The sequence below is a fragment of the Heyndrickxia acidicola genome (assembly GCF_001636425.1).
Classification (GTDB): Bacteria; Bacillota; Bacilli; order Bacillales; family Bacillaceae_C; genus Bacillus_AE; species Bacillus_AE acidicola.
Genome location: NZ_KV440953.1, coordinates 3,259,805 through 3,317,475, shown reverse-complemented (window position 1 = coordinate 3,317,475; position 57,671 = coordinate 3,259,805). Strand labels below are relative to the sequence as shown.

At 38.6% G+C, this 57,671-nt stretch carries 48 protein-coding genes and 2 riboswitches (2 of these 50 running past the window's edge); of the genes, 35 read left to right on the top strand and 13 right to left on the bottom strand.

Features of this window, described 5'->3' with window-relative positions; all coding sequences use genetic code 11:
• Both A5N88_RS15415 and A5N88_RS15410 read left to right on the top strand, forming a co-directional pair.
• On the top strand, positions 1 to 419 hold the 3' portion of the coding sequence (locus tag A5N88_RS15415) for an ABC transporter permease (protein WP_066267652.1). It extends 502 nt beyond the left edge of the window; only the last 419 of its 921 coding nucleotides appear in the window; its start codon lies off the left edge, out of view; it ends in the stop codon at positions 417 to 419.
• Positions 420 to 496: 77 nt separating this feature from the next.
• A complete protein-coding gene (locus tag A5N88_RS15410; RefSeq protein ID WP_066267650.1) occupies positions 497 to 2,194 on the top strand; it encodes an ABC transporter substrate-binding protein in 1,698 nt (565 codons plus the stop codon).
• Between the two features lie 502 nt (positions 2,195 to 2,696).
• On the opposite strand, the gene A5N88_RS15405 is transcribed toward A5N88_RS15410, so the two are convergent.
• Positions 2,697 to 3,602, bottom strand: coding sequence for a nuclease-related domain-containing protein (locus tag A5N88_RS15405; RefSeq protein WP_066267648.1), 906 nt, complete (start codon positions 3,600 to 3,602; stop codon positions 2,697 to 2,699).
• A 393-nt stretch (positions 3,603 to 3,995) separates the two neighbouring features.
• Positions 3,996 to 4,104: riboswitch (SAM riboswitch) on the top strand.
• A gap of 79 nt (positions 4,105 to 4,183) precedes the next feature.
• Here A5N88_RS15405 and mmuP point away from each other — a divergent pair.
• The 5 genes from mmuP (at position 4,184) to A5N88_RS15380 (ending at position 11,337) form a co-directional block, all read left to right on the top strand.
• A complete protein-coding gene (gene mmuP, locus A5N88_RS15400; protein WP_066267645.1) occupies positions 4,184 to 5,593 on the top strand; it encodes an S-methylmethionine permease in 1,410 nt (469 codons plus the stop codon).
• Entirely contained in the window at positions 5,568 to 6,539 is a 972-nt protein-coding gene (gene mmuM / locus A5N88_RS15395; RefSeq protein ID WP_066267643.1) for a homocysteine S-methyltransferase, read from the top strand. Before mmuP ends, mmuM begins: the two co-directional genes overlap by 26 nt.
• Before the next feature lie 233 nt (positions 6,540 to 6,772).
• The gene (locus A5N88_RS15390; protein WP_232317584.1) at positions 6,773 to 8,992 is read left to right on the top strand and encodes an arylsulfatase; all 2,220 of its coding nucleotides are present in this window, start codon (positions 6,773 to 6,775) and stop codon (positions 8,990 to 8,992) included.
• 27 nt (positions 8,993 to 9,019) lie between these two features.
• Positions 9,020 to 10,267 carry an anaerobic sulfatase maturase gene (locus tag A5N88_RS15385; RefSeq protein ID WP_066267641.1) on the top strand — a complete coding sequence of 416 codons (1,248 nt, stop codon included), beginning with the start codon at positions 9,020 to 9,022 and terminating at the stop codon, positions 10,265 to 10,267.
• 161 nt (positions 10,268 to 10,428) lie between these two features.
• Positions 10,429 to 11,337, top strand: coding sequence for a DNA-3-methyladenine glycosylase family protein (locus A5N88_RS15380; RefSeq protein ID WP_066267638.1), 909 nt, complete (start codon positions 10,429 to 10,431; stop codon positions 11,335 to 11,337).
• Between the two features lie 156 nt (positions 11,338 to 11,493).
• Here the strand turns inward: A5N88_RS15380 and A5N88_RS15375 are convergent, their stop codons facing one another.
• Positions 11,494 to 12,630 (bottom strand): TDT family transporter, encoded by a 1,137-nt coding sequence (locus A5N88_RS15375; protein ID WP_157090692.1) that lies wholly within the window; start codon positions 12,628 to 12,630, stop codon positions 11,494 to 11,496.
• 210 nt (positions 12,631 to 12,840) lie between these two features.
• On the opposite strand from A5N88_RS15375, the gene A5N88_RS15370 reads away from it, so the two are divergent.
• Positions 12,841 to 13,623, top strand: coding sequence for a COG4705 family protein (locus A5N88_RS15370; RefSeq protein ID WP_066267634.1), 783 nt, complete (start codon positions 12,841 to 12,843; stop codon positions 13,621 to 13,623).
• 84 nt (positions 13,624 to 13,707) lie between these two features.
• On the opposite strand, the gene A5N88_RS15365 is transcribed toward A5N88_RS15370, so the two are convergent.
• The 4 genes from A5N88_RS15365 to A5N88_RS15350 all read right to left on the bottom strand — a co-directional run bounded on the left by A5N88_RS15365 (position 13,708) and on the right by A5N88_RS15350 (position 17,074).
• A complete protein-coding gene (locus A5N88_RS15365) occupies positions 13,708 to 15,060 on the bottom strand; it encodes a 6-phospho-beta-glucosidase (RefSeq protein WP_066267632.1) in 1,353 nt (450 codons plus the stop codon).
• Between the two features lie 20 nt (positions 15,061 to 15,080).
• Positions 15,081 to 15,380 (bottom strand): hypothetical protein, encoded by a 300-nt coding sequence (locus A5N88_RS15360; protein WP_066267630.1) that lies wholly within the window; start codon positions 15,378 to 15,380, stop codon positions 15,081 to 15,083.
• Positions 15,381 to 15,460: 80 nt separating this feature from the next.
• A complete protein-coding gene (locus A5N88_RS15355; protein WP_066267627.1) occupies positions 15,461 to 16,738 on the bottom strand; it encodes a PTS sugar transporter subunit IIC in 1,278 nt (425 codons plus the stop codon).
• A 30-nt stretch (positions 16,739 to 16,768) separates the two neighbouring features.
• Positions 16,769 to 17,074 (bottom strand): PTS sugar transporter subunit IIB, encoded by a 306-nt coding sequence (locus A5N88_RS15350; protein WP_066267625.1) that lies wholly within the window; start codon positions 17,072 to 17,074, stop codon positions 16,769 to 16,771.
• Between the two features lie 242 nt (positions 17,075 to 17,316).
• Here A5N88_RS15350 and A5N88_RS15345 point away from each other — a divergent pair, with 242 nt between their 5' ends.
• The 9 genes from A5N88_RS15345 (at position 17,317) to yidA (ending at position 25,516) form a co-directional block, all read left to right on the top strand.
• Positions 17,317 to 17,646: a PTS lactose/cellobiose transporter subunit IIA gene (locus tag A5N88_RS15345; protein ID WP_198160297.1), complete on the top strand. Its 330-nt coding sequence runs from the start codon at positions 17,317 to 17,319 to the stop codon at positions 17,644 to 17,646.
• 16 nt (positions 17,647 to 17,662) lie between these two features.
• Entirely contained in the window at positions 17,663 to 18,757 is a 1,095-nt protein-coding gene (locus A5N88_RS15340) for a DUF871 domain-containing protein (protein ID WP_066267623.1), read from the top strand.
• Positions 18,758 to 18,768: 11 nt separating this feature from the next.
• Positions 18,769 to 19,677, top strand: coding sequence for a BadF/BadG/BcrA/BcrD ATPase family protein (locus A5N88_RS15335; protein WP_066267621.1), 909 nt, complete (start codon positions 18,769 to 18,771; stop codon positions 19,675 to 19,677).
• 3 nt (positions 19,678 to 19,680) lie between these two features.
• Positions 19,681 to 20,871, top strand: a complete 1,191-nt coding sequence (gene anmK / locus A5N88_RS15330; RefSeq protein WP_260525564.1) for an anhydro-N-acetylmuramic acid kinase AnmK — start codon at positions 19,681 to 19,683, stop codon at positions 20,869 to 20,871.
• A 77-nt stretch (positions 20,872 to 20,948) separates the two neighbouring features.
• Positions 20,949 to 21,839: a MurR/RpiR family transcriptional regulator gene (locus tag A5N88_RS15325; protein WP_066267620.1), complete on the top strand. Its 891-nt coding sequence runs from the start codon at positions 20,949 to 20,951 to the stop codon at positions 21,837 to 21,839.
• 416 nt (positions 21,840 to 22,255) lie between these two features.
• The gene (locus A5N88_RS15320) at positions 22,256 to 23,023 is read left to right on the top strand and encodes a transporter substrate-binding domain-containing protein (protein WP_066267618.1); all 768 of its coding nucleotides are present in this window, start codon (positions 22,256 to 22,258) and stop codon (positions 23,021 to 23,023) included.
• Between the two features lie 39 nt (positions 23,024 to 23,062).
• A complete protein-coding gene (locus tag A5N88_RS15315; protein ID WP_066267616.1) occupies positions 23,063 to 23,722 on the top strand; it encodes an amino acid ABC transporter permease in 660 nt (219 codons plus the stop codon).
• Positions 23,715 to 24,437 (top strand): amino acid ABC transporter ATP-binding protein, encoded by a 723-nt coding sequence (locus A5N88_RS15310; RefSeq protein WP_066267614.1) that lies wholly within the window; start codon positions 23,715 to 23,717, stop codon positions 24,435 to 24,437. Before A5N88_RS15315 ends, A5N88_RS15310 begins: the two co-directional genes overlap by 8 nt.
• Positions 24,438 to 24,703: 266 nt before the next feature.
• Positions 24,704 to 25,516, top strand: coding sequence for a sugar-phosphatase (yidA, locus tag A5N88_RS15305; RefSeq protein WP_066267612.1), 813 nt, complete (start codon positions 24,704 to 24,706; stop codon positions 25,514 to 25,516).
• Between the two features lie 614 nt (positions 25,517 to 26,130).
• Here yidA and A5N88_RS15300 read toward each other — a convergent pair.
• Positions 26,131 to 27,573, bottom strand: a complete 1,443-nt coding sequence (locus A5N88_RS15300) for an ArnT family glycosyltransferase (protein WP_066267610.1) — start codon at positions 27,571 to 27,573, stop codon at positions 26,131 to 26,133.
• 471 nt (positions 27,574 to 28,044) lie between these two features.
• Positions 28,045 to 28,202: riboswitch (SAM riboswitch) on the top strand.
• 108 nt (positions 28,203 to 28,310) lie between these two features.
• Here A5N88_RS15300 and A5N88_RS15295 point away from each other — a divergent pair.
• From A5N88_RS15295 to A5N88_RS15280, 4 genes are all read left to right on the top strand, one after another.
• Positions 28,311 to 29,387: a sugar ABC transporter substrate-binding protein gene (locus tag A5N88_RS15295; protein WP_083953172.1), complete on the top strand. Its 1,077-nt coding sequence runs from the start codon at positions 28,311 to 28,313 to the stop codon at positions 29,385 to 29,387.
• 68 nt (positions 29,388 to 29,455) lie between these two features.
• Positions 29,456 to 30,976 carry a sugar ABC transporter ATP-binding protein gene (locus A5N88_RS15290; RefSeq protein ID WP_066267608.1) on the top strand — a complete coding sequence of 507 codons (1,521 nt, stop codon included), beginning with the start codon at positions 29,456 to 29,458 and terminating at the stop codon, positions 30,974 to 30,976.
• The gene (locus tag A5N88_RS15285) at positions 30,957 to 31,940 is read left to right on the top strand and encodes an ABC transporter permease (protein ID WP_157090691.1); all 984 of its coding nucleotides are present in this window, start codon (positions 30,957 to 30,959) and stop codon (positions 31,938 to 31,940) included. Before A5N88_RS15290 ends, A5N88_RS15285 begins: the two co-directional genes overlap by 20 nt.
• A 582-nt stretch (positions 31,941 to 32,522) precedes the next feature.
• Positions 32,523 to 34,424 (top strand): S53 family peptidase, encoded by a 1,902-nt coding sequence (locus A5N88_RS15280; RefSeq protein ID WP_066267604.1) that lies wholly within the window; start codon positions 32,523 to 32,525, stop codon positions 34,422 to 34,424.
• Between the two features lie 188 nt (positions 34,425 to 34,612).
• Here the strand turns inward: A5N88_RS15280 and A5N88_RS15275 are convergent, their stop codons facing one another.
• The 5 genes from A5N88_RS15275 to A5N88_RS15255 all read right to left on the bottom strand — a co-directional run bounded on the left by A5N88_RS15275 (position 34,613) and on the right by A5N88_RS15255 (position 40,840).
• Entirely contained in the window at positions 34,613 to 34,738 is a 126-nt protein-coding gene (locus tag A5N88_RS15275) for a DUF4023 domain-containing protein (protein WP_066267602.1), read from the bottom strand.
• A 199-nt stretch (positions 34,739 to 34,937) separates the two neighbouring features.
• Positions 34,938 to 36,221, bottom strand: coding sequence for a uracil permease (gene uraA / locus A5N88_RS15270; protein ID WP_066267599.1), 1,284 nt, complete (start codon positions 36,219 to 36,221; stop codon positions 34,938 to 34,940).
• Between the two features lie 352 nt (positions 36,222 to 36,573).
• Complete coding sequence (gene pepT, locus A5N88_RS15265) at positions 36,574 to 37,806, bottom strand: peptidase T (RefSeq protein WP_066267598.1); 1,233 nt, start codon at positions 37,804 to 37,806, stop codon at positions 36,574 to 36,576.
• A 275-nt stretch (positions 37,807 to 38,081) separates the two neighbouring features.
• Entirely contained in the window at positions 38,082 to 39,452 is a 1,371-nt protein-coding gene (locus A5N88_RS15260; RefSeq protein ID WP_066267597.1) for an MATE family efflux transporter, read from the bottom strand.
• 455 nt (positions 39,453 to 39,907) lie between these two features.
• Positions 39,908 to 40,840 carry an aldo/keto reductase gene (locus A5N88_RS15255; RefSeq protein ID WP_066267595.1) on the bottom strand — a complete coding sequence of 311 codons (933 nt, stop codon included), beginning with the start codon at positions 40,838 to 40,840 and terminating at the stop codon, positions 39,908 to 39,910.
• 422 nt (positions 40,841 to 41,262) lie between these two features.
• Here A5N88_RS15255 and A5N88_RS15250 point away from each other — a divergent pair, with 422 nt between their 5' ends.
• Both A5N88_RS15250 and A5N88_RS15245 read left to right on the top strand, forming a co-directional pair.
• Positions 41,263 to 41,610: an ASCH domain-containing protein gene (locus A5N88_RS15250; RefSeq protein WP_066267593.1), complete on the top strand. Its 348-nt coding sequence runs from the start codon at positions 41,263 to 41,265 to the stop codon at positions 41,608 to 41,610.
• A gap of 10 nt (positions 41,611 to 41,620) precedes the next feature.
• Entirely contained in the window at positions 41,621 to 42,061 is a 441-nt protein-coding gene (locus A5N88_RS15245) for a hypothetical protein (protein ID WP_066270577.1), read from the top strand.
• A gap of 247 nt (positions 42,062 to 42,308) precedes the next feature.
• Here the strand turns inward: A5N88_RS15245 and A5N88_RS26185 are convergent, their stop codons facing one another.
• The gene (locus tag A5N88_RS26185) at positions 42,309 to 42,434 is read right to left on the bottom strand and encodes a hypothetical protein (RefSeq protein WP_260525563.1); all 126 of its coding nucleotides are present in this window, start codon (positions 42,432 to 42,434) and stop codon (positions 42,309 to 42,311) included.
• Positions 42,435 to 42,515: 81 nt separating this feature from the next.
• Between A5N88_RS26185 and A5N88_RS15240 the strand changes: the two genes are divergently transcribed.
• The 12 genes from A5N88_RS15240 to A5N88_RS15180 form a co-directional block, all read left to right on the top strand.
• Positions 42,516 to 42,860, top strand: a complete 345-nt coding sequence (locus A5N88_RS15240) for an Mpo1-like protein (RefSeq protein ID WP_066267592.1) — start codon at positions 42,516 to 42,518, stop codon at positions 42,858 to 42,860.
• Between the two features lie 201 nt (positions 42,861 to 43,061).
• Positions 43,062 to 44,318, top strand: coding sequence for a glycosyltransferase family 4 protein (locus tag A5N88_RS15235; protein WP_066267590.1), 1,257 nt, complete (start codon positions 43,062 to 43,064; stop codon positions 44,316 to 44,318).
• Positions 44,311 to 45,636 (top strand): glycosyltransferase, encoded by a 1,326-nt coding sequence (locus tag A5N88_RS15230; RefSeq protein ID WP_066267588.1) that lies wholly within the window; start codon positions 44,311 to 44,313, stop codon positions 45,634 to 45,636. The genes A5N88_RS15235 and A5N88_RS15230 overlap by 8 nt, the downstream gene beginning before the upstream one ends.
• 1,013 nt (positions 45,637 to 46,649) lie before the next feature.
• Positions 46,650 to 47,966, top strand: coding sequence for a nucleotide sugar dehydrogenase (locus A5N88_RS15220; protein WP_066267584.1), 1,317 nt, complete (start codon positions 46,650 to 46,652; stop codon positions 47,964 to 47,966).
• Positions 47,967 to 50,417: 2,451 nt separating this feature from the next.
• Positions 50,418 to 51,599, top strand: coding sequence for a ParM/StbA family protein (locus A5N88_RS15215; protein ID WP_066267582.1), 1,182 nt, complete (start codon positions 50,418 to 50,420; stop codon positions 51,597 to 51,599).
• Positions 51,600 to 51,608: 9 nt separating this feature from the next.
• Positions 51,609 to 52,232, top strand: coding sequence for a hypothetical protein (locus tag A5N88_RS15210; RefSeq protein WP_066267578.1), 624 nt, complete (start codon positions 51,609 to 51,611; stop codon positions 52,230 to 52,232).
• 770 nt (positions 52,233 to 53,002) lie between these two features.
• The gene (locus A5N88_RS15205; RefSeq protein WP_066267577.1) at positions 53,003 to 53,938 is read left to right on the top strand and encodes a ubiquinol oxidase subunit II; all 936 of its coding nucleotides are present in this window, start codon (positions 53,003 to 53,005) and stop codon (positions 53,936 to 53,938) included.
• A gap of 22 nt (positions 53,939 to 53,960) precedes the next feature.
• Positions 53,961 to 55,931, top strand: a complete 1,971-nt coding sequence (locus tag A5N88_RS15200; RefSeq protein ID WP_066267576.1) for a cbb3-type cytochrome c oxidase subunit I — start codon at positions 53,961 to 53,963, stop codon at positions 55,929 to 55,931.
• A complete protein-coding gene (cyoC, locus tag A5N88_RS15195; protein WP_066267574.1) occupies positions 55,931 to 56,533 on the top strand; it encodes a cytochrome o ubiquinol oxidase subunit III in 603 nt (200 codons plus the stop codon). The genes A5N88_RS15200 and cyoC overlap by 1 nt, the downstream gene beginning before the upstream one ends.
• Before the next feature lies 1 nt (position 56,534).
• Complete coding sequence (gene cyoD / locus A5N88_RS15190) at positions 56,535 to 56,858, top strand: cytochrome o ubiquinol oxidase subunit IV (RefSeq protein WP_066267572.1); 324 nt, start codon at positions 56,535 to 56,537, stop codon at positions 56,856 to 56,858.
• Between the two features lie 291 nt (positions 56,859 to 57,149).
• Complete coding sequence (locus A5N88_RS15185; protein ID WP_066267571.1) at positions 57,150 to 57,329, top strand: small acid-soluble spore protein H; 180 nt, start codon at positions 57,150 to 57,152, stop codon at positions 57,327 to 57,329.
• Between the two features lie 258 nt (positions 57,330 to 57,587).
• Positions 57,588 to 57,671: the start of a Cof-type HAD-IIB family hydrolase gene (locus A5N88_RS15180; RefSeq protein ID WP_066267569.1), read on the top strand. It continues 699 nt past the right edge of the window; the window shows 84 of its 783 coding nt (coding positions 1–84); its start codon is at positions 57,588 to 57,590; its stop codon lies off the right edge, out of view.

Below are 57,671 nucleotides of genomic sequence, written 5' to 3'. Positions count from 1 at the left end.
GCGGGTTCCAAAGCTTGATTTTGCCATCTCTTACGTATGGAGTTACAGGTGCTGCCTACTATACCCGTTTGTTAAAAGCCTCCATGCTGGAAGTAATGGGCCAGGATTATGTACGCACAGCTAGAGCGAAAGGAGCATCAGAACGGAGGGTCATCTGGAGGCACGTCGTTCGGAATGCATTAATTCCTGTTGTCACATTCGGCGGAATTGATATCGGATACCTATTAACCGGTGTTGTTCTGATTGAAAATACATTTAATTGGAATGGTCTTGGTGTCTTATCCTATGAAGCCATTCCCCAATCCGATATACCCGTTATTATGGGGACTGTTTTATTAACCGCTCTTGTTGTAGTTGCTTTTACTCTTATTGTTGATGTTATTTATGCGTTTGTCGATCCGCGCATTCGGTACAGTTAATTTGTATGCTTGGTGGTCTAATTTACACCACCTGTTGGCATAAACCAAAAATACACATTTATTAAGGGGGAGAAATAATGCCTAAAAAGCGATTTAAAATGGGATTAACCACCATTGCGGCAATCAGCGCATTGGGAGTAGCGTTAGCTGGCTGCGGTTCACAATCTACTTCAACAAGTGCCAGTCCTGCGAACACAGCGAACAGTAAGCCTGTCGAAGGCGGAAACATTTTATTGGACACAGTTTCGAACTTTAAAGATTTGGATCCTGCTCTTTCGTATGATACGACATCAAATGAAGCTGTAACTGAGATGTATGATCAGCTGATAACATACGATAAGAATACTACCAATCTTAAGCCGATGCTGGCAGAAAGCTATACTATTTCCAAGGATGGACTCACATACACCTTTAAAATCCGACAAGGTGCAAAATTCTGGAACGGGGATCCTGTCACTGCCCAATCCTTTGTTGATGAGTTCAAGCGTGTGTTAGATCCTAAAGTTGCTTCACCTGGTGAAGGATTTATTGATCCAATCGTAAAAGGCTCCACAGAATACAACAAGGGCAAAAGCAAAACAATTTCCGGTATTACCACACCAGATGCCAATACACTGGTTATTCAGTTGACAAAGCCGCAGCCGTTCTTCCTTGATGTATTAGCAATGCCTTTCTTCTCTGCGGTTGACCAAACGTACATTAATAAAGTTGGAAATAAATCGTTCGATTCGAATACAGCAATGGGCTCAGGTCCGTTCAAGCTTGCTTCCTACGATGTCAGCCAAATGGTGCTTGAGAAAAATAAAAACTATTGGATGAAAGATAGCCATGGTAATCAACTGCCGTATCTGGATAAAATTACGATTCGAATTAATAAAAATGGTCAATTAGATGCGTTAAACTACCAACAGGGAAAAACAGCGATCATCGGAAATCTGTTCGGTTCTTCCGGTATTCCATCGGCATCGTACCCGCAATTTTTAACAAATCCTAATTTGAAGAAGACTGTTTATTCTGCCGCTCAGAATACCGTTGAATATTTGGGAATGAATAGCAAGGTTGCCCCATTTAATAACCCAAAAGTACGCCAGGCAATCGAATATGCCATCGATAAGAAGAAGATTCTACAGCTCTTGAATGGTCGCGGACAAATCGCAAATCAGCCATTGCCACCAGGAGTTCCAGGTTATGTGAAAGATCTTGCAGCGGATAGCCAATATTCGTATAATCCACAAAAAGCAAAGCAGATGCTTCAAGAAGCAGGGATCAAACCGGGTACATCACTTACGCTCTATAGCTATAATGATCCAGATGAAATGAAAATTTCACAATCTATTCAAAATGACCTGAACGCTGTTGGGTTCGATACAAAAGTAAACGCACCAGATTGGAACACTTTTTTAACTATTAACGAAAAAGGAAATACACAAGGCATTTACACACTTGCCTGGATTGAAGATTTCCCGGATGCTTCTGACTTTTTAAATACATTGTTTAACTCCAGCGAACAACCTGCTAATAACTCTTCCATGTACACGAATAAGCAGGTCGATGCGTGGTTAAATAAAGCGCAAAATGATACCAATCAACAAGAACGTATGGACTTGTATAAGCAGGTGACCGAACAAATCATGAAGGATGCGCCTTGGGTTCCGATGTATTATCCGGTTACTACTTATGCTGCACAAACCTGGGTACACGGTTTCTATATTAGTCCTGTTGTTCCAGATCCTCTTCAATATATTTGGATTGATAAAGATAAGTCACAAAGTTAATTCTTTCTGTAACATTAAAGCTAACACCCCAGGTGGGGTGTTAGCTTTTTGTTTGTTGAGATTTGATGCCGGTTTGCCGTGTGCAGGCAGTACAGAATGATGTTTTCGTTAGGAGATTGGCAACGTAGAAAAAGAGAAAGGGGAGAGTCCTTCATAAGGATGATGAAGGCTAAAACGAGGAAACAGGGAAGCTGAAAAGTCCTTCATAAGGATGATGAAGGCAAAAACGAGGAAACAGGGAAGCTGAAAAGTCCTTCATAAGGATGATGAAGGCCAAAACGTGGAAAAAGAGAAGGTGAAAAGTCCTTCATAAGGATGATGAAGGCTAAAACGAGGAAACAGGGAAGCTGAAAAGTCCTTCATAAGGTCGATGAAGGCCAAAACGAGGAAAAAGAGAAGCTGAAAAGTCGTTCATAAGGTTGATGAAGGCCAAAACCTGGAAAAAAAGAAAGTGAAAGGTCCTTCATAAAGGAAATGAAGGACACAACTCATTATAAAAGATTTATTCGTAAAAAGCCCATTGATGAATTCCGCTTATTTCAAGATTTTTTCCTAAAATCATTCTTATCCTCTTTTTCGATGTCACTGCCTTGCACCACTCGTGAACAATATTGGTTGTAATTTTTTCATTAGGAAAAAGAAGTTTAAATTCTTCTACACTTCGAATGACGGCAGCTGTAACCAATTCTTGATGTCCACAATCATTACAAACACAATTCCTTCCCTCAATAGAAATTGAAAATGAGGAGCACTTATCGCAAGTGATTCCCTTTTGTAAATCATCATAATTATACAATGGTAAAGTTTTAAAAGGAGAGTCATTTATATGCAGTGAAAGTAATTTTTCAGCTAGTATCTCATGTTTTTTATATAACTTTGAAGGTAGTGTATTTAGCTTTTTAAAATAGCTATTAAGCTGAGTAGGAAGAATAAATGGTTTATTGAGAGGTGCTTGGTATAAAGTGAATGCGGGGTTAATAAACACAACAGATGCATTAATAGGAATATTAATTCCAAGGTTTTGAAGTAACTGACGTAACAGTGATTCTCCTTTGCTTAATTGGAGAAGGGGATTACTCATCTCGGTTTGGGGCTTCTTGTAAAATCTATCGGATTCAAAATAAAAATCTCCTTCGAAGTTCTTTACTTCAAACAGATAGATAGTTTCTGAAGTAATAATAAGCGAGTCTATTTGGAACAGGGTGTTATTTAGTTTGAGCAGCAAATCATTTAAGATAAAGCATTCACATTCAAGATTTTCCGTCAAAGAATCAAATAATACCTCTCCTTCATAGCCCTTTTTCAGATTGGAATAATGCTGCTTGTCTTTAACTGATAGATTCATTCGAGTGTTTAAGGATTCTAAAATTACTAATTCAGTAGATTCATTGCGAGTTTTATAAATCATATTTCACATCCTTTACAAATTCTTCAAATTCTAAGTCTATTATAATATATAACGGTAAATCTATTGTAATACTTTATAAATAATTCTCTAAAATTAAAGCCAAATAGCCTAGGGATAGCCAAATTTAAGAGTAATTTAATTAAACATTTGTAGTCAACTTCTTTTTTAAATAGGCTCTTTTCGTAAACTTTGTTGCTATCTGACACGAAAAATGATTAAAATCGAGATTCTGTATTAAAACTTTAAATAACTGACGAAAAGATGCCACGAAGGTAGGCCACATACGAAAAGATTCTTTATACGTAAAGCAACAATCTATGCGAAAACAGCCTTAAAATAAACTGAATTCTCTTGACAATTTATAAGTAGGTTGATAAAGTTATAAAAAAATATTTCTTATCCAGAGAGGTGGAGGGACTGGCCCTATGAAGCCTCAGCAACAGGTCTTTAGCCAAAGACACTGTGCTAATTCCAGCGGGGTGATGATCCTGATAGATAAGAGCGTACGTTTTTATTTGTCAGCAGCGCACTCTTTAATAGAGTGCGTTTTTGCTTTTTCTGGATAGTAAAGGAGAGTAGAGATGGAGAAAAATCAAAAGCAGGATTTTCAGCGTAAAATGACAGCCCGCCATCTAGTTATGCTGTCGCTTGGTGGGGTGATTGGAACGGGACTATTCTTAAGTACTGGGTATACCATTCAGCAAGCAGGTCCATTTGGAACCATACTCTCCTATTTAATTGGAGCGCTAGTCGTTTATCTAGTCATGCTATGTTTAGGAGAGCTTTCTGTTCACATGCCAGAAACGGGTGCATTTCATAGCTATGCAGAAAAATACATTGGACCGGGTACAGGGTACACAGTAGCCTGGTTGTATTGGCTGACATGGACCGTTGCTTTGGGATCTGAGTTTACAGCAGCTGGTTTACTGATGCAAAGGTGGTTTCCATCCATCAATGTGTGGATATGGAGCGCTCTTTTTGCCATTTTAATCTTTGTTTTAAATATAGTAACAGTTAAGATTTTTGCTGAGTCTGAGTTCTGGTTTTCATCTATAAAGGTCATAGCCATTTTGCTTTTTATTATCATTGGAGCAGCAGCAATGACTGGCATTCTTCCAATGGCTCATTCCCAATCAGCTCCTTTCTTGTCTAATTTTAAACAGGACGGCATGTTTCCGCATGGGGCCCTTGCTATTGTCATGACCATGCTTGCCGTTAATTTTGCTTTTTCAGGAACGGAACTCATTGGAATTGCAGCCGGGGAAACGGCAGATCCGGAAAAAACAATACCGAAGGCCATACGTACTACCTTATGGAGATTAATCATCTTTTTTGTCGGCACAATCGTGATTCTGTCTGCGTTACTGCCTTTTTCAGATGCAGGAGTTTTAAAAAGCCCCTTTGTTGCCGTTCTGGACAGAATAGGAGTGCCTTATTCTGCAGACATTATGAACTTTGTCATCCTAATGGCTATTTTATCTGCCGCGAATTCCGGTTTATATGCTTCCTCCAGAATGTTATGGTCTCTTGCTAATAAAAACACGATCTCACCTGTTTTTGCAAAAATAACAAATCGTGGTGTCCCGATCAATGCCGTCATTTTCAGCATGCTGGGAGGGGCATTGGCTTTACTCTCAAGTGTTGTTGCACCGGATACTGTGTATATCGTGCTTGTGTCTATATCAGGCTTGGCAGTTGTTGTTGTCTGGATGAGCATTAGTGCTTCACAGTTTTTATTTCGCAGGAAATATTTGAAGGAAGGCCATTCGATAAAGGATCTGGTCTATTGTACGCCGCTATACCCGCTTATACCTATCGCTTCATTTATCCTGTGCCTGTCATCCTGCATTGGCATTGCATTTGATTCGACACAACGAATCGCCTTATATTGCGGCATTCCCTTTATATTGTTTTGCTACGGAAGTTATTATGTGACACAAAATATGAAGAAAAGAGGAGAAAGCTATGTCCAACAAAATCAACCCAATTGAGGCTATTTTATCTAAACATTCTGTTATGCTTCTTGACGGGGCATTGGCTACTGAACTGGAGTCCCTTGGATGCAATTTAGATGATCCGCTTTGGTCAGCACGCGTACTGCTAGAAAATCCGGATCTAATTTATCAGGTTCATTCTGACTACTTCCAGGCTGGGGCAGACTGTGCCATTACAGCAAGCTATCAGGCTTCTGTTGATGGATTTTCCAAGCGGGGAATAGAGGAAAAGGAAGCATTGGAATTAATTAAACAGTCGGTATTGATAGCGAAAAGGGCCAGAGATGATTTTTGGAAGGGAAATACGGAAACGAACAGGCCTAAGCCTCTTGTTGCGGCGTCAGTTGGACCATATGGGGCTTACCTTGCAGACGGCTCAGAGTATGTTGGCAACTACGGAGTATCAGATGATAGATTAAAAGAGTTTCATCGTTCAAGATTGTCCGCATTAGTAGAAGCAGGTCCAGATATTCTAGCATTCGAAACCATACCTTCTTTAAAGGAAGCAAAGGTATTAGGAGCCTTGTTGGCGGAATTTCCAGAAACCTATGCCTGGCTTTCATTTTCATTAAAAAATGAGGGGGAAATTAGTGATGGCACGAGGCTGGAGGAATGTGCAAAGGTATTTGAGGAAAATGAGCAAATTGCTGCTATAGGCGTCAATTGTGCTCCTATCTCCATTGTGGCAGATGCCATTCTTGAGCTGAAGGCAAACACAAATAAACTCATTCTCATTTATCCTAATTCAGGAGAAACCTACAATCCAGAAACAAAAACATGGCATGGCCAGGAACTATGTAATGGATTTGATGTAGATTCAGATGAATGGTACCGTGCAGGTGCACGATTAATAGGAGGATGCTGCAGAACAACTCCTCAGCATATTTATGAGCTTTCAAAAAAGTGGAGAGCTCCCCATTCTATTCAGATGGCGGAATCTTAACTACTTAATCGAGCAGATGCTTCATAGGAATTGAGCTAAAAGAGCAGCTATCCTTTGTGGTAATCTAAGTATCCCAAGAAAAATAAAAAGGCAAAATAAACACTGCTAAAGGTAAAAAACTTTCAGCAGTGTTTTTTCATAATATGGGGTTCTTTTTAATAAAGTACTTAATGAATATAAATCGTTTATCTAAAAATCCTTGTGCAATGGACAGCATGAAAGGAAAGATGGCATTGGAAACAAAGAGAGGTTCCGAAGAGAGGTCCGATCTTAATGTTATCTATATCGTTTTGGATGATGTAGGCTACTCTGCTTTAGGATGCTATGGTTCAGAAATTGAAACGCCTCATATTAATTCGCTGGCAAGAAGCGGCCTGAGGTACAACAATTTCAATGTAACCCCATTGTGTTCACCGACGCGTGCGTGTCTGTTAACTGGACGCAACTGCCACTCGGTGGGGATGGGAATGATTGCGGACGTAGATTGGGGGCCGGAGTATCCTAATAAACGAGGGAGGATATCTGATTCTGCTGCTACATTGGCTGAAATATTAAAGATGAATGAAATGGCTACTTTTATGGTTGGAAAATGGCATCTGGTTCCAGGCCATGAAGCTGCTTCAAGCGGCCCTTTTACTAATTGGCCGCTTTCAAAGGGGTTTGATCGGTGTTATGGATTTCTCTTAGCCAAGACCGATCAGTATGAACCGGATTTGATTTATGATAATCATCGTGTACAGAAACCCGGAATGCCCCATTACCATTTATCGGAGGATCTGGTTAATAGGTCGCTGGAATTTTTAACTGATCATATATCGGTTACTCCGGACCGGCCATTCTTTCTATACTTGGCATTCGGCGCACAGCATGAGCCGCATCAGGTTCCAAAAGATTATATAGAAAAATATAAGGGTGTATATGATATTGGATGGGACCAAATCAGAAAAGAGCGCTTTAATCGGCAAAAAGAAATGGGGATTGTCCCTCCAGATACAAAGCTGGTCGAACGAAATCCTGGAATTAAGGCATGGGACGAACTGACAACAAAAGAAAAGGACTTATTTATAAAATTTCAACAGACGTATGCCGGCTTTCTAACTCATACAGATCAGCAAATTGGGAGAGTCCTTGATTTCCTGAAATCAAAAAACAAGCTGGAGAATACCATTATTGTTTTACTGTCTGATAATGGAGGAAGCCAGGAAGGAGGCTGGAATGGTTCTATAAATGATGCCGCCTACTTCAATGGGATTGAGGAAAATGTAGATGAAATGTTTGAGCATATAGATGAAATAGGAGGACCGTATTCAAACGCCAATTATCCAAAAGGATGGGCTCAGTCCTGCAATACACCATTTAAATATTATAAGCAAAATACATTTTTTGGTGGTACCCATGTCCCCCTCATCATCCAATGCCCTCAGCATATTTCAGATCCCGGAGAGATTCGTTCCCAATTTTATCATGCTATAGATATTACACCTACCATTCTGGACCTCCTGAACATTGATGCCCCAAAAGTTTTTAAAGGTGTGAAACAATTGCCGCTTCATGGTGTGAGTATGCTGAATACATTTACCGATCCGTATGCTCCATCAAAGAGAAAAACACAGTATTTTGAAATGCTTGGGCATCGTGCTATTTGGGAGGACGGGTGGGTGGCTGTTACCTATCATGAAAGAGGTGTCCCTTTTGCAGAGGATCATTGGGAGCTCTATCATGTTAACCAAGACTTTTCACAAAATGATAATCTGGCAGAAAAATTCCCCAAAAAATTAAAAGAGCTTCAACTAAAATGGTGGGAGGAAGCGGAGAAATACAATGTTCTGCCTCTAAATGACAATCCATATACAAACAGGTTTGACGGCTTGCAGGAGGGAAGAACAATGTTTACCTTCTATCCTGGAATGGCTCATTTACCAACAACCGCAGCTCCAAGTATCAACCATTCTTCTTACTCCATTACTATTTCCATCTTTCGTTCGGATCCTTCAGAAGAAGGTGTATTACTTGCCCATGGCAGCCATTCAAGCGGTTATACATTCTATATAAAAGATAACTACCTAATCTATGAATATAATTATGCCGGCACTGTCTATAAGATTCAATCCTCCATTCAGATGCCCATTGGATTTTCAATCGTGAGGTTCGACTTTAAAGCTGAAGGGTTTATTCGAGGAACCGGCAAGCTATCAATTAATGAAGACGAAGCCGGTGCTCTTTATATGGACCCAACTCTCCCGTTTATGATTTCCAGTGAGGGATTAGATATTGGAAGGGATAGATTAACGGCTGTGAGCGCTAACTACCCGGTGAAGGAATTTCCGTTTAGCGGACACATATTCAAAGCGGTAATTGAGCTGTATGATGCTCAAGTAAAAAGAAAGATTTTAAAAAAGAGAAAAAGAGATTCCATTCACATTAGAATAAATGGGAAAAACTTTTGGGGTTAAATTCCTCTAGAGAAAAGGGGCGGTAAGTTGAGCGTATATCATAATTTCCATATTCTTGCTAAGCCTTCTGGCCCGATCTGCAACCTGGATTGCAAGTATTGCTATTACACAGAAAAAGAAGCTTATTATCAGAAGGGTCATTCTTTTCGAATGTCAGAGGAGGTTTTAGAGTCGTATATTAAACAATACATTGCATCTCAGGACTCACAGGAGATTGTATTTGCTTGGCAGGGAGGAGAACCGACATTAATTGGGATAGATTTCTTTTTAAAAGCGGTATCTTTGCAAGAAAAGTACGCGAATGGGAAAAAAATCACCAACACAATTCAAACCAATGGAACACTCTTGAATAATCAATGGTGTGAATTCTTTTCCGCCAATGGTTTTTTGGTTGGTTTAAGCTTAGACGGCCCCGAGTCTATTCATGATCAGTATAGGATAGACAAGGGAGGAAAAGCTACTTTTAAGCTGGTAATGAGAGGACTTGAACTGTTAAAAAAAAATGAAGTGGAATGTAACATCCTTACCTGTGTTACAAGAGACTCCGCTTATAAACCTCTGGAAATTTATCATTTTTTAAAGGAGCAGGACATTTCATATATACAGTTCATCCCTATTGTAGAAAGAGAAATGAATGAAGAAGCGGCAGAGCTTTCTTTAAGCCATGCAACTCCTCCATCTTTATTGATGGAAGAAGCACAGCAAACCGTCACTCCTTGGACAGTAGAACCAGGAATGTATGGAGAGTTCCTCAATCAAATTTTTAATGAGTGGGTAGCACAGGATATAGGCTCCGTTTATGTCATGAATTTTGAATGGGCATTGGCATCCTGGATTGGAATTCCTTCTCCCATTTGTATTTTCTCTGAAGAATGCGGCCGGGCAGTGGCAATGGAACACAATGGCGATCTGTTTTCTTGTGATCATTATGTCTACCCTGAATATCGATTAGGTAATATTGCGGATGGGTTATTGAATATAATGAACCTTCCATCACAGCGTGCCTTTGGCCGAAAGAAGAGCGATATACTTCCCTCCGTATGCAGAACCTGCCAGGTTCGATTTGCTTGCCATGGTGAATGTCCTAAACATCGATTTCTGGTTTCAGAGCAAAATGAGCCAGGGTTAAATTATTTATGCGCATCCTATAAAAAATATTTTAAGCATATTGATCCATATATGAAAATAATGAAGCAATTGCTGCAAGAGGGATTACCAGCTTCTGATATTAAAGAAATTCTTCCTGGAGGTCTGGGAATAAAGAGAAAAGTATAACACTTATTTCTATCGCAGTTTTTGAGAATGTGGTATTTTTTGTATATGGATGGAGACATATTTTCTCAAGCGTATTTACTTTTGCCATGATTGTCAATAATGTAACAAGTTCTTCATTCTTATAAAGAATGCTTTGTATTATGCACTAGGGAGATAGAGATATGATTTGGATTGATTACCCATCCTATATGGAAATAGTTCCGCCAAAAGAGTTCAACTTTGAAGAATGCTTAGTGTTCCTTGGCAGATCTGACAAAGAAATACTGCATCAAATAAAAGATGGAAGTCTCTTTAAATTGCTAAAAGTGAGAGGGGAATTAATAGTCTGTAAAATCGGATGTGAAAATGGCTTTATTAAAATAGAGTTTCCCATTTCGCCTCCTCCTGTTGCACTTCGGGAAGAGATTGCAGCGTACATAGGGGAATGGTTTGATCTCAGTCAAGAGCTTGGGGAATTTTATATGACAGCAGGGAACGACAAGCTAATGCAGAAGCTGGCAAGTACCTATTATGGTTTGCGGATGATCTGCATACCTGATCTATTTGAAGCCATTACATGGGCTATTATGGGACAGCAAATTAATCTATCATTTGCTTACACATTGAGGGAGCGTTTTGTTAAACACTTTGGAGAATCTCTTATATTTAATGGAGAAACCTATTGGTTATACCCAGAGTATGAAAAAATAGCGGCACTTGATGTAGAGGATTTAACAACTCTCCAATTTACTGCCCGGAAGGCTGAATATATTATTGGGGTTGCAAAAGCTATGACAAATGGGGAGCTGTCAAAAGAAAAGCTGCTACAAAACCGGGAGTATCAGCAAGTTAAACATTCTTTAATGGCTTTAAGGGGAATAGGCGCCTGGACGGCAGATTATGTGATGATGAAATGTTTGCACATCCCAACTGCTTTTCCGCTGGCAGATGTCGGACTTCATAATGCATTAAAGCTTCAATTAGGGTTGGAAAGAAAACCGACAATAGATGAAATCAAAGAACTCTCTGCTAATTGGGCAGGATGGGAGGCCTATGCCACTTTTTATCTATGGCGGTCTTTATATGAGTAGGTTTCAAAAGGCTTTTCACGAAAAAGGCCTGTTAAAAGTCTGTTTTCTCATGGATTGTGTCAACTATCGTCTTTTTTTCAGGATCTTAATTAACAAGAATTAAGACTGGTAATATTAAAAAGGAGGTACTGTAAGGTTATAAAAAAAACCTCCCCTTTAGGAGGGAAAGGTTACTCCATTTTCGGTTTGTCTTCTGCCTGCTGATTTTTTGTAGGTATTAAAAACAAATTGGATGCTTAATAATGCTTCCATTATAAGCAGGAAAAGAATAATCCATATACCTGCAGATAAAATGATATTTTTCAAAAAAGATAGTATAGCTGCATGAATGCTGATAAGCGAAGTGAAGGTATAGAACATAGCAAAAGTAAAAATTCTGCTCCACTGGGTTACATCATATATCAAGATTCCCTTATTTATGCCAAACCGTTTAATGCGTAGAATCAATCTCCATAATTCAATGCATTCAATGAGAATAAAAACGGTTAAGGCTGCAATCCATATAAACTGAATGATTCTTTCATCCAGAACTTTTGTTGTGATACAGGCAATGCCGGATATGGATATAGCCCCGTGCAAGATACAGTTTGTATTATTCCAGTCCGTTTCCACTATCCATGAACTGGTTATATACCGCTTTATGATATAGAATGCACTAACCATATAAAAACAGAAGCCAATCATTAATAATGTTTTATTAATGATCAATGGAATCTCTGCAAAAATGGTATTCGATAATAGAACAATGGATTGGGTGCTGACAGTTGTTAAAAGAAGAATACCATTTGAATTTTCTTTTAAAGAGGAATGAGAGAGTACATAAAAACTCCTCATGCATAAACCTAAATATACAGCCCATAGCCCAGCATTGAGAAAAGTAAGAACTTCGGATACAGCTCCCCATTGAGGAAATTCTTTATAAATGATAATTCCGCAGATAGAAGTTCCGGCAACCCATGTTCCAATTCCGAAGCGATTAATGGGGTGGCTATAATGAAGCTCTTTAAACTTTCCTTTAAAACAGGTCATAGATAAAGAAAAGATAAATGAAGTCCATAAGGATAGGTTAAAAGTAGAGAGCAGTTTGCCGTAAATCCCCCTGAAAAAATGCATGCCAAAAAAGCTTAAAAGAGCCCCTTCTGTTACTATTCCTAATGCCATCACAACGGCCATAGCAGAAGTTTTAATATAAATTTTATTAAAACTAAAAAACAAAACAATGCTAATAGAAAGAATGCATAATAAAATGATATAGATCAACGTCATCACCATTACCTTGTAAGGTATATTCATTCTATTATATCATAAGCTCTTTAAACGAATTTCTATTCACAGAGTTTAAGACTAGTAAACTAAATATCAAAATGCTTTCCATCCCAAATGAACTTTTCGCATCCTCCGCCAGTCAATTATATTGTTTGAATTAGGGCTGCACCTCTTTGTCTCCCTTTTAAAACGTATAATAAAAAAGCCTTTTAAATGACTGGAGGAACGAATAAAAGTATGAACAAATCATTATCCGTTAATATGTTTACAAAAGTCCCGGAAATTACGGTTTATTTTTGGATTACGAAGATACTGACTACTGGAATGGGCGAGGTATTTTCTGACTATCTCGTTAATAATATGAATCCAGTCCTGGCTGTAGCCATTGCTTTTATAGGATTAATAGTCTCCCTGGTACTTCAGTTCCGGGCAGATCGTTATGTAGCATGGATTTATTGGCTTGTTGTTGTTATGGTCAGTATATTCGGTACGATGGCAGCTGATTTCATCCATGTAATAGTAGGGATTCCTTATATTGTATCTACGTCCTTTTTTGCTATTGTATTGGCTGCAATCTTTATCTTCTGGTACGCAACTCAAAAGACGCTTTCTATTCACAGTATCTATACACGGTTTCGCGAAATGCTCTATTGGGCTGCAGTACTGGGAACATTTGCGCTGGGTACAGCTGCAGGAGATATGATGGCATCCACAATGAAGCTGGGCTATTTCTCAGCAGGAGTGGTCTTTGCCGTATTGCTGGCAATTCCAGCTGTGGGTTATTGGTTATTCAAGTTTAATGAAATTTTTGCTTTCTGGTTCGCCTACATTATGACGCGTCCGGTTGGTGCTTCTTTTTCAGACTGGACTTCTGCAAAGCATGGAGGGCTGGGACTTGGAGAAGGTCCGGTCAGCCTTACCTTAGGCATCGTTATTGTTCTTCTAGTGGGCTATTTGACCATTACTCGCAAGGATATAAATGAGGAAGCGGCTGCCTTGGAAGTTCGCAAACGTGCTTAATCTTAAATCTTTTTAAAAAACCCTCCATTCATTGAATGGAGGGTTTTTTAGGTTATCTGCCATAATTGTTGTTTCGGTAGCTTGTCAAATGGTGGACGGGACCCTATCTCTATTTTGGTTTTTATAAAAAAGAGGAAGGTATTCTTTATGTGCTTCCAATAAATCATCCAATACTGCTTTTGCAAGGTAGTCGCTTGGAACAAGTGGATTAATGCACATTGCCAGAAGGGCTTTATCATAAGAACCTGTAACTGCAGCTTCAGCAGCTGTCATTTCAAAGGATTTAATTTGTTGTATTAACCCATTTACCGATACAGGCAATTGACCTACTGAAACAGGCTTGGGCCCATCCTTTGTAACCACACAGTTTACCTCTACAGCCGATTCATCGGAAATTCCGAGAATTGCCCCGTCATTTCTAACATTTAGAGTTTGAATGTCTCCTATATCATTGTAAATAGAATTGATGACATTGCATGCAGCATCGCTGTAATAGGCTCCGCCTCTTTTTTGAAGCTGGGGAGGTTTGATATCTAGTGTAGGATCCTTATATAATTCAAAGAGTTCTTTTTCTAAAGCAATGACCGTTTCTGCCCTGGTATTGCCCGAAGCAAATGACTCAAGCTCCTTTTTTAATATTTCACTCGTCTTATAATAATATCGATGATACGAGCACGGAATTAAACGAAGTGACTTTAGGAAATGGCTTTCCCAGGGAATAGGAGCGATATTTTGCATAGAGATTTGTTTTTTGGGATCTCCCATTATTTCTAAAACATGGTCTAAAACAGATTCTCCGTAGACGCGGACATCTAAGCCATATACCATATGATTTAATCCTGCAAAATCAATTTCGACACTTTCAAGAGGTACATTTAACAGTTTTGCAATGGTAATGCGAGTATGGATTGGGAGATTGCAGACACCAATTACTTTTTTATGTTGTCCATATCGAAGTAAGGCTTCTGTTACCATTCCAGCAGGGTTCGTAAAATTGATTAGCCAGGCATTTGGACAAAGTCTTTGCATTTTTGCCGAGATATCCAGCAGGACAGGAATGGTTCTCAACCCTTTAAATAGGCCGCCGGCGCCATTTGTTTCCTGCCCAATGATTCCGTGCTGTAAGGGTATTCTTTCATCTTTTGCTCTTGCGGCTAATAATCCCACCCTCATCTGAGTGGTAACAAAATCGGCATCTTTAAGAGCTTCTTCCCGGTCCAAAGTTAATTTAATTTCCATTGGGAGAGAGGCCTTTTCAACCATTCTCTTTGCCAGGTTTCCGACTATTTCAAGCTTTTCTCTTCCTTCTTCAATATCTGCTAGCCAAAGTTCTTTTACGGGAAGCTGGTCATAGCGCTTAATTAGTCCTTCCACAAACTCAGGTGTATAGCTTGACCCTCCCCCAATTGTAGCAATTTTTAATCCTTGCTTATCCATATTGCTCAAACCTCCAAAAATTAATTTGTGAAATGAAGTTTATAGATTAGAAGATAACTTAAGGAGATACATATTACGGCTGATAATAGCAGTCTTTTAAGCACTCCTTTTTTGTCTTTTACTTTTGCCTCTATAAGTGTAAGGACAATTGTAAGTCCGGCAGTACCTGCCAGACCTGTACTGATAAAAAAACTAAGCGACTTTGGCAGACCGAGATAAATAAGCGGCTGAGCAAGAATCAGGTTTACCATTGAAACAAACAATAAAAAGAATGCGATACTTTTAGCGGATACTTGTTTAAATTCAAAGGGTGAGTTCATTGTTAACTCCCTCCAGCTATCTAAAATGAAAATAAATGAAAGAGGGAGCTGCCTCTTTCATTTATTTTAAAACAATTCCTTTATGCTGCTTGATTATCGTTTTCATCTGTTTCCATTTTTGCCATTTTTCTATCATACATTTTAAAGAAAGGGAGATAAACGAAAAAGGAAATAGCAATGTTTATTAGAGTAAGAAAAACAGCATGTATATCCCCGCCTGTTGCTAAATAGGCACCAATTGGCGCAGGAAGCGTCCATGGCGGCTGAACGAAAGTAGGAGTGACCCATCCTACAACGGTTAAGAAGTACGTTAAACAGATATTAATAATGGGTGTAAGAATAAATGGAATAGCCAGAATGGGATTCAATACAATTGGCACCCCGAAAATGACCGGTTCGTTAATATTAAAAATACTTGGAATGATAGACGCCCTGCCTACAGCTTTCATGTATTTGGATTTTGAAAAAACCAGCATAGCAAGTACCAGTCCAAGTGTAGCTCCAGAGCCTCCAATCCAAATAAACCATTGGAAGAATGTCTCAGGTGCTACATGAGGTAAGTGGTGGGAATGGTTTGCAACTGCTTCGGCATTCTTTGCTAGGTAAAGCTCCCACAATGGCCGAACAACTGGGCCAACGACAGAGTCTCCATGAATTCCAAAGAACCATAGGAAACAAATTAAGAATCCGGGGATTAAGACACCCCAAATAGAGTCTCCTGCTGTTACAATAGGTGCAATTAATTTTCCGATTTCTGAATGCAGGTCAATTTTAAAAACATAAGTGATTAAAGACATTAAAATAATGACTGCGGCAACTGGTATTAATGCTTCAAAAGATCGCGCTACAGATGGCGGTACCTGTTCCGGCATTTTAATCGTAATGTTCTTCGTCTTGCAAAAACGAAGTATTTCTACTGAAACAATAGAGACAATCATCGTAACAAAAAGACCAGATCCCCCCAGGTTGCTCATTGGGAGTGCATAGCCGTCTTTAAGTAATTCCGGAGTAAGCGTTAATAACAATGCACAAACGGATACCTGCGCTCCGGAAAGCGGATCTAGTTTATAGCTTTTGGCAAGGTTATATCCAACTCCAAAGGCTATATAAAGTGACATAATATACATGGTAAGCCGGTATGGGAGCAAAATTTGCAAAGCATTTTTAGCCGCCCATTCTGAGATTGCCCAATCCTTAGGCAAAGGCGGAAAAGCGAGAATTAAGAAAAAGGAACCTACAATTATAAATGGCAATGCCGAAATAACCCCATCCCTAATGGCTCTTAAATGGCGCTGTTCAGAGAAACGAGCCATAGTACCAGAAAGATAATTTTCCATCCAGCCAACAATTCTATCCATTCATATATCCCCCTATAATAAAATAAATGGTTATTGTGCTATTTCCTTAACAATTTTTAGAAGAGCAGGACCACCAAGAGGTGTATATGCTTTCATAGGAATTAACTCGCAAGGAATGTTTGCACCATCTGCTTCTGTTTTTACTTGGCTAAAGCGGTGTCTAATTTGCGGAGCCACCATAATAATGTTCCAGCCATTTTTGGTTTCGTTGGAAACTTCCCCTGTTCCTACTGCTTTTACCTCCATTGCTAATCCTTCTTTATCTGCCTCTTTTTTGAGCGCATTCACAACAATAGAACTGGACATGCCGCCAGCACATACAAATAAAACCTTCATTGTTTACCTCCTCTTATTCCCAAGCCTTCATATGAATTTGTTTTACCGTTCATCAAATGTCGTTTTTTTGATGCTATGAAACTTCTAATTATGAGCTGCTTTTTTATTTCACCTCAATCCCCTAGTCTCTCTTTAAAATTTTGAAAGTGTTTTCAATTTAAGGTAATTATATGATAAACTGAATTTAAATTTCAAATTAAATTTTAATTTTTAAAATAAAATTTTGATAGGAGATATAAAAAATGAAAACACTGGACATGGAACAATCAATCTTTCAAATTATTGCTCATGGTGGAAATGCGAAAGGGCTAGCATTCGAAGGGTTAGAAAAAGCTCACCTTTATAGATTTAGCGAAGCAGAAGAATTATTAAAAGAGGCACATTCTGAGTTGAATCTTGCACATAACACACAAACACAATTGATTCAGGCTGAACTAAATGGTGAAAAAGTAGAAGGGACCTTATTGATGATTCATGCTCAGGATCATTTAATGGCGGCAATCAGTGAGATTTCTTTAATTGAACAAATGGTAAAAATGTTGAAGAAGATGGAACTATTAGAAAAAAAGTAAAGGAAGGATGACAGGAATGTCTGAACAAAAATTAGGTATTTCCATTTATCCAAACCATTCCATCATGGAAAAAGATAAAGAGTATATTGCATTAGCAAGTAAATATGGTTTTAAGAGAATATTTACATGTCTTTTATCGTTGGATGGTAAAAAGGAAAACATTCTATCTAACTTTAAAGAAACCATTTCATTTGCTAAGGAAAAGGGAATGGAAGTAATTGCCGATATTAGCCCAAGAGTATTTAAGGAACTGGACATTTCCTATAGTGATTTGTCATTTTTTAACGAGATTGGGGCATCAGGCATTCGACTCGACATGGGGTTTACAGGACAAGAGGAATCGGTAATGACCTTTAATCCGTATGGACTAAAGATTGAAGTCAATATGAGCAATGCAACTAAATATATTGATAATATCCTTACTTACCAGCCAAATAAAAGTAATTTGTTAGGCTGTCATAATTTTTATCCTCACCGGTATTCAGGATTATCGTACCCATTTTTTATTGAATGCAGCAAGAAATTTAAGGACATGGGAATAAGAACGGCTGCATTTGTCTCATCGGCACATGCTGAGATGGGCCCATGGACAATAATGGAAGGCCTTCCGACACTCGAAATGCATCGAAATCTGCCAATAGAAGTACAGGTAAAGCACTTATATGCCGTGGAACTTATCGATGACATCATTATTGGAAATGCCTATGCATCAGAAGAGGAATTAAAGCAGCTTAGCGAAATAAATAAAAACAAATTAACCTTTACAGTGGATCTTACAGAAACAGCTACGGAGCTTGAAAGAAAAATTGTGTTTGAGGAACCGCACTTTTATAGAGGAGATGTATCGGATTATATGATCCGTTCCACTCAAAGCAGAGTGAAATACAAAGGACAGAACTTTATACCCCACCATTGCAGGGATATGAAGAAAGGCGATATTGTAATTGAAAATAATCTGTATGGGCAATATGCGGGTGAGCTCCAGGTTGTTCTCAAGGAAATGATGAATTCAGGGAAAACAAATGTGGTGGGGCGAATAAGAGAAGAAGAGATCTTTTTACTGGACTACCTGAAGCCATGGAGTCAATTTGCTTTTCAGCCACTAGAATAGGGAGGGCTTGCATGGGATTACTGATTGGAATTGATGCAGGTGGAACAAAAACAAAAGCTATGATTCTAAAAAATGCGACGGATGCTGTTTTCGAAACAGCGTGCGGGTATGGAAATCCGGCTATTAATTATAAAACAGCACTAGCCAACATTTCCTTTGCCATCACCTCTTGCCTTGAAAGTGAATTTGGGGGTGAATGTAAGGAAATTGTCATTGGTGTCGCTGGAATTGAGGCAGGTGAGAACCGTCAAAAGCTTCAACAGGACTTAAAGGTGGTCACACAGCTGTCCACTATCTTGGTTACGGATGCTGAGCTTGCTTATTATGCTTATATGGGGGATAAGGATGGAATTCTTACCATTGCGGGTACCGGATCCATTTCTTACGGCAGAAATGGTGAACAAGGAAGCTATATAGGGGGCTGGGGCCACCTGCTGGGTGATGCAGGAAGCTCTTATTATGTCGCAATACAGGCTTGTAAACAAATGATAAATGAAGAAGAATCTAATAAGGAGTATAGTCCATTAACAAGGGCTATCCTTGATAGGCTGGGAATGACAAAAGTAAAGGAAATAAAAGGATTCATATATCAATCGAAAAAAGACGACATTGCTTCACTTTCCTATACTGTTTATCTTCAGGCTGTAAAAGGGGATCATATTGCGCAAATGTTATTTGAAATCGCAGGTGTTCAACTCGCGGACCAGACTCTTAGGCTGATTCATATCTTACAACTGGAGTGCCCAATAAAAGTGGCTTGCGCAGGAAGCCTATTAGAATCAAACCAAATTGTAAAAAACGCATTTAGAAACAGGCTTAAAGATAGTCATTTAGAAATACACTTTATCGATAAAATAATACCAGCTGTATATGGGGCCTATTATATTTCAAAATCTCAATATTTTTCTAAGGAGCTGTGATGTTTGGTGGGGAATTTGGTTGTTGGGCTGATGTCAGGAACCTCCCTTGACGGAATTGATGCTGCGTTAGTAAGTATTGAAGGAAAGGGGCTGGAAACAAGGATTAAAATGCTTAATTTTCTTACAATCCCCTTCCCTGCTCAGCAAAGAAAGGATATTCTGGGATGTATGGATCCTATAAAATCTAACGTAGCAGAAATCAGCAGTCTGAATTTTACCCTGGGAAGGCTTTTTGCCGATGCAGTGAAGAAAGTGTGCCAGTCGGCTGGTATTGCGATTGAAAAGGTTGATCTAATAGGTTCTCATGGACAAACCATTTACCATATTCCTAATCCATATGAAAAATATGTAAAATCAACATTGCAAATCGGGGAGCCAGCTGTCATTGCATATGAAACAGGATCCTTAGTTGTCTCTAATTTTCGATCTATGGACATGGCAGCGGGCGGTGACGGTGCCCCTCTTGTACCCTATACGGACTTTCTTTTGTATCGAAGCAAAGATAAGGGAAGAATTCTTCAAAATATTGGTGGGATCGGAAATGCGACAGTTTTGCCGAGAGATTCTGAATTAAGTGATGTTTTTGCTTTTGATACTGGTCCTGGGAATATGGTTATTGATGAGTTATGTCACATTAAAAAAGGTGAAGCCTTTGATCACATGGGAAATTGGGCATCGAAAGGGAAGGTCCATAAGGATATTGTGGATGATTGGATGAAAATGGAGTATTTTTCGAAATTGCCACCTAAATCAACTGGCCGTGAGCTTTTTGGCACAGCCTTTACTGGGAAAATTGTAAAGGACTACGCTTATTTATCTGATGAAGATTTAATTGCGACAGCTACTTATTTTACGGCAAAAACAATTGCAGATTCATATGAAAAGTACATATTTCCCAAAGTGAATATTGATGAAATTATCCTTGGGGGAGGAGGAAGCCATAATCTGTGTTTATTAAAAATGCTAAAAGGACTTCTGCCGCACTGCCGTATATTGACTCAGGAGGACGTTGGGTTCTCTTCTGATGCCAAGGAAGCGGTTGCATTTGCTATATTAGCAAACGAAACAATCCATCAGTTGCCCTCCAATGTTCCCGGAGCTACAGGAGCGGGGGAGCAGGTTATTCTAGGTTCTGTAACATTTCCTCCCAAAGGCGATTTTAAGCAAGTTTTAAAGGGTAAGGACCTTCTGTAATTTACGTAAAGAATCATTTCATTTATATTTAACATGATAAGAGTAGTAAATAGAAAAACGAATTGAGATGAATGGGTATGTCGAATTTAACAGGCGGCCTCATGATGCTGAGTGAAATGCTTCATAATTTGCCTCCATCCGAAAAGAAAATTGCTTCGTATATATTGGAATTTCCTAAAGAAACGCTTGATTTAACTGTAAGTGAGTTAGGGAAAAGGAGTCAAACAAGCGGTGCAGCTGTCATTCGACTGTGTAAATCTTTAGACTTGAAGGGATTTCCTGAGCTAAAATTGCGGATCGCAGGAGATCTACAGCAAAGAGTCAACACAGTGATTGAATTTAGAGATATAGAGCCCAATGAGAATGTCATTTCTATTTTAGAAAAAGTCACCAATAATACAACCCAGACTTTACGGGAGACAGCAGAGCTTGTTAGTATTTCTGAACTTGAGAAAGCAGTGGAAGTCATACAAAAAGCGGATAACGTCCATTTTTATGGGGTAGGCGCTTCAAGCATCATTGCTCAGGATGCCCAACAAAAATTCCTAAGAATTAATAAATCCACAACTGCTTTTTCAGATGCTCATATGGCCGCTACCATTATTGCCAATGCTAAAAAGAATGATGTAGTGTTTGGCATTTCTTTCTCTGGCCAAACCTACGAAGTGGCTAAAATATTGGAATTGGCCAATCAGAAAAGCGTTAAAACCATATCTTTAACAAAATTCGGTACTTCACCTGTGGCAGATCAAGCGAATATAAGGCTTTATACATCCTCTACCCAGGAAACGGCCTTTCGAAGCGGAGCAACCTCTTCAAGGATTGCACAGCTCCACATCATTGATATCCTTTTTATGAGCGTAGCATCAAGGCAATATAAGAAAACCATTCGGCATGTAGATGAAACGAAAGAAGCAGTAGAGTTTTTAAGAACCAGAATAAAACCAAGAAAAAATGGTGTGGATTGAGTCGTCTAATTGGTAAACTTTGAAAAATGTAAAAGAAGTTGATTTGATTAAATAGTATCTTATGAAGGCTTGTATTGGATGAATACAGGCTTTTTTTGTCTGCATATTAATAGTACAAAAAATAAGTTGTTTAGATTATACAAAATATAATATGAAAATAAATTAATAATAAACACGTGAAATGTATATTAATTCGTTTGGTGTATTTATAATTTTGGCGTTCCAAATTGTCTAAGGAATAAAAAATACTGTGGTCTATAGTCTTAAACTTAGATAATATCTCTATTAAATAGTATAGTAAAAATGTAAAAAGACTCTTTTCTAATAAATATTTATGTGTTAAAATTCATTAATATGAATAAAAATACAAAAATTATCAAAATGATATTCACATTTTATACAAGGAGGAAAAGAGCATGAAAAAGGTTGTTTTGGCATTATCTCTTATACTTACTATGGCAGCTTTGGGTGCCTGCAGCGGCATTCAAAAAGCAAACGGGCAAGATTCTAAGAATGGGAAAGTATTGACAATAGGTACATCAGCTGACTTCCCGCCATTTGAAACAAGAGATGTATCAGGAAATATTGTGGGGTTTGATGTCGATCTTGGAAACTATATTGGTCAAAAGCTGGGATATAAAGTTGAATTCAAAGATATGAATTTTGATGGTTTAATAGGGGCTTTACAAACTAAGCGTGTAAATATGGTGCTTGCAGGTATGTCCGCAACAGCGGATCGGAAAAAGAATGTCGATTTCTCCATTGCCTATAACCATTCTGGAGAAATGTTCGTTACGAAGAAGGGTTCTTCTATTAAAACGGTTAATGACTTAAAAGGCAAGACACTTGGTGTGCAATTGGGATCTATTCAGGATGAAGGCGCTCAAAAGCTTCAAAAAACGATTCCGTTTCAAGTTCAAAAAATGGACAACTCAACCACTTTAATTCAGGATTTATTATCAAATCGCATACAGGCTGCGTATTTAGATAAATCGGTTGCCGAAGGATACATTAAAAAACAGGGATTGGCCGGGTTTGATGATCCAACTGCGAGTTCCCCGGGAATGGCAGCAGCATTTCCAAAAGGCAGCAGCTTAGCCAAGGATGTAAATAAAGTTCTGAAACAAATGCAGCAAAATGGAAAGCTTGCTGAATTGCAGAAAAAATGGATAAAAAATAATTAATTACATTGGACATAAAACGAGCAAAGTGAGGTGTAAGGCATGAATTTGGACTTTAGCCAAATTGTGCCTTATATTCCTTTTATTTTAGAAGGAATATGGGTGACGATAAAATTTGTTGTCATATCTATTATTTTTGGATTTATTTTTGGTACTGTTTTAGCGTTATTTAAGCTTTCTCATATTAAGCCTCTGAATTGGATTGGAGATGTCTATACATCTATTTTCCGCGGGACACCGCTTATTTTGCAGCTAATGCTGATTTATTTTGCTATTCCCCAGTTAACCGGCTATGATATTTCTTCTTTTTTATGCGCGGTATTAGCCTTTGGATTAAATTCTTCTGCCTATGTTTCAGAGATTATTAGAGCGGGCATTCAGGCGGTAGATAAAGGACAGACGGAGGCTGCACAAGCGCTCGGTATTCCTTATCGTCTTATGATGAAGGATTTGATCCTCCCGCAGGCACTAAAAAATATTTTGCCTGCACTCATGAATGAGTTTATCTCTTTAACGAAAGAGTCTGCGATCGTATCCACAATTGGTTACTTAGATCTTATGCGCCGGGCTCAGGTGGTTGGTTCTCAAATTTACCGGAACTTCGAACCTCTCATCTTTGTAGGGGCGATTTATTGGATTTTAGTTTTAATTTTGACCTTGCTAGGCAGACTTGTCGAAAGGAAGATGAAGTTTAGTGATTAAAGTAGAGAACCTCCATAAAAAATTTGGCGATACAGACGTTTTAAAAAATATTTCTACAAGTATTGAAGCCGGTGAAGTGGTCTCTATCATTGGGCCATCCGGATCAGGAAAATCAACCTTTCTGCGCTGTCTGAATTTACTGGAAGTTCCCACAAGCGGCAAAGTGTGGATACAAGATCAGGACATAACCGATCCAAAGACAAATATTATGAAGGTTCGCCAGAATATTGGAATGGTTTTTCAACATTTTTATTTATTTCCCCACAAAACGGTACTGGAAAACTTAACATATGCCCCGATGAAAGTAAAAGGAGAAAGCCGCGAGGATGCAGAGGTGAAAGCAAGAGATTTATTAGCGAAAGTGGGTCTGAAAGAAAAAGAATCTGCTTATCCCAATAATCTATCCGGAGGACAGAAGCAGCGTGTTGCGATTGCGCGCGCTTTGGCAATGGAGCCGAAATTGATGCTGTTTGATGAGCCTACCTCTGCACTAGACCCGGAAATGGTAAAGGAGGTCCTTAACGTGATGAAGGATCTTGCCAAAACAGGAATGACAATGGCGGTTGTTACACACGAAATGGGGTTTGCAAGAGAAGTAGCTGAAAGGGTAATGTTTCTGGATGACGGCGTATTACTGGAAGAAGGAACGCCAGAGGAATTTTTCAGTCAGCCTCGTACAAGCAGAGCCAAGGATTTTCTAGAGAAAATTTTATAAATGCTGCGAAGCTTAAAGTGAAAATGTGATGAATGTGCCCTATCTGAATAAACGGATAGGGCTTAAACAGGTGGTATAATGGGTTACAAAAGATATTATTGGATATCCTAAAGCGTGTCGGGAAACCTAGTTAAAATTCTCATTAATGTATTTATGTGAAACTTGTCACTTGATTTTTAATCTTTAACTCGTTAAGGTCAGATAGGTAGATTATTTACTTTGGCTGTTTCATAAAAGCTGCCAAGCTTCTATAGGAGAGTGGAATTATGTATAAATTAATAGCCATTGATATGGATGGAACATTATTAAACGACCATCATGAAGTAACGCCTGAGGTCACGGAGGCCTTGCATGCAGCCAAGAAAAAGGGCGTGAAAATTGTTTTGTGTACAGGACGTCCGGTAGGCGGTGTCCATCGTTACCTTGAAAGCCTTGAGCTGAATCAGGAAGGTGATTATGTAATAGCTTATAACGGTGCACTTGTTCAAAATACCCATACAAATGAAGTGGTTTCCGAACTGTCACTTAACTATCAGGATTTAAAAGATTTGTATGAGTTAAGCCTTGAACTAGATACAACGATGCAGTTTTTTGATTCTGCGCACCTCTATACGCCGAATCAAAATATCAGCCGCTATACAGTGCTTGAATCCTATATGACACAGGTTCCTTTATGCTATCGTACCCTGGAAGAGGTACCGGAGGATATGGTAATCCCTAAGGTTATGTTTATTAATGAGGAAGAAAAATTGAATAACATTATTGCCTCTATTCCACCTAAATTTAAGGAAAAATACTTCATGGTCAGAAGTTCTCCTTTCTTCTATGAAATTCTTCACCCTGAGGTCAGTAAGGGAAATGCTGTTAAGCAGCTTGCCAGTATTTTAGGCATCAATAGGGAAGAAATTATAGCCATTGGGGATAATGGAAACGACTTGACGATGATTGAATACGCCGGATGCGGTGTAGCAATGGCCAATGCGATTCCGGAAGTCAAAAAGGCGGCCAATTTCCATACAATGTCCAATAATGAAAATGGTGTTGCGTATGCGATTCAGGAACTGATACTAAATAAATAATTTATTCGCAGCATAATAAAGGCTTTGGTAAAAAGCACTGTGATTATTTTAGCCTGATGGAAGAATGAGATAAGAAAGAGGGGACCCAAAAAGCGGACAATGCCGCTGAATGGAGGCACCCTTTTTTACTAACTGAATAAAAAAGGGGAAAAGGTAAGGGAATTTTCTATTTAGTTTTAGACTAGGCTATCATGAAATCTCTTTATACGAGTTCGAAAATCAAGCCAAACCGACCTATAATAATCATTATTGCCTTAGCGATATGGAAGAAAGATCATATTAGGGTGGCCTCTAAAAAATCGATGTTGATCTTACACTTATATTGATTAATGGAAGCGAAAAGGTATGACAAACAGCGATACGCATATAGGCGCAGTACCCACTATTCGTTTTCAATCAAGGTTGATTGGAGCGGATACACGAGACTCCTGCGGGATAAGTGTGTAAGTGGAGAACCCGCAGGAGCTTGCGACGAGGAAGCTTCCCGGCCGCCCGCGGAAAGCGAGTGCCTGCAGCAGAAATCAACCAGCAGGAAAAAAAGAAGCTGTATCTAAGGTCATCTGACATCATTAGACCTTGGATGCAGCCTCTTTTTTTAGATTGTCCCGCTGCCGTTACCGTTTACTGATAATATAGCCCCAGCGACTGGAAGCAATGATTCGATAATGATGCAAGGCAATGACACGGTTAGCAAATACAGAGCGCTGAAGTAATAGGAGTGCACCCTTCTGTTTGATAAAGGTATAATAGCCTCCGTCCTTCGTATGTAAATCTCCATACATTTCTGCTGTTAGTATGATATCCTGTTCCCAGTAAAAGGGCGCTGTCGACTTTTCCAAATAGATGTCTTTGCCTCTAAAGCTTTTGTTCCGATCCAGCTTATACAGTAAGTCTTGCTTAGGGTCTTTTGGAGGATCCTGCAGGAAGTTAATGATTGCCCTTTCATAGAAAAAAACCGTATAAATCACCAGCAGCATGAAGAGAACCTTGATTATCAGGTGCTCTTTGTTCAAAATCCTGCTTGCTATGAGTCCAATTACAATCGATAGCGGCGGATAAATAGGGAGTATATACCACCTTACCTTTGTTTGAGCTAAGGAAAATAGTAAAAGGGGCACTAAAATCCAAAGACACAGCCCAAGAATATCGGAACGTTTTAAAACGTTTATAATCCATTTTTTATACTTAACGACCAATATCAGTAAGAATACACAAAGTATTAAAAGCCATAAGGAATAGAACCTAATTAAAATTAAAAGATAATAGTCAGGTCCTCCAATATGCCCTTCGAGAGTGGAGGAAGATCTTTGAAGCAGATCATACGCAATCATATTTTGAAAAAATTTCAGTCCGTCATACTGATACCTTCCAATGCCCCAGGCCAGGATGGGGAGCACCATACTTAAAATAATGTTAACCCAATTAAAAAAGGTGAGTCTTTTGAATTTCCTTGTGCCAAAAATATATAAAGCCATAATAATAGCTATATTTCCCGCATGCCAGCTTTTTGTTAAAAATGCCAGGGAAAATGCAACTCCGGATATGTACAGCCATACTGGTTTTTTTTCGTAAGTGAGCAAAGAGAGTGTGGCTATGGTAAACAGGCAAACAAAAAGGGAATCCGCATCACCCGTTCTGGAACTGTGGTTAATCAAAAATTGTTGGCAGGTTCCTAAAGAAGCAACCGTAAAAAGAGATGCTATTTTCCCGTATTTTTTCAATGCATACAGAGCAGCTAAAATGACGGTTATGATGGAAAAGATAACGGATAAAAGACGGAAACCAAGTGTGTTGAACCCGGCTAACTTAAATCCTGCCATGATAGCCCAAAAACTAAGAGGAGGTTTTAAGTTCCAATAGTCAGGACTGTACCGGAATGTATTTACAAAAAAATTCTTTTTCTGCAGCATTTCATAGGCGCTGATCCCATGTCTTGCCTCATCCCAGCTATATACTGGAAAATCGCTTATCTTATAAAATACATTAAAAATATACAGGGAAAGAAGCAGAAAAAGCCCCAATCCATATAAGAAATTATAAATGCGGTGTTGAGTCATATTGATCTCCTCTGTATAAATGTCTATTAAAAAGACGCATGTTTGTATAAATAAGTTTCATGTTTCTGAAATTTTTTCCAAAAAGGGTTCAATTTTACTAGGATGGACTATTTTAATCCATTTTATATATTTAAAAATAAATAATTTGAAATTGATGATATTCCTTGCATTGTAAATTGGGTAAGAAGAGGAATTAGTAAATAAAGTAATTTAAAAAGCTAACCAAAACTATCTTAGAATAACAATTTTCCAAGGAGTTTAACACAACAAATTTCGCATAGTAATAAAGCGCTATCATTTAAATGGCAGTAAAGCTGAGCCGCCCTAGATATAAATCCTTAAACAGTCTACCCCAATTATTTATATAACCAATCAGTCTTCGAAATAAAAAAATATTTTTAAAAAGAGTTGCAATTCTGTTTATTATCGTGCTAATATTCACCCTATGAGTACATAATTATAGCTTTAAAACTCTTATCCAGAGCAGGCGGAGGGATTTGGCCCGATGATGCCCAGCAACCGACCGTAATACCATTGTGAAATGGGGCGTATTTTTAAAATAAGCCGGGATTTTCCCATGAGGCACGGTGCTAATTCCAACAGAAAGGATACTTTCTGAGAGATAAGAGGTGAGAAGATTTTATATTCTTCAGCCTCTTTTCTTTTTGGAAAGGGGCTTTTTCGTTTGGCTTTATTTCTTTATCGCTTTGAACGAACTAAAAAAAGGAGAGATGAGAATGAGAAAAATAGTTAACGGGAAAGGCTTGCTTATCTTTTTAACCGCTTTTATCTTATTGGCAGGCTGCCAGCCTACTTTATCAAAGAGTACGGAAGCGAAAGCAGATGTCAATTCTAAGAATCCGCTTGCAAACAAAAAGATAGCGTTGATTATGCAGCAAAACCTAGGAACCTTTTCAGAACAATATATTGAAGGGGTAAAGGAGCAGGTAGCAAAGTTTGGAGGGAAAACGACTGTTTTTACTTCAGATGGAGATCTTGCAAAAATGGCTTCAAACCTTGATGCCGCCATTAACCAGGGCTTTGATGCCATTCTGATAGACCATGGGACAAAAGAAGCTCTTACAGATGGTGTTAAGAAAGCAGTCAGCCAGAAGATACCCGTTATTGTATTTGATGCAGATGTATCCGTTCCAGGTGTAACAGTCCTTGAACAAGGTGATCAGCAAATGGCAGAAATGACGTTAAATAAGCTAGCAAAGGATACAGGAGGTAAAGCCAATATCGTAAAGATTTGGGTTGCTGGTTTTGCTCCAATGGAAAGACGTCAAATTGCTTATAAAAATTTTATGTCTAAAAATCCAGGAATCAAAGAGGTAGCGACTTTTGGTGCAGCAACACAAAATACTGCTTTGGACACTCAGTCCCAAATGGAAGCTCTTCTAAAGCAGTATCCAAAGAAAGGCCAAATCACAGCCGTTTGGGCTTCCTGGGATGAATTTGCCAAGGGTGCGGTCCGCGCCATTCAACAGGCAGGAAGAAACGATATTAAAGTGTATGGAATTGATATGAGCGATGAGGATCTGCAAATGATTCAAGAGAAAAACAGCCCATGGGTAGCATCTGCCGCCGTTGATCCGAAAGATATTGGCCGTATTCAGGTTCGGTATGCGTACCAAAAAATCCATGGAGATCATACACCTGCAACAGTAAAATTAAAGCCTGTATTTGTAACAAAGAAAACTCTGCCGAAGAAACAAATTACAACAGCTGATCTTAATCAGTATATAAAAGGCTGGGGCCACAGCAATCAGGGATATTCAGAAGCACTTAAGAAATTGGAAGAAGGTAAATAAGATTGGAGGGTCTGCTCCGATAGCATCGGTCAGACTCCCTTTATACAAAGGAAGGAGGGCAAACAATTATGGACCAATTGCTCATCATGAATGATATAAAAAAATCCTTTGGGAATGTAAAATCCTTGTCTGATGCTCATTTTGACCTTAAAGCAGGCGAGGTGCATGCTATATTAGGGGCAAACGGTGCAGGGAAAAGTACGCTTATGAAAATTCTTTCTGGCGCTTATACAGCAGATTCAGGTGAAATCATGCTTTCAGGGCAGCAGGTAGAAATAAACTCTCCTAAACATGCAAAAGATTATGGTATTTTTTGCGTTTATCAGGAGGTAGATACAGCACTTGTCCCTCAGCTGACCGTTGCTGACAACATTATGCTGGATTCTATTTCTTCACAAAGAAATATTTTTGTATCTAAAAAGCGGCTATTGCAGCAAGCAAGCAAAGCTCTTGCGTTACTGGATGAACGTATTTCTCTTCAATTACAAGCAAGTGAGCTGTCATTGGCTGAGAAGCAAATGGTCTTGATTGCAAGAGCTTTGGTATTAGAAGCGAAAGTCATTATTTTTGATGAACCCACTGCCCCTCTTTCACTGGAAGAAACAAAGAAGTTTTTTACTATAGTCAATAAATTGAGAAACAATGGGGTGGGCTGTATATTTATTTCCCATCGACTCCCGGAAATTTTTGAAATAGCCAATCGTATTACAGTCATGAGAGATGGAAGAACCATTTCTACCTTTCAAACCTCACAGGTCACTCAGCAGCAAATTGTTGAGACGATGCTTGGCAGTTCATTTCACTTTTCATTTACACGGGCAAATAACAATAAGGGGGAACGGCTGCTAGAAATCATGGAAATAAATGACGGACAAAAAGTGAAGGATATTTCTTTCCATGTTTCGAAGGGAGAGGTAGTAGGCATTGTAGGGCTGGTTGGTGCAGGCAAAACCGAGCTGGCTAAAGCTTTATTCGGCTTGACAAAATGGAAAAGCGGGAAAGTCATTGTAAATGGAAAATCAAAAAAGTTTCAACACCCAAAAGAAGCGATGAAATCAGGCCTTGTACTTGTCCCGGAGGAGAGAAGAAAGGAAGGTCTTTTTATTCAGGATTCCATTGCCGAAAATATAACCTTCCCCTATCTAAAGAAATTTTCACCCTTCCTGTTTCTTAATAGGAAAGAAGAAAATAAGTATGCTGAAAAAATAATAGATACCTTATCCATAAAGGCAAATTCGGCTAAGACGCCTGTATTTAAATTAAGTGGAGGCAATCAGCAGAAAGTGGCGATTGGTAAATGGACGTCCTCAAATGCCAGGGTTTATCTTTTTGACGAGCCAACTAAAGGAGTAGACATTGGAGCAAAGCAGGACATCTTTCACTTAATCCACAATCTTACTGCAGAAGGAAAAGGGATTGTCTACTTTTCGTGCGAAATAAATGAAATTTTAAGTATTTCTGACCGAATCCTTGTCATGTATGATGGGCAAATAGTGAAGGAATTAACAAAAGAGGAAGCAACACAAGAAAAAATCCTGCTATATGCTAGCGGTGGAAAGGAAGACATCTATGAACGGAACGCTCTTTAAATTCTCATTCAGGTACGGAGCAATAGTAGTCATGGCTATTGTTCTCGTTTATTTTAGTCTGGTAAATGGCAAATTCTTTTCATATGGGAATCTATCAGATATACTGCGCTCGATTTCCATCGTTACATTATTGGCTCTTGGTGTCACATTCACATTAATTGTAGACGGCTTTGACTTATCAGTAGGGTCTACTATGTCCTTATCTACCGTTATAACTGCCTCTTTAATGGTTTGGTATCAGTGGCCCCTTTGGATTGTCCTTTTACTGCCCATAGCAGTTGGGATTGCAGTAGGAATCTTTAATTCTATCCTGATCGTAAAGATTGGCATACCGGATTTATTAGCTACGCTTGGAGCCATGTATATTGTATCGGGTATTCAAAGTACGTATACAGACGGATATTCGGTTTACAGCCATATGCCGATGACAACAGGCGGGACTGCACCGGGAGAATTTTATAACAGCTTCCTATGGATTGGGCAGGGTGAACTGTTTAAAATCCCTTTTCCTGTTATTATTATGATTCTATTTGTCATCCTGGTTTATCTTGTCCTCAATCATACCAGATGGGGCCGGATTTTATACATGACAGGAGGAAACTCAGAGGCAGCCCGATTATCAGGGATAAATGTAAATAAGGTAAAACTTCTTGCTTATACCATATCGGGGATTTTTGCCTCGCTGGCGGGCATTCTCTTTACAGCGCGGGTGGGGTCAGGGCAAATTGATTCAGGTGCAGCGATGCTGATGGAAGCAGTGGCGTCGGTTTTTGTAGGGTTCTCCTTTTTAGGTGCAGGTAAACCGAATGCCATCGGAACCTTTTTTGGGGCTGCATTAATTGGCATCCTCTTAAATGGTTTAACCATGCTGAATCTTCCATATTATGCTTTTGATATTATAAAAGGAAGTGTCTTGGTTCTTGCCCTGGCCGTAACCTATCTGCAAATAAAAAAGAAAGCATAGCAGTGAAATTATGTACATAGTGGAATGAAGTAAAGCAAAAGCGTTCTAAATAGGAACGTTTTTTGCTTTTTTTGTTTCCTTTCTTTCCTGTAACCTTTAAGCTGTGCTGAAATGCGAGTGAAACAGCCGTTTCACTCGAATGAGCTAAAAAACAACAGAGTCCTCTAACAAAGCCTCAATTTAATAAGGCCTAGGAGAGCTTGCTTATCAGAAGGTTCCGTTATTGCCCGCAGAAAGCGAGTGCCTGCAGCGGAAATCAACAAGCAAGATTAACAGAGCCTTTTTTATCGGAAAAGTAAATCATGCGATTCAGCATAGCTCTTTGGCGTGGGACCAAAAGTCGTCTTTATAACATATGCATACTAAATTATGTAGATCAGCCTCTAGTGAAAAATCGATGATTGATAAAATAGAGGGATCAAATAGGTAAAAAAAGTAAATATATTATGACGAAAGTATTATTTTTGGGAATATTTAAAAAATAAAAAGGGATTAGTTGTAAATATGAGAATAAAGATAGGCATCGTAGACATTATTTATTCTGTCATTCTGCCTACGCATACTTTTTTAGGAGGAATTCATTTGAAGAAGTGGAAAAGAAGTGTGCTTTCTTTTGTTGCAACGGGATCTTTATTATTTGGAGCATCACCTTTTATGTCGCTGGCGAAAACCACAAGCGATAACGTAACAATCCCTCAAGGTACAGGGACATCGGTATTGGATGGTGCCAATTATTTTGGAGATCTGGATCCGAATCAGCAGGTCACCGTCGACTTTGTTCTAAAGGTAAAAAACAAAGATCAGCTGGCGCAGTATATTAAAGATACAACGACACGCGGCAGCCGTCATTACCGTGATTATTTGAGTGTAAAAGAATTTAAAGATAATTTTGCCCCAAGTTCAGGAGATGTATGGGTTGTTACAAAATACCTGCAGTCCTTTGGGATTAGTACATCAGTTTATAATGATAATTTGATTGTAACCGCAACAGGAACAGTTGCTCAATTTAATAAGGCGCTGAATGTTGAATTGCAGAATGCTAGCTATAAAGGAAAAAAGTTCCGCGGAACAAAGAAACAGCCAAGTGCTCCTAGGAATGTAGCAGACAATATCTTATGTATTTTGGGGCTAAGTGATTATTCTAATTTGACTTCACATGCTGAGAAACAAGCTGTTAAAATTCCTGCTAACAGTGACAATGCCCTGCCAGGAGGAGGATTGTCTCCCCAGGATTTGATTAAACGCTACAATGTTCAGCCGCTTTATGATAAGGGCGCAACAGGAGCAGGTCAAACCATCGGGATTGTAACTTTAGCTGATTTCGTTCCTCAGGATGCGTATGACTTTTGGAATACAGCAGGCATTAAAGTGAAACCGAACCGGATTACTAAAACAGATGTTGACGGAGGTTCAGGCTGGTCTGGGTCTGATGAGACGACATTGGATGTAGAGCAATCAGGTGCTCTTGCACCACAAGCGAATATTCATGTCTATGTCGGCCCAAATACGGACACAGGCTTTGTAGATGCATTTGCTAAAGCGATTAATGATAACCAGGCACAGCAAGTTTCCGTAAGCTGGGGGCAAAGTGAGTCATCCATTGACTATTTTGTGAAGCAGAATATGGAATCACCTGCCTATACCGAAGCTTTTAACCAGCTCTTCATGCAAGCGGCTGCCCAAGGGCAATCAATGTTTGCTGCGGCAGGTGATGCCGGGGCCTATGATAATACCCGGTCAATGGGCATGTATGACCTCACTGTAGATTTTCCTTCTTCCAGTCCATATATTACTGCTGCAGGCGGAACAACAACACCATTTAGTTTTACTTCTAAGTCCACAGGAATTAATGTAAGTGTTCCTAAGGAACGTGCGTGGAGCTGGGATTATTTGTACCCGCTTCTTCAAGCATATGGTTACACACCTGATAATGGGCCTTTCTTTGAAGGAGGCGGCGGCGGTTTCAGTACAGCCTTTGCGACACCTGATTATCAAAAAGGAATAAAGGGAGTTAATACGTATTCAGCTGTTCAGCAATGGGATGTAGGCAGTGATTTAGCTGCAACACCTACTTATGATTCTACTAAACCTATAGTAACTGGAACAGGTTCAGGGAGGAATGTACCGGATTTATCCATGGACGCGGATCCAGAGTCTGGATATTCTATCTTGTTCACTAATCCTAAAACTGGTGTCCAAGAATGGGATCAGTATGGAGGTACAAGCTTTGTTGCACCGCAATTAAATGGACTTTCAGCGCTGATCAACAGTGCAAACCATACTCAGGTAGGATTCTGGAATCCGCAGATTTATCAATTTGCTCAAGGCTGGAATTCACCTCTCACTCCATTAAATGACACAAGCGGAGACAATGATAATCTTTTCTATACTGGTACTGCAGGAACTATTTACAATCAAGCGACAGGCCTTGGTACGCCAGATGTAGCTAAGCTTGCATGGAATTTCGGACCGTTTTACAGATAAGGAAAGCAAAAAAAGTGGAGGAGAAATGTATAAAAGGGAGTCATAATCAGCTAAACCTGCTAAAATCAGACCGGTCTTAAAAATAGAAGAAGCCATTTTTAAAAATAATTGAGCCAAAAGCCATCCCTTTTTATGGGATTCGGCTTTTGGCAAATGCTTTAAAGAATGCTGAAGCAATAAAGATATGCCTAATCTTTATGGTGTTTATTAGGGAGCCGTGACTCGGGATGGCCTTTTCCCTGACGTTTTTTATTTTGCTCGTCTTTTTTTTGTTTTTCATGCAGCTTTTCAACATATTCATGAGTATTATCCATTTTTGTTGCCTCCTTAAGATAGATGCACCATTCATACTTTCTCCAGTTATCTGTTGAACATACCTTTTTTTATAATGCTCACGGAACCTTTCATATGTCTTTCAGTCATGTTTTATTTCCCGTGAAATATCGATCTTCTTCTCAAACGTTTGAAAGGAAATAAAAAAACCGGCTGCAACAGGGCAGCCAGTTAAAAAATCTATTCTTCATTTGATAATTTCAGGATATTGAGAAGCTTAAAGAAAAGACTCAAGACAATGGCAACTACAGTAGCCAGCCCCATTCCCGTTAAGGCTACTGTTCCAAATTGTATGGTAGCGCCGCTGATTCCGATTGCAAGTACTACACAGGTCAAGATTAAATTTTGGGATTTACTGTAATCCACTTTTGTCTCAACCAGCATTCGAATACCGCTGGCAGCAATGACACCGAAAAGAAGGAGCGATATTCCCCCCATAACAGGTGTTGGGATAGAGGAAATTAATGCTGCAAGCTTTCCGCAAAAAGACAGGATAATGGCTATAACGGCAGCTCCGCCGATAATCCATGTGGAATATACTCGGGTGATAGCCAGTACACCAATGTTTTCACCGTAGGTTGTATTTGGTGTTGCTCCAAAAAAGCTGGATATAATGGTGGAAATTCCATTTCCCATTAAAGAACGGTCAAGACCGGGATCTTTTGTTAAGTTCTTGTTCACAATATTGCCTGTTACCACTAAGTGTCCGATATGCTCTGGTATGATGACGAGTGCAGCAGGCAGGATAATAATAATATCCGATAAATTAAATTGCATTTTATAATAGTGCGGCAGTGAAATCCAAGCTGCGTGGCGAACTGAAGTAAAGTCTACCATTCCATAAAGAGCGGCAATTATATAACCTGCAATAATACCGATAAGGATCGGAATAATCTTCAAAAATCCTTTTAACGTTACCCAGCATACAATCGTAATAGCAAGGGTTAACAGTGACACCATTAGAGTATGTGAATCAGGCGTCCAATTCTTAGGTGGATTAGAGGGACTGACTAAACCAGCCATCTGAGCAGCTGTTGGAACAAGCTGGAGGCCGATGACTGCAACAACTGCGCCCATGGCAGCAGGTGGGAAGATGACATCTATCCAGCCTGTTCCTGCTACTTTTACAATAAAGGATACGATTAACAGGATAATGCCAACTGCAAGGAAACCGCCTAGGGCATAATTATAGCCATTTCCGCCTGCATGATTGGCGAGAACTGCGCCAACAGGTGCTATAAAAGCAAAGCTGGATCCGAGATAGGCCGGGATTTTGCCTTTTGTGATAAAAATATACAAAAGCGTTCCAATGCCATTTAATAGAAGGATGGTAGCAGGATCAACTTTAAATAAAATAGGTACAAGAACGGTAGAACCAAACATGGCAAATAAGTGCTGAAAACTAAGAGGCAGGCTCTTTAAAAATGGAAGACGCTCATCTACCTTAATTTCGTGTTGCGACATCGTATTCTCTCCTTTAAAAGTTTATAGGATAGTCTTTAAAACGATCACTTTGGATAGAGGGCGATATAGAGGAGCTTTTTTGATTCAATAAAAAAGCATCCTGCCCAAATTTCCGGCAAGATGCGTCATTTACACACATACGGTTACAATAGGATTATTACTCCTATTAGCATAGAAAGCTTATGCTCATGACCTTGCCAGCCTCACGGGACTGTTTTAAAGGTAAATTGATTCAGTTATCTTAGCTATTATCACAAGGCCAGCGATAATTGTCAATAAAAAAATATAGTCACCATATATAGTGTATATATACATAGCGGTTTAGAGTACAGAAGTAGTATTCTCTTAAAAATTAAGCATTCTGTTCTGTGAGCTTGACGATTTCTACTATGACCATTGTTGCTTTTTCCATATTATCAACCGATATGTACTCATATTTCCCGTGGAAATTTTCTCCGCCTGTAAAAATATTGGGAGTGGGCAGTCCCATATAGGATAGCTGAGATCCATCTGTTCCGCCTCTAATAGGGGAGATAACGGGCTCAATATCAAGGTTTTTCATCGCTTGGTATGCAATATCAACAATTTCTTTAACCGGTTCAATCTTTTCCCTCATGTTGTAATACTGGTCATTCATCTCCAGTATAATGGCATCGTCGCCATACTTCTCTTTTAATTCATTCACAATTTTCTCTAGGTGGGCTTTCTTTGCATTAAATTCATCTCGGCCAAAATCCCTGATGATATAGTTAAGCTTTGTTTGTTCAACATCTCCGTGGAATGAAATTAAGTGATAGAAGCCTTCATAGCCCTCAGTCAATTCGGGAACCTCTTTTTTAGGCAGCCGGTCGTTTAATTCCATTGCAATCTTTGCTGAATTCACCATTTTTCCTTTAGCAGATCCGGGATGGATATTCGTGCCTTTTATTGTGATTTTTGCTCCTGCAGCATTAAAGCTTTCATATTCCAGTTCTCCAATCGGTCCGCCGTCAACGGTATAGGCGTAGCGTGCATTAAAGGCTTTAACATCAAATTTGTGAGGTCCTCTTCCGATTTCTTCGTCTGGAGTAAAAGCTACTCTTACTTTGCCGTGTTTAATTTCAGGATGCTGGATGAGATAAGCCATGGCTGTCATAATCTCAGCAATCCCCGCTTTATTATCGCCCCCAAGGAGAGTAGTACCATCTGTAGTAATCAGAGTATGCCCCTTATAGTTTAGTAAAGAAGGAAAATCGTTTGGTGAAAGAATGACTTTAAGACTTGAATTTAAAACAATATCATCGCCATTATAGTTTTCTACCAATTGAGGCTTAACATCCATGCCGGTAAAATCCGTAGCGGTGTCTACATGAGCCAAAAAGCCAATTACAGGAACTTCTTTCTCTGTGTTGGAAGGCAGGGAAGACATGACATAGCCATTCTCATCTAGAGTGACTTCTTCCATGCCAATGGATTTCAATTCGTCTATTAATTGATGCAATAATGTCCATTGGCCGGGAGTAGATGGGCATGTAGTGCTATCTTCATTGGATTGTGTATCCACTTTAACATAGGATGTAAATCGTTCAATTATTTCTTGCTTCATCTTCATTTCATCTCCTTTTACTTATTAGTTTATCATGTTCGGGACAAGTGTATCGCAATTCACTCATCTTTAAGTTGTACTGATAGTACGATCCACTTTTATGAAAGTCTTTGTTAATGGATTCTGTTGTTTTTTAGCTCATTCGTGTGAAACGGTAGTTTCGCACGAATGAGCTAAAAAACGAGCAGTCTTCAGCATAGCATAGTCTGTTAACAGAGCTTTAGAAAAAACAACAAACTATATGAAAAGGGTCCATAAAAAAGGCAGCTGGTACGTCAGCTGCCTTCCATTTGATGATTTGCTCTTATTTTTACTTTGCGTTCCCATGGCTTAGAAAGCCAGCGTTTGAGCGCGAATATGCCTCTGAACCATTCATCCATTCCTTGGGCTATCCAGATTCCCACAAGACCTAATCCGAATTGAATTCCAAGAATGTAGCTCAGGAAGGCAGCAACCGTCCACATTGAAAATATGCCGATAAAGACAGGAAACTTTACATCGCCAGCGGATTTTAAAGATCCCATTAACACGATATTTAGTGCTCTGCCGGGTTCAATAAAGACGATGGCCCATAAGACAGGAAGGCCCACGTTTATAATTGCCTGGTTATCAGTGAACAGCTTTAAAATAGGTGAGCCTATTGAAGCAATAAGGAGTGATGTGATGAATGAGGCAAGCATGGCTAACTTTAATGTTTTAATACCTCTATTGAGAGCCCTGTCGTAAAGATTTCCGCCAACATACCGTGCAATTAACATCTGAGTCCCTTGGGCAATGGCTACTGTAAATAGATAGCAAACCATCGATATATTCAAAATATATACCCGTGCAGCAAGAGAAGATGCTCCCAAGGCTGCAACAAAAGCCGTAATGACTAATTGAGAAAATTGATAGGAAAGGTTTTCTCCGGCTGATGGTATTCCAATGGAAAGAATGCCATGAATATTTTCTTTGCTGAATATAAATATATCGCTGATTTTCATTTTTAATGAAAGCCGGCTATAAACAAGGAAGAGAAGAGCACAAACTGCAAATGCCCTTGCAGCTACCATTGCCCATGAAACACCTGTTACTCCTGTTTTAGGAAGACCAAAAATCCCCGTTATAGCAAGTATATTCCCCACAATACTGATGACGTCCATTAAGATGGTAACGGACATCGCTTCTTTTGTATATCCATGGCTTCGGAGGACGGCACTCAGAACCTGTGACAGGGATTCAAATAGAAGTGAAAAACCGCAGATTCGGACAAAGGTGAGACCATATTGATAAATCTGCCCATGTATATCAAATAAACGTAAAAAATAACCGCCAAAAAAAATGACAATAAGAGAAATAACGGCACCTATCCAAAAGTTGACCCCGAAAGCAGCGCGTGCAAGCTTTCTTGCTTCGCTTAATTGGTTAGCGCCAAGACGCTGGCCGATTAAGATAATGGCTCCAACAGATGTCACGCTAAAAACTAATAGAAAAATATTGATAAGCTGATTGGCTACTCCCACCCCGGCTACAGCATCATCTGAAAAATGGCTCAACATTAGTGTTGCTATGATGCCCATTCCCATATGAAGCGCGAGCTCGATAAAAAGCGGCCATGAGAGGCTGAAAAGGCTTTGTTCCTGATATTTGTTTCCTTCTGTATTCAACGAAAGGTCCCCTTTGTTCAAGATAAGTTTATAAAAATTTTATTACATCACACTCGAAGACTCTGAAATCCGTACGGCGATGAGCAAGGCGCCTACGCTATTCTTAGTCATTCGCATAAATTTGTAATTGTTGTCATTTGACCAATATGAAGATTATACTCGAAAAATTCCTTCGTGGGGCAAAATATTTATAAAATTTTTAGGGAAAAAAAGGAAAATTTTTTTTGCATAAAAAAAGGATAAACGCGAAAGAGAAGTGCGTTTATCCGTTATATTAATAATGTCTGTCTTGTCTAGTCCGAGCGCCGCTAAACGTCGTCATCCGCTTTTCTATTGTCTAGCTTTGGGACCCATCGGCTCGAGGTCATAATCCAATCCTCCAAGAAGGTTAAAGACGAACCTTCATGCCGGCTTGGATTATGCTTTTCGCCGATAAGCAGGGTCCCTCCGCTTTTCTACTTAAATATTCTGCTGATTTTTTCTATCTCTTCGTTTGTAAGATGCACGTCAAGCGTTTTAAGGTTATTTGAAACCTGATCAGGGCGTTTTGCGCCTGGTATTAATACATCAATGGAGTCACGGGTTAAATACCAGGCGAGAACAACGTGTGCAGTTTCTGCCCCTTTCTCATTAGCTATTTCACGTATCTGCTCTACTTTCTGCAGATTGCGTTCGAAGGCTTCCCCTTGGAAGAGAGGGTTTTTAGCACGGCCGTCATTAAACGTTGTGTTTTTTGTATACTTCCCGCCCAGTAGTCCTGCTGCCAGCGGGAAATAAGGAATGAATGAAATGCCTGTATCGGCTGTGTAAGGCAAAAGCTGATCCTCAACAGCACGTTTAAACAGGTTGTATTCTGATTGAAGGACATCTACATAACCATCTTTATTCGCTTCTTTAAGCTGTTCAATGGAGAAGTTAGAAACGCCGATTGCTTTAATTTTACCGGCATCCTTTAATTCCTTCAATGCCCCAACTGCTTCGTCCTTAGGAGTTTTCTCATCAGGAAAGTGGATATAAAAAAGATCAATATAATCCGTTTGGAGTCTTTTTAGGCTGTTGTCTACGGATTCTTTTAAAAAGGCAGGGGAATTATCTATCACAATTTTCCCGTCTACAAATTTATGGGCGCCTTTTGTAGCAATAACCACTTTTTCTCGGTTACCCTGTTCCTTTAGGACTTCTCCAATTAATTCCTCTGAACGTTCAGGTCCGTATATATAGGCAGTATCAAGAAAATTAATGCCACTTTTTAAAGCTGTGCGGACAACTTCTTTTCCTGTTTCTTCACTTAAATTAGGATATATGTTGTGTCCTCCGACAGCATTTGTTCCAAGACCGATGGGATTTACATAAAGATCTGTTTTTCCTATTTGCACCTGCTTAACCAATTATTCCAACTCCTTTCTTTGATTGAAACTATCATAACAAAAGGGCGGCATAAAAAGAAAATGATAGGATTGTTTTTGTCTCCTTTATTTCTCTAAAAGAAAAACTTCATATATGAACGGAAAACCAAATTATTAAAGGTTTATAGGAACGGGCTTTTGTTAAATATGATATGGAACGCGACTTTACTGAATTTGGCATTTCTCGTATAGCTTTCTGTGCCTGACTCTTTATAAGCAATGAACCATCCATGCGAAAACAGCCTTGTGTGGGCCAGCAGCAATGATCTCGGGAAATTGTAATAAAACGTTCAATTTACATTTTAAGTGTCAAAGAGGATATATGGTAATATGAGAAGGCTTTAAAGTACGCTTTGAAAATAGTAATCGTAATTTCTTTGGGGTAAAGGAGGAAACATACTCTTATGGAGTTTCATGAAAATAAAATTTTTCCGCCAAAGACGTGTACAGTGGAACGTCTGGTGACGAATGGATCTGATGTAGAAAAAGTATTGGCAGGTAGAAAAACCGCTGTACGCCGTAATGGGCGCTATGCAGATATTGGAGAAAAGCTGTTTCTAAAGGGACAAGAATTTATAGTTGAAAAGGTTTATCGTCAATCTCTTGGAGAAATGACGGAGAATCACGCCTATCAAGAAGGGTACGAAAGTCTTGAGGAATACAAGAATTTCATCCTTTCTTTTCATCATGGAATGAAGTGGCTGCCTTCCATGATGGTTTGGGTGCATGAATTCAGACCTGCGGAAGTATAGAGCTATGGGTATGGAAATTCTTCATCCTTTGATTTTGTATATCCATATACTTAGCGTAATTATGTCAATCGGACCTTTTTTTATTCTACTGCCAATAAGCCAGAAAATAAAAGTTACAGAAGGAGTGAAGCAGCAGGCATATCTTGATACCTTTAAAGCCTCTGTCAGGCTTGCGAAGCATGCTGGCCATGTCCTGGCAGGTTCTGGTATATTGCTTGTCATCATTAGCTCCTGGACCTGGAGAACACCATGGATTGATGTGACAGTTATTGTAATGGTTAGTTCATTATTTTTTCTGGCACGTGCATTCTCTCCTACTCTTAGGAAGTTCGATCAGCCCGGTCAAAACACAAATGAATTAGTGTCAAAATTATTGAGGTCCACCATCATTTATCTGGCGCTGCTGCTGGCAATGCTTTGGCTGATGGTGTCAAAGCCTGTATTTTGGTAGGCTGTATATGCAGACTTAGCTGTGATTTGACCGATTATCATATAAAAGAACTCTTGTATGCAACCAAAAAAGAAGCTGTATTCCGCAGCTTCTTTTTTGGTTGGGGAAAAGTTATTTAAATAGCTCTGTAATCCTGTTTGTTAATGTCCGCTTTCAGGCACTCGTTTTTTAGCAGGTGGTACGGAGTATCCTCGTCAATGAGCAAGGCACTTGCTTTTGCCATCTCATGTAGAAGGCATAAGCTGATTCAATTGCACGCTTTAATACATAATCTTTTCTCGGGAAATAATTTCGATAAATAACCAGGAGAAATAGCAATTGACTTGATTTCTTTTTCTTCCAAAATGGCAGCCTGTGCTTTTTCTGCCGTCATGTCTTAAAGTTACTTCTATCAAAGGAATTAGCCTCAGTACTGTCGAAAGAAAAACCAAAGGAAATATAAGGAGGGGTCGAAGTGGACTTCAAAGATTACGAGGAGTTTTGGGTCTATTATTTAACACAGCACCTTAAACCTGCTACAAGAAGCTGGCATTTTGTTGGAACCAGCTTGGTTTTTCTGTTTATTATATTAGCCATTTCCTTTATGAAATGGTGGATTTTGCTGCTGGCGCCTCTGTCAGCATATGCACTTGCATGGATTAGCCATTTTTTTATTGAAGGAAATAAACCAGCAACGTTTGGACATCCGGTCTGGTCACTTCGGGCTGATTTTCGGATGTATTGGTTTACTCTTACTAGACAACTGGAAAGAGAGCTTGCTAGAACTGCCCGCTTTGAAAAGAAAGAAAAAAATGGATGAAAAATACAACACTGTTTTGTCGTGAATTGTTAGGCTTTCACCATTTTCTCTTGTTTTAAGGCAGCTCCAGACAAACGTTATTAGCTATGCCTCCTTTAGTCAGGTTTTATAAACCCATTACCAACCCTTAACAGAATATTAATATTATTACTGTAACATCGAGGATAAGCTTACTTAGAATAAGGGAGGGGACTAAGGGGCATGGCGAAAAAGGTGCTTATAATTACGCAGAATTTTTATCCGGAGATTGGCAGTGCGGCTAACAGAATGAAAAACATTTACCAGCTTTTGAGCGGTATGGGATATGATGTTGCCATAGTAACGACTGAACCTGCTTATCCTGACAGAAATTTATATAAACAAGAGCAATTCTGGGATCAGGAGGATTTGAACGGGGGGAAGAATATACACAGAGTTCCGATTAAAACAAGAGGATATTCGCTTGCGATTATTAATCGTTTTTATTTTTATATGGAAATGGCTGTCAGAATGTTTTTATATCTTTTTAAAGATACGTCAAGATATGACTTCGTATTCACAACATCACCTTCTATTTTTGTTGCAATGGTGGGATTGGCTGCGAAGTTTCGATACCGGTGCAGGCTGGTGCTTGATATTCGCGACTTATGGCCAGAGTCGCTAAAAGGTGTGGGGTTGTTTGAGAACAAACTCATTTTTTTTATTTTTAATGGAATTGAATCTCTCCTCTACAAGAAGGCAGACCATATTATTGTAAACAGTAGAGGCTTTATTCCTCATATAAAAAAGAGAGCAAATATACAGGAAAGCAAAATCAGTTTTATTCCGAATGGAGCAAGGCGGTCGGAGATTTCGCCTAAATGGAATAAATGGCAATTTAAAGCTGTTTATGCCGGCAATTTAGGGCTGGCTCAGGACGTTGACATCATTAGATTGCTTGCAGAGAAACTAAAGGAGCACTCTATACCACTTACGGTTATTGGCTATGGTATGAGAAAAAATGATTTTAAGAATTATATAGTAAACAAAGGGCTGGATAATGTAGAATTCGTAATGCCTTTGTCGAGAAAAGCTTGTTTTAAAAAGCTTGCAGAGCATAGCGCCGGGATTGTTACATTAAAAAATAAAGAGGTATTTGGGACCGTATTGCCAGGAAAAGTGATAGATTACATGACCTGCAGAGTACCTATCGTTGCTTCTGTGACGGGTTATTCGAAAAAAATTATTGAAGATAACAAGGTGGGATTTGTCTCAACAGAGGGAAGCGTAGAGGAAATGGTGAAACATGTCCTTTATTTAAAGGAGAATCCATCCATTAGAGAGAAAATGGAAGATCATTGTGAAAACTATATAAACAGAGAATTTGTGTGGGAAGAAAATATCTTCCTGCTTAAACGATTTATGGAGCAGCAAAACAGCAAAGCGGATAAAAAGTGGTTTTTCAAGCCTAAAAACGTAAAGGTAAATCATAATGAATAAGAAAGTGGGAATGTTTGTTTGGAATCACTTTACTAATGATGCCCGAGTCCTAAGAGAATGCACTGCTTTGTCCGAAAATGGATATTCAGTAGAGTTATTTTGTATTGAGGATACCAACAATCCATCTTTGCCTAAATATGAAAATATTAATCATCATTTTCATGTTATTAGAGTGAGGGAGCATCCCCTGCTTCTGGGATTTATAAAAAAAGTCAGCCATCTTTGCATGAAAAATAAGTTGATTTTGGCTGTCTCAGCTTTATTCTGGTTTTTGATGCTTTGTTTAATGCCTTTTACAGTCTTCCTTTTTTCAGTAATCATCTTCCTATTTACTAAGACAAAGCTTAATATGTTTTGGATTAGAGCCAGCATCATGTATAGAATGATTCTAAGAGGCTGGAAAGGCAATTATGACATCTATCATTCGAATGATTTAAATACGCTGATACAGGGCTATATTGGTGCCAAATGGAGATGGAAGAAAAGACAATTATTATATGATTCTCATGAAGTTCAGACAAGCAGAACGGGCTATAACAGCCGTTTATTCGGAATCATTGAGGCGTTCTTAATCCATAGAGTTGATCAAATGATAGTAGAAAATCACACAAGAGCAAAATACAATGAAAAAATATACGGTTTTTATCCAAATGTTGTTCATAATTATCCATTCAAGCAGGAGATTCATGATCAAAGGGAAGCCCCGCTCCACCAAATTCTCGGTATTCCTTCTACCGAAAAAATCCTTCTTTATCAGGGAGGAATGCAAGAGGGAAGAGGTCTTGATAAATTAATTAAAGCCGCACCGCTGTTTTCTGAGGGTGTTTTGGTCTTTATTGGTGACGGGAAAATGAAACCGGCTTTAGAGTTGCTGGTTGAGAAAATGAAGCTTCAGGATAAGGTTAAATTTCTTCCTAAGGTACCTTTAAAAGAACTCCCTGAATATACAAGGAATGCCTATATAGGCTTTCAGGTCCTTAACAATGTTTGTTTTAATCATTACTCCGCCTCCTCGAATAAATTGTTTGAATATCTTATGGCCGGTGTGCCCGTAGTAGCATGCAGCTTCCCTGAAATTCAAAGGGTAGTAGAAAAAGAAAAGGTTGGAATCTGTATTGATTCACATGATTTTCAAGATATTGCGTTTGGTGTGAATTTTATTCTTGAAAATACAAAAATCCATGATGAAATGAAAAGAAATTGCTTTAGAGCCTCTAAGAATTATAATTGGGAAACAGAGAAGCACAAGCTGTTGTCAACCTATTCTTCATTATTCGGACGTATTCAAAGCGGCGGGCAGCTGAGAGAAAGCTATTAATTGGTCATTATCCATTTAAGTATTTATAGCGATTTTTATACCCCTTTCCAGTATGGTAAAGGGGTTTATTATTTTTATTCTTTTATAAAAGGTTTTGTTAGAGGACTACATTATTATATTTTGAATCATATAACAAAAAATGGGAGAGGGGAAATTGGTGAGAATAATAGAATGGTGCTTATCTATTAAAAATTTATTTAAACAAAAAAGAACAGGCATGATGAATAGCGCTGAGTATATCTAGTAATACCTATAAATCGCTTGGATTCAACGTTAATTAGAGTGGTAGACAAAAGACTCCTGCAAATTAAGCAGTATTGGGAGAGCCCTATAAGCATGTTATGATGTGATTCCTCAGCCACCCGCGGAAAGCGAGTATTCGGAGTGAAAATCCTGAAGGACGAACCGCCCCGCGGAAAGCGAGTGCCTGCAGCGCAAATCAACTAGCAGGATAATTAGAAAGCAACCTATATCTATGCACAATCCTAATTTGGATTTAATTCAAAGGTTAATTGAAGCGAATAGAAATGCTTGCAGTTGAAGCCAACAAGCAAAAAAAGCTGCTGTAGCCAAGGGTATTTGAATTCATTGTACCATTTGGGACAGCCTCTTTTTAGAAAGAGCTAAAAAACAAGCAGTTATCACCATAGAAATTTAACAGAGTCTTAAAAAAGGATAGTATATTTTATACCCAATGCAATCTTCGGGTTAGCTCCAGCGTTATTCATTTCATAAGTCCAATTTCCTGATTCTAAAACAAATTACCTACAGGAAGTAGCCTTTAAATCAAGCCTTCACTGAGAATAAACAATAGCTTAACAATTCTAAATACTACCTTAACAACCCCTTAAAAATGCATCGTTATGATTTCTTTAAGGCCTTAATATAACTATTAGCCTTTGAATCTTCCCTCATTGCAGCCAACGGAAACCATCAGATTGGCAGTTAAAAACTATCCCTGTAACGGAAAGAAACTACTACTGGTGATCTAAACAAAAGGAGAGATAAAGGGTATGAAGCTTTGTACAATCGGACTAGGATATATTGGAGCACCAACGTCAATTATGTTTGCTAAGCATCATGTCGAAGTAGTAGGTGTCGATGTTAACCCAAGCGTTATTGATTTCTTAAATGAAGGCAGGCTGCATATTGAAGAACCAGGCTTGCAGGAAGCATTGAGTGAAGTAATTGAAATGGGCACCTTTAAGGCATCTCTGTATCCTGAAAAGGCGGATGCATTTATCATATCAGTGCCTACTCCCAATCATAATGACCAATGGAAATCCTGCGATCTATCCTATGTCTTAAGTGCAGTAAAGACGATTATTCCATACTTGGAAAAGGGAAATGTCGTAATAGTTGAATCGACTATAGCGCCAAGGAGCATGGATGATTTTGTGAAACCATTAATAGAGCAGGCTGGATATGAGGCAGGGGAGGATATTTTTCTTGTACACTGTCCTGAAAGAGTATTGCCTGGCCAAATTTTGCATGAGCTTGTATACAACAATCGCATTGTAGGCGGCATTACAGATGCTTGTGCTGAAGCGGGTGCAGCGATTTACCGTACATTTGTGCAGGGAGAAATTATTCAAACCAATGCAAAAACCGCTGAAATGTCCAAGCTGATGGAAAATACCTTTAGAGATGTGAATATTGCTTTGGCAAATGAAGTAGCTAAAGTGTGTAATGAATTGGAAATCAATGTGTTAGAAGTAATAGAAATGGCAAATAAACACCCTCGTGTTAACCTGCACACACCTGGCCCTGGAGTAGGCGGACACTGTCTTGCTGTAGATCCATACTTTATAGTAGCAAAAGCTCCGGAAACAGCTAAAATGATCAATTTATCGCGCTTAATCAACTGCTCAATGCCTGAATACGTGGTTAAAAGCATCAATACTCTTATGGAAAATGTTCATGGGAAAACCATTACCCTGTTTGGCTTAACATATAAAGGAAATGTTGATGATATCAGGGAAAGTCCTGCTATTGAGGTCATGGATCTCTTGAAAGCCCAAGGAAAATATGAAATTCGAGCATATGACCCGCATGTAAATAGCAGTATAGTCATGAATAAGATGGAAGAGGCAGTTCATCAATCCGATTTAGTTGTCGTTTTAACGGACCATAATGAATTTAAATGGATGGATGATGAAGCATTTAGCAATATGAGAAACAAGCGTGTGTTTGATACCCGAAATATTATGAATGTGATGGATAAGGAAGTCGAATATATTAACCTTGGCACTCTATATATGCACACACAGCAAGAAAAAATTTCGAAGGAAGAAGTGTATGTGCCTAAATTAAAAAGAGCCATTTCATAAAAAACTGAGCGATAGGAGAAGGGGGATAGCATTCTATCTCTCTTTTATTATGGCTTTAGATAATATAAGGGATATTGGTTAATCTGTAGATTAAATGCTGCTTCAAATATTTTTTAACAACTAAATGGACTGTTCTCTATTCTTCTTCCAGAGTTTCGCTCCAAGTGCTGGCTTTTTCGCAGACAGTTTGTGAAGTCTTTCGGCACTTCTAAGCTATCAGTGTCTCCCTTGACTGCTTTATTAGGCAGTAAACTTACATATCGATTGCAATTAAGAAAGGATCCATATGATTTTATTAATTATAAACGGGAGGAGACTATTTTAGAGAGTAAAAAGAAAGCCAGATTAGCCAACAGCACCGATGATCACATATAGGAAAAAGGGGAGATTTCAAAGCTAAGCTTTTAAAAATGGCATGTTGCAACTAGCTTGTATAACAAAGAAGTTGTAAACGCGATTCAGACAAGATAGATCACCCCAAAAACGTTGATATATTAATATGCAAACGTATTTGTAAACTTGTAAACATATAATGCAAACAATTGTAAACGATATTGCAAACATGTTTACAGTAAATGAAAACATGCAAACAGATTTGTATACTTGTTTACTTATTTGCAAACACCCTGAAAGTGATATAAATTGTTGAGGGTTTTATTTATTAGCACTCATTTTTGCACCCTATACTATTTCAGTTGAGTATGTTGCAAAGATCATTTGATCTTCTGTATAGTATTCATCTATTTAGATAAAAAGATGACCAGGCGAAAGCGAAGTTCCTTTAATGTAAAAAGATTTACCCTCGATAGAATTCCGCTTTTTATGACAATAAAATAAACCCTATTAGTCAGTCATTTAAAAATGTTATGCAGTTTTTTGACTTAAAGTATCAGCTGAATTATAAAAGACCCTGATGAAGAATACTCCTATTTAAACTTACTTAATTGTCATTTATATTATTCTCTCCCTTTTGTTACAAATGATCAGTAGATGATATAGAGAACAACCTTTGATAGTTACTTGTAATAAATTAAATCAATATTTTTCAAGGTATTTGAAATGGAAAACAAACATCCCCGTGTTAAACTTCACAAACCTTACCTAGGTGCAGGTGGACACTGTTTTGCTATAATCCAAGGAAATTAAAAGTAGATAAACTTCTTTGGATGACAAATCGACATTATTATAAATTCTTAAATATAGATTGGATTTATGGAGTTTTTTGAAAATTGGTTATTGATTTCTGCTCCAAGCCCTCGCTTTCCGGGGTGCAAACAGAAAGTCTCCTCGCACCAAATCGCTCATATAGGCTCTTCTCTTGCCTGCAGAACTCTCGTTTATCTGCACCAAACATCATGCAAAAAATAAGTATTCCAAATTTTAAGATCAACCTATAAAGTATAGAAATTTTTAAGCCAGAAAACTAAATAGCAGATAAAGAAAAAAAGCTTTCGGGCAAATTAATTAGTTCTAGGCTTTCAAAAAAATACGGCAATTTTATCGAGAAATTTTTAAAGTGTTTGTAGCAAATTGACATAAAAGACTAAATGCCATAAAAACTGCCGATTTATCGTACATGTGAAATCAAGTGATGGTATTAAGTTATAGATCTACTTCATTTGCGAATTTTCCCTGAGGGATTATGGGATGGAATTCATTAGCATGCTAGTAATAAACGTATCTGCATCTTCAAAATTAATTGCCTCAAAGATTATATCGATTTTTAAGTAATTAATTGACATAATTGTTTCACTTTAAAACAATTAGATGACAGTCTAAATTGAAAGTTACTCATTCGTAGCTTATCCGTGCTCATGCTTTTATCTTGAGAATTAGTATTCAAGATTATTATATAATATAAATTGAAAGTTCCAGTTACTGCTCTCTTTGCTAGGGCAGTAAATAAGAAGATTTACAACATTTGTAGTTTTTTTAGTCATCTCAATATTAATGTTAGAAACTAAAACAGTTGATTTAAATATTCTCTTTGGTTTGCTTTATTGTTTCGGTGTACCCGAGAATTTCAATGAAGCCATAGAATATCTAGCTATAAACTGTTTTCCGGGCAACAGAAAAAGTAGTTAAAGTAGTTATTGATTTATTCCCTCCCATAAAGTTAGGAGAGGGGAGGTTTTAAGAGAGATAATAGCTAGCTAACGGGCCGCTAAAAATTAATGCAAACAAGTTTACAAAAAACGATAACAAGTTTGCGTAAACTGTAAACTTGTTTGCAATTTTGTTTACTTTTGTTTACAGAAATGTTTACAAGTAAACAAATACGTTTACTTGTTGATTTGTGGGGAATTTCACTTATGAAAACATTAGGTTTACAAGAGTGTTTGCAAGTTTACGTTTTGTTAACAAACTCTAGAATATATTGACTCTATTACCATAGTCTTTTACTCTATTAATAGATACAAAAATAAAAAGAACCAAGAGAGGAAGATATTCATGGGGAACTCGAGAATCGCAGCAGTTGATGTAGGGAATGACGCTGTAAAAGCCATATTTGGAAAAGTAGATTATGAACTCAGCATTCCAAATGTTGTTGCAAGAGACATTGAAGATCGTCCTGTAATAGGAATAGAAGAATTGGATACGAAAGACCCGCTTACTGGAATACATATTAAAATCCATTCTCCAGCTTTAAAAGAAAACAATGCTATCTATCGGGTTGGACAATTGGCAACAAAAAGTGATAATGCAACAGAATTGGATCCAGGAAGCAGCAAATCCGAAGAGGATCAGCCTCTTGTTATGCTATTTACTGCATTGGCATTGGATGCTGTTAGAGAAGAAAATAAAAATCTGTTTAAAAGAAACCAAAATGTTGTGGATTCAAACTACACACTAGGAACTGGCCTTCCCCTTCGTGAAGTAAAAGAAGGCAAAGATGCAGGCTATAGATCGAAACTGCTGGGATCTGTCCATCAGGTAGAGTTTTTAGTAACACCTAAATATCAGGGACTGAAAGTAAATATTAAGTTTGATGAAGTAAAAGTTTATCCAGAAGGCTTTGCTGCATTTATCAACTTAGTAATGGATAATAACTTAAACATTATAAATAAAGACCTTATTGATAAACGCATTATCATTCAGGATATTGGTGGCTTGTCTACAGATATCGCAGTTATAAAAAACAGAAACGTAGATGATGACAAGGCGCAAGGGTTTAATTTGGGTGTATCAGAATCTCTTGAAGCCATTCGCGAAGAAATCCGCTCAAAATACGGTGTCGAACTAGATAGCCGACGCGATGTAGTTGAAATCATCACTAAAAAACACGACCGAAACCACATTATGGTGAAGGGAAGCAGAACCAGCGTACATGAAATTACAGACCGCATTCTGCTGGATTTGGCTAAAAAGCAATACCGTTTATTGCGAAATGTTTGGAAAAAGAATTCACAAACAGAGATTTGCTATTTTGTAGGTGGCGGCTCAGTTGTTTTGAAGGAATATTTAAAGACGCTTAATAACAATTTAGATGGTTATAATATTGACTTTTTTGAAGATGAAAAAGAAAGCATTTGGATGATGGCAAATGCTTATTATAAGCTTATTTCTGATAACCTAAAAAGGACAGAAAATAATAAAAAACCTGAGGAAAAAGAAACAGTAAAGGCAAAATAGGGTGATTTCATGGGGAATTCTTCTTCAAGCGAAATTAAAAGAGGCCAAACGATCGCTTTTCGTATCCCTTCAGATACGCCCGATCATATCCTCAAACAAATACAAAAGCTGAAGGAAACAGAGAAGAGAAACTTTTCCAGTCGAATTGCTGAATTTGTGATGCAAGGGGTCAATCAAACTTTTACTAGAGAGAGAGAAGCACTTACCATTCCCATTCCTCAGAAATTAAGCAAGATGCAGAAAGATTGGCTCAAACATGAGCATTCTGAAGCCTTGCTGGGAAGCATTATGTACCACTTGATAGCTGACCCTGTCCGGTCCGTATCTTTGCTTGCAGCACTGAATAGCAACCATACGGATATCGATCAGGCACTTTATCTGCAGGAGGAAGCATATTCTGTAATGCCCAAATCAGAAACAAGAAAACAAGTTGGCGTTGCCTCCCCAATAGAAGAAGAGCAGAAAGAACATGTGGTTGAGTTGCAGCCAGAAGATGATATTGATGATGATTTGGATCAATTTGATTGGGATTCGATAAAGCCTGATGAATCTTTAAATAAAGAGCAAACTTCTGAAAAAGAAGAGACTCTTGATGATTTGCTTGGCGGATTTTTAGCACAAATGAATAAATGATATTTGCTGCTCCCTTTAGCGATTGGAACTGTCGTTAAAGGGGGTTTTTGTTTTCGTTCCGTTGTTGTCATTGGGTGTTTTGGAAAAATATCCAGCTGTATACATTGAATAGTAAATATGATTTTGTTTAACAATAACGTACAATCCTTTTTGACAATCTGTTAAAAGATTGTATTAAGAAATACATTTTTTTTAAAAACTGTGTTAATGTATCTAATGGAGGAAGGCTGGATGGAGATTTCAGCTGTATTTTTGTGTGTCAATAAGAGACTTTCCTTTTTATTTGATTGAAAATAATCCTGTAGAAGAAACCTCTCTTTCTTTTATTTGAACGGACAAGCATAACAAGCATTATAAAATGAATTTTGTCTTAAAAACAAATGATTTTTTGCTGCTGACTATCCATGACTGCAAAAACTACCTGAAAATCCCCGAAAAAGAGTAGAAAATTCACTTGGTTTTAAAAAGAAATCATTTGAAGTATTACCAACTTTTCCAGCTATAAATCCTAATATATAGGGTATAGACTAGGTGAACTTTCCAAAACCTACAGATAGAAAAGTAAAAAAAGAAGAAGTGAATAATCTGTGATGAATTTTTGTCGAAAATCGTACAATTTATCGAACTGTCATTCATAAATAAGTACATGACGCTAACTTCGATGTATGATATGAAAGTACGTTACATTATTCATTAAGAGGGTTACATCACTCTTGAATTTTTACTATATCATCTACTACTGGAATAGTTCAGAAAGGAGCTGAATGGTTTTGAATAAGCCAAAAGGAATTTTTAACAAGCTAAAATATTTAGCATTGGCAGTTTTTGCAACCGTAGCTATGGCAGGATGCAGCGACAAGTACATTGTGTTGCACCCAGTAGGTCCAGTTGCACAGAAGGAATACCATTTAATCGTATTATCGACCATTATTTGTGCTATTGTGGTTATCCCTGTTATTGCTCTACTTATATTCATTATATATCGGTATCGTGATACTCCAGATAATAAGGCGCCATATGAACCACACTGGTCAGAAAGTAAGCTGCTGGAAACAATCTGGTGGGGTATCCCAATTATTATTGTTATTATCTTAGGTGTTCTCACTGTGAGAGATACTTACTCTTTAGCAAAAGAACCAGTTAATCCTAAAAAAGCAAAACCACTTACGATTCAGGTTACTTCTTTAGACTGGAAATGGTTATTCATTTATCCAGATCAAAAAATAGCAACAGTGAACTATGCTGAAATTCCTGCGAATGTTCCTGTTCAGTTTGAATTAACATCTGATGCACCAATGAACTCTTTCTGGGTTCCACAGCTCGGTGGTCAGGAATATACAATGCCGGGCATGAAAATGCGTCTATGGCTTGAAGCCAATAAAACAGGCACATTTTTTGGATCGGGCGCAAACTTCTCTGGTGAAGGATTTGCACACATGCAATTTAATGTGACTTCCACGAACCAAGCGGACTTTAATAGTTGGGTTAAGGGAATCAAACAAAGCAGTCCTGCGCTAACTCAAAGCGGCTATGATCACTTAGCTCAAAAAGGTCTTGCCAAAGTACAATCCTTCTCATCAGTCCCTAATGGATTATTCGATAAGATTGTAGAAAAAAATGGTCACCATATGACTGGCGATATGAAAAATGAATATCCCAAAATGAAGCAGAAAGACAACATGTCCGGAATGGATATGAAGCACTGATAGAAGAGAGGAGACATTCTACATGTTAGATAGTATAAAAACATTTGCATCTCACTTCTTCGTAACCGGTGAACCAATGATTTATGGAGCGGATGTGTCAATTGTCTTTGCGACACTTGCAATCCTCTTCGTTCTAACCCGCTATAAAAAGTGGGGCTGGTTATGGCGTGAATGGCTAGTAACCGTTGACCATAAGAAAATTGGGATTATGTATATCCTGGCAGCATTAGTAATGCTTTTCCGCGGTGGTGTGGATGCACTTTTAATGCGGTCACAATTAGCTTTTCCTAACTTGCATTTTTTAGATTCGAATCACTATAACGAAATCTTTACAACCCATGGTACGATCATGATTTTATTCATGGCGATGCCGTTTATGTTTGGTTTATTTAATATCGCAGTACCGCTTCAAATTGGAGCGCGTGACGTTGCTTATCCATACTTGAACGCAATTAGTTTCTGGATGTTCTTTATGGGTGCAATGCTGTTTAACCTTTCATTTGTTATCGGTGGATCTCCGAATGCAGGCTGGTTATCTTATCCGCCGTTATCAGAGCTTTCCGGAAGTCCTGGAGTTGGCGAAAACTTCTATATATGGGGTGTGCAGATATCCGGTATAGGTAGTTTGGCCACGGGGATTAACTTTTTAGTAACAATCCTGAAAATGCGTACCCCTGGCATGAAATTAATGAAAATGCCTTTATTCACATGGTCTGTATTCACAAGCTGTATCTTAATCATTTTTGCTTTCCCAATTTTGACAGTTACATTAGCTTTACTGTTTATCGACCGTTTCGCAGGTGCTCACTTCTTCACCATGACAGGTGGAGGAAATCCAATGATGTTCGTCAACTTGATTTGGATGTGGGGACACCCTGAGGTATATATTATTGTTCTTCCAGCTTTCGGTATTTTCTCGGAAGTTGTAGCGACTTTCTCAAAGAAAAGAATTTTTGGTTATGCATCCATGGTCTTTTCTATGATGGTCATCAGCGTTATCGGGTTCTTCACTTGGACTCACCATTTCTTTACAATGGGTTCAGGAGCAGATGTTAATGCTTTCTTCGCCATCTCAACCATGGCAATAGCAATCCCAACCGGGGTTAAAATATTTAACTGGTTATTTACAATGTTCCGCGGACGTATCAGCTTTACACAGCCGATGTTGTGGACCATTGCATTTATCCCATGTTTCGTTGTCGGTGGAGCTACAGGGGTTATGCTAGCTGTCGCGCCTGCTGACTATCAGTATCACAACAGCTACTTCCTAATTGCCCATTTCCATCAAGTAATAATTGGCGGTGTGGTGTTTGGATATCTAGCTGGTTTATATTACTGGTGGCCAAAAATGTTTGGCTTCAAGTTAAACGATCGTCTAGGACACTGGGCATTCTGGACATGGAACATCGGTTTCTATGTATGTTTCATGCCTCAATACGCTTTAGGTTTCATGGGTATGACTCGACGCGTTTATACGTACGGCTGGGATTTAGGCTGGGCTCCGCTTAACCTGGTTTCTACTATCGGGGCATTCTTAATGGGTATCGGCTTCATTTTCCAAGTATGGCAAATTATCTACAGTGTGAAACATGGTGAGCGCGATGTTACAGGCGATCCATGGGATGGACGTACGCTTGAATGGTCTATTCCCTCACCTGCACCATTATATAACTTTGCACACCTTCCTTATGCGGATAAGTTCGATTCTTGGCATGAAACAAAAGAAGACATTAAAGCTGGCAAAAAGATAGCTAAACCTGATCATTATGAGCCAATTCATATGCCAAAGGATTCAGCTATACCATTCATATTCTCAGTATGCTTCTTTATTGCAGGATTTGGCTTTACATTCAATTGGATTTGGATGGGTGTTCTCGGTATGATAGGCGTTGTTATATGCTTAATTTCACGTTCATTCCAATACGATGTGGATTACTATATTCCTGCTGAAGAAGTAGAACGTACGGAAACTGCTCTAGGGAGGGGATTATAATGGAACATGCATCATCTAATCACGATCATGACCATGGCCATGTAGACCAAGAAGCCCTAAAGGTTATGGGTTTCTGGATCTTCCTCGTAACGGACTGTCTTTTATTCGGTACACTGTTTGCAACTTATGTTGTTTTAAGACATAACACAGCAGGCGGACCCATCGGAAAAGAATTATTCGAAGTTCCAGGCTTTGTGGCTGAAACATTTATCTTATTAACAAGTAGTTTTACAAGTGGTTTAGCGATCTTAGCAATGCATAAAGGCAAAGTGAAGCAAATGATTGCATGGCTGATCGTAACCATCATTTTTGGTCTTGGATTTATCGGATTTGAGGTAACTGAGTTTACAAAAATGGTTCATGACGGTGCAACTATTCATACTAGTGCTTTCCTTTCAGCATTCTTTATCTTAGTTGGAACCCATGGACTGCACGTTTCTGTTGGTTTAGTATGGATGACAGGAATTGTTATTCAGTTGTCACGACGCGGAATTACAGATGTAACTCAAAGAAAAGCTTTCAATGTCAGCTTGTACTGGCACTTCCTTGACGCAGTTTGGATCTTTATCCTTACGGTTGTATATTTGATGGGGGTGATGTAACATGACCCAACATGAAAATCATGAAGCTCATGAAAATCACGGAACAATTGGGCAATATGTGACTGGTTTTATCATTTCAATCATTTTGACCATTATTCCTTTGGTTTTAGTTTTAAAACATATGATGCAAGGGACAGCGCTGCTAGTTACGATAATGATTATGGCACTCCTTCAGTTCTTAGTTCAGTTATTCTTCTTCATGCACGTTAGAGAAGGAGAAAGACCTCGATATAATGTTATGGCCTTAGTGCTCGGCATAATCTTCGTTTTCACAATCGTAGCTGGTTCTGTATGGATAATGTCCTTTAATGCTCAAGTACAATAATGTATATGAAAAAACCTCCGTTTATAACGGAGGTTTTTTTGTACCTTTTATAAGTTGGGCTTTGTAAAGCTCAATGCTATGTTGAAAACTGCCTGTTTTACAACTCCAAATATACATACTGTTGCAAGTCATTCATTTAGACTCTTTCCGGGTAATCCTTTGTAAGTAAAACAAAAATCTATGAGAAAACAGCCTTCATTCAAAATTATTTCCCGGGGAAATGCCCGCTAAAGGTATATCCAGCCATTCGGAGAGCCAATATAAAATGAAGCAAGGATAGGAGGGATTAAATTGAATACACAACGAGCTAAAGAAATTGCTGAGTCCCCTGTAATGGCAAATGTTATTTATAACGGTAAGCCTATTTATATTCAGCATGTGGATGAGCAAAACGAAACTGCCAGAATATATCCGATTCTTGACCCGGAAAATGAAAGGGAAGTATTATTGTCAGAGCTGCTGGAGCAGTAAACCCTTCAACAGGGAGGCGGAGAGTGAAAAAGCGATTGAGTATGGAACCTTTCGCTTTTTCACCTTGGGGTAACTAGAAAATGATTCGAAAATATATTGCTGAAATACGGCAGTTTTTTTGTGAGATTTTCCGTTAGTTCAGCATACACGCAGCCGGCGGTTTGTGTGAATAGGTCTAGCGTTAAATAAGGCAAAAGAATGCTATACTTTTACTGATAACAAGCATTTAAAACATTTACATCAGGCAGGAGAGTGTTTATGCAGTATAAAATTGTTTTTTTAGATATTGACGGAACCATCGTACCCCATGGCAAAGCAATCAGTAATGCAACAAAGGATGCC

Bases quoted from the DNA above. Each gene is read 5' to 3' on its own strand.
- A5N88_RS15410 (WP_066267650.1), top strand. From the start codon at position 497: ATGCCTAAAAAGCGATTTAAAATGGGATTAACCACCATTGCGGCAATC.
- A5N88_RS15405 (WP_066267648.1), bottom strand. From the start codon at position 3,602: ATGATTTATAAAACTCGCAATGAATCTACTGAATTAGTAATTTTAGAA.
- mmuP (WP_066267645.1), top strand. From the start codon at position 4,184: ATGGAGAAAAATCAAAAGCAGGATTTTCAGCGTAAAATGACAGCCCGC.
- mmuM (WP_066267643.1), top strand. From the start codon at position 5,568: ATGTCCAACAAAATCAACCCAATTGAGGCTATTTTATCTAAACATTCT.
- A5N88_RS15380 (WP_066267638.1), top strand. From the start codon at position 10,429: ATGATTTGGATTGATTACCCATCCTATATGGAAATAGTTCCGCCAAAA.
- A5N88_RS15375 (WP_157090692.1), bottom strand. From the start codon at position 12,630: ATGAATATACCTTACAAGGTAATGGTGATGACGTTGATCTATATCATT.
- A5N88_RS15370 (WP_066267634.1), top strand. From the start codon at position 12,841: ATGAACAAATCATTATCCGTTAATATGTTTACAAAAGTCCCGGAAATT.
- A5N88_RS15365 (WP_066267632.1), bottom strand. From the start codon at position 15,060: ATGGATAAGCAAGGATTAAAAATTGCTACAATTGGGGGAGGGTCAAGC.
- A5N88_RS15360 (WP_066267630.1), bottom strand. From the start codon at position 15,380: ATGAACTCACCCTTTGAATTTAAACAAGTATCCGCTAAAAGTATCGCA.
- A5N88_RS15355 (WP_066267627.1), bottom strand. From the start codon at position 16,738: ATGGATAGAATTGTTGGCTGGATGGAAAATTATCTTTCTGGTACTATG.
- A5N88_RS15350 (WP_066267625.1), bottom strand. From the start codon at position 17,074: ATGAAGGTTTTATTTGTATGTGCTGGCGGCATGTCCAGTTCTATTGTT.
- A5N88_RS15345 (WP_198160297.1), top strand. From the start codon at position 17,317: ATGAAAACACTGGACATGGAACAATCAATCTTTCAAATTATTGCTCAT.
- A5N88_RS15340 (WP_066267623.1), top strand. From the start codon at position 17,663: ATGTCTGAACAAAAATTAGGTATTTCCATTTATCCAAACCATTCCATC.
- A5N88_RS15335 (WP_066267621.1), top strand. From the start codon at position 18,769: ATGGGATTACTGATTGGAATTGATGCAGGTGGAACAAAAACAAAAGCT.
- A5N88_RS15325 (WP_066267620.1), top strand. From the start codon at position 20,949: ATGTCGAATTTAACAGGCGGCCTCATGATGCTGAGTGAAATGCTTCAT.
- A5N88_RS15320 (WP_066267618.1), top strand. From the start codon at position 22,256: ATGAAAAAGGTTGTTTTGGCATTATCTCTTATACTTACTATGGCAGCT.
- A5N88_RS15315 (WP_066267616.1), top strand. From the start codon at position 23,063: ATGAATTTGGACTTTAGCCAAATTGTGCCTTATATTCCTTTTATTTTA.
- yidA (WP_066267612.1), top strand. From the start codon at position 24,704: ATGTATAAATTAATAGCCATTGATATGGATGGAACATTATTAAACGAC.
- A5N88_RS15300 (WP_066267610.1), bottom strand. From the start codon at position 27,573: ATGACTCAACACCGCATTTATAATTTCTTATATGGATTGGGGCTTTTT.
- A5N88_RS15295 (WP_083953172.1), top strand. From the start codon at position 28,311: ATGAGAAAAATAGTTAACGGGAAAGGCTTGCTTATCTTTTTAACCGCT.
- A5N88_RS15290 (WP_066267608.1), top strand. From the start codon at position 29,456: ATGGACCAATTGCTCATCATGAATGATATAAAAAAATCCTTTGGGAAT.
- A5N88_RS15285 (WP_157090691.1), top strand. From the start codon at position 30,957: ATGAACGGAACGCTCTTTAAATTCTCATTCAGGTACGGAGCAATAGTA.
- A5N88_RS15275 (WP_066267602.1), bottom strand. From the start codon at position 34,738: ATGGATAATACTCATGAATATGTTGAAAAGCTGCATGAAAAACAAAAA.
- uraA (WP_066267599.1), bottom strand. From the start codon at position 36,221: ATGTCGCAACACGAAATTAAGGTAGATGAGCGTCTTCCATTTTTAAAG.
- pepT (WP_066267598.1), bottom strand. From the start codon at position 37,806: ATGAAGCAAGAAATAATTGAACGATTTACATCCTATGTTAAAGTGGAT.
- A5N88_RS15250 (WP_066267593.1), top strand. From the start codon at position 41,263: ATGGAGTTTCATGAAAATAAAATTTTTCCGCCAAAGACGTGTACAGTG.
- A5N88_RS15245 (WP_066270577.1), top strand. From the start codon at position 41,621: ATGGAAATTCTTCATCCTTTGATTTTGTATATCCATATACTTAGCGTA.
- A5N88_RS26185 (WP_260525563.1), bottom strand. From the start codon at position 42,434: ATGACGGCAGAAAAAGCACAGGCTGCCATTTTGGAAGAAAAAGAAATC.
- A5N88_RS15235 (WP_066267590.1), top strand. From the start codon at position 43,062: ATGGCGAAAAAGGTGCTTATAATTACGCAGAATTTTTATCCGGAGATT.
- A5N88_RS15230 (WP_066267588.1), top strand. From the start codon at position 44,311: ATGAATAAGAAAGTGGGAATGTTTGTTTGGAATCACTTTACTAATGAT.
- A5N88_RS15220 (WP_066267584.1), top strand. From the start codon at position 46,650: ATGAAGCTTTGTACAATCGGACTAGGATATATTGGAGCACCAACGTCA.
- A5N88_RS15215 (WP_066267582.1), top strand. From the start codon at position 50,418: ATGGGGAACTCGAGAATCGCAGCAGTTGATGTAGGGAATGACGCTGTA.
- A5N88_RS15210 (WP_066267578.1), top strand. From the start codon at position 51,609: ATGGGGAATTCTTCTTCAAGCGAAATTAAAAGAGGCCAAACGATCGCT.
- A5N88_RS15200 (WP_066267576.1), top strand. From the start codon at position 53,961: ATGTTAGATAGTATAAAAACATTTGCATCTCACTTCTTCGTAACCGGT.
- cyoC (WP_066267574.1), top strand. From the start codon at position 55,931: ATGGAACATGCATCATCTAATCACGATCATGACCATGGCCATGTAGAC.
- cyoD (WP_066267572.1), top strand. From the start codon at position 56,535: ATGACCCAACATGAAAATCATGAAGCTCATGAAAATCACGGAACAATT.